The sequence below is a fragment of the Falsirhodobacter xinxiangensis genome (assembly GCF_004959935.1).
GTDB classification, from domain to species: domain Bacteria; phylum Pseudomonadota; class Alphaproteobacteria; order Rhodobacterales; family Rhodobacteraceae; genus Falsirhodobacter; species Falsirhodobacter xinxiangensis.
Genome location: NZ_SMYN01000001.1, coordinates 1 through 54,835 on the forward strand (window position 1 = coordinate 1; position 54,835 = coordinate 54,835).

Consider the following 54,835-nt stretch of genomic DNA (forward strand, 5'->3'; position numbering starts at 1 on the left):
GGCCTTCACGGCGATCTTGACGGGCTGGACCTCAACCGGGGCGATCTGGCGCTTGGCAATCGCGGCGCGGTCGCGGCGGGCCATGGCGATCATGCGCTCACGGATGACGTCCTCGGGGAGGATGGGGGTCATGGCGTTCATGCTGCGGCCTCCTGAGCGCGCGGCGCCCATTCGCGATAGATGCTTGTGTTCACATTGGTGCCGCTCTCGGCGAAGCTGCCCACCGGCAGATCGCTCCAGCGGTCGCGGCCCTCGGGCAGTGCCCCATAGTCGTAGCGGGCAGTGCTGGGCAACACGGCGATCAGGCGGCCACCGGGCTTAAGGAACCGGCGGGCATGCTCGACGTGCTTGAGATAATGGCGGCCAACGAAGGGAGGGTTCATCACCACGACGTCGTAGACGGGGCGCGGCTGCACCCGAAGAAAGTTGGCGACCAGCACATCGTGCCCTTTGGCGCGGCACTCGACAGCACGGGCTCGATCGACCTCGACACCAAATACCTCAGCACCTGACTTGTGGATGGCATCCATGAACCGACCACAACCGCAGGATGGCTCCAGCACCTTCATGCCGGGACGCAGTTCTGCGCGCTCCAGCGCCGTTGCCACGACGGCCTCGGGTGTGGGGTAGTAGGCCAGATCCTTGCTGACCTCGGTGGAGGCCTTACGTTTGGGGTTCTCGTCCGGCGTATCGGGCAAGACGTCGCCGTAGAACTCGGCCAGCCCTCGGTCGGGCATGTCCTTTTTTGAAGGTGATCTTATGGATCGCCGCCAGCTGCCGAACACGCTCGCGGCTTATTCCGACCTCCCTTGCCACATCAGCTTGACTGAAGCCTTTGGCGGCGAAGTCTCGCATGATGGGCAAGTGAGGGTTATTCGAGGCGGTAGCTACCTTCATGCCACCCTCGTCGTATTTTTGCGGCCAGCACCTTGTGCGGACACGGCTTTATCCACAGTTGGTGAAGTGCGAACCCGCATTTTGAACAGTTCGGGAGGGCATTCGATGCCCTTCTCGGAAGCGAGTTCTTGACACACAAGGAGCCAAGATGACGGGAACCAACCCCGCTTCTCGAAATTGCTTACAGCGGTCGCGCCCACATCAAACGCGTCCGCTAGTTTCTTCCGGCCAATGGCTGCTGCAAAGTCGGGTGCTTAATCATGGCTGCAGCATATCCACATATGGTGGAGTATTCAAGCGCCACAATCGGTGGTTTGCGGACTTCTCCACGATTTGTGAATTATAGCCGCATGGCTATGCAAGAACCCGAATTCACCGAGATCGGCCAGCGCCTCGCGCGCATCAGGACCGGGCTATCCGACCTGAGCCAGAAGGCATGGGCAGAGAAGCATGGCTTCAACCCGACCCAGTATAACAACTGGGAAAAGGGCGTCCGCCGCATCCCGGTCGAAGCGGTTGACCGCCTATGCGACACCTACGGCCTGACGATGGATTTCGTGTATCGCGGAAGGCGTGACGGGCTGGCCGACAGCATCAAGAACTCCGTCTGAGAGCACCAGCCCATATGGCGAACCACATGATCGAGAGGGACGTCCAGAAGGTCAGCCACCTCGATCATCCGGTCGAGCCGTTGGTTGACCTCACTTCCCTCGTCGATGTCGGCGGTCGTCACAATGCACTCCGTTCAAATGTTCCCGTTATGTTCACGTTATGTTCACGTTATCCGGGAAGGCCGGATTCGGTCAACCGTGGGTATGTCGCAGTTTAAATTTAGCTGGGGAGAGGTCTGGGGAGGGCCGGCCCAAGATGCCCGCAAGGCGTCTCAGGCGGCCGACGAATTCATTGAGGCTGAGACGGCCAAACGAGACGCCAAGACAGCGCGCCTAGAAGCGGCACGCCAGCGCGCGAGGAAGCAGGAGATCGCTCGCCGCTACGAGGAAATCAAAAGCCGGGGGTGGTAAGATGGCCAACGCGGAGCGCTGTAACGAGGTAGTCACTTGGAAATATAGCGCGCGCCTCCAATCCTCAAATGCAGCCTCATCTGCCCGGCGCTGATATCGGTTGACTGCCGGGCATCACCGGCGCTAGCCTCCATTGGAAGGCTTTGAGGGATAATTATGCTATCACAGGACATGAGGCGCCTGAAAAATTAGTGGGGAACCGGTGCGGGATGGCCGAAGCGGCTAGAATGGATCGAGATCGAGGGCGTCAGGGGATGGAGCGGACAACGGGTAGATTTCAATTTTCCAATCGTCGCGATCGTTGGAGAAAACGGGTCAGGAAAGAGCACGCTGCTTCAGGCGGCTGCGGCAGCCTATAAATCACCGCAAAAGGATAGATTCGCTTCCGACTTCTTTCCCGACACCCCCTTCGAGAAAATAACCTCGGCTACTATTCGCTATTCCGTTCGGCAGGGGCCGAACTCTCAGACTAAAACAGTTCGCAAGCCAACTAACCGTTGGCGCGGCAATCCCGAGCGTCCGGAACGCAACGTTCAGTATGTCGACCTGAGACGTATCCCGCCGGTAAGTGCAAGAACAGGATACGCGAAACTTCTAAAGGCTGGGGTTGCGGAAGGTATTTCAACTGATTTCGACGAGGGGAAGCTAGCGCGCCTTACACAGATCGTCGGCAAGAAGTATACTGCCGCTGGCATTTCCGTGACTAATGCTGGCGATGACAAGCCTATCCCGGTACTTCAAACAGACGGCGTTAGGTACTCGGGTTTTCACCAAGGCGCGGGTGAGATTGCCGCTGCAGAACTATTAGCTGTCGATTATCCAAAGTACGGCATAATACTGATAGATGAAGTCGAGACGTCCCTACACCCGAGGGCGCAAAGACGGCTGATCAGAGATCTCGCTAAAATTGCTGCATTGAACGAACTTCAGATCGTACTGACCACGCATTCCCCCTATGTTCTAGACGAACTCCCACCGGAAGCGCGTATATATTTGATGGACGGAGTTGAAGGGAAAACCGTAGTTACTGGCGTTAGCCCCGAGTTTGCGATGACTCGGATGGATGATGAAATCTATCCGGAATGCGACCTCTATGTAGAGGATCCAAGAGCTTCCTCTTTGCTGGGAGAAATCCTAGCCAGTCAAGATCGGTCTCTGCTCACCCGATCAAGGATTATCGCGTTTGGCGCAGCATCGGTCGGTGTGGCTCTGGGGCAAATGGCTCACCAAAACAGATTTCCGAGACCATCTGTTGTATTCTTGGACGGGGACCAGTTACCGGCTCTTGGGTGTAGCATTTTGCCAGGAGGTGACGCCCCCGAACGTGTTGTTTTCGAGGCCCTTTCGGCGCACGGTTGGCCTGACGTGGCAACTCGTTTAGAGCGTGGCCACGCAGAAACCGTCGATACGTTAAATCAAGCAATGCATCTGGCTAATCATCATGATTGGGTTAGATATGCTGCCGATCGCTTGACCGTAAGCGGTGATTTGCTTTGGCAGACTCTCGCATCATCTTGGACCAAAAATTGCGCCGGTGACGACGATAAGACTGCGGTTGCTGAATTAGTCCGCGATGCCTTAAACGGAATTTAGATTACCAGCCCGCCCTTATCGGCGGGCTTTTTCACGCATCGCGCATACCGCTCGCGATCAGCGCGGCCCGGACTGCATCTCGCGCCGCGCCCTGCCTCCCGCCGTTCGCCTCGACCACCATCGCCCGGTATGCAGCGGCACGTTCAGCCTTCGGCATGGACCTCCAGCATCGCTGGATCTCGCGGCCAGCGCCTTGCAGGTCATCGATCCTCACGATCCTGCCCGCGTCGTCGATCATGTCGAGTGGCACCTTCCACATGGCAATCCTACTGCCCCGCATTCCAACTAACGCGCGGGCAAGAGGTTCATTCCCATAATCTCCATTAGGGGCTGGGCCGCGAGCATCGCGAAGATCGCCCCGGCGGCGAGGCCGAACAGCTTTGCCGCCAGAACGCGCCGCCACGCGGCACCGCACAGGAGCTGCGAAAGCCCCGCGATGAACGATGTCCACAGGGCGATGACGATTATGAAGATCAGGATGTCGCGCCCCTCAGCGTGAAAACTTGATCCCGGTCAGCATAGCACAGGCGGGACTTTTTCGCACCGGTGGCGCGGCGATGGCATGGGCAAGATATGGTATCACGATAAAAATATCCACCTTGTGTGGATTAGTGCTTGGATAGTCCACTATTGGTGGATACCTTCATCACATCAGCAGCGACACATGAGCCTGCACTGACCGAGATGGAGCCACCGAATGACCATTCCCGCTTTCCTTGCCACCCCTGACGGCGCGCCGATCCCCGGCGTGATCCTCGCGAACCACGCGCTGATCCAGTATCGCTTCCCGTCGCTGGCTCGCGTGACGCTGGCAGAGATGCCCGCCATGCCGATCGAGTGCGTCCGCGATGCTGATGGCGTCTGGTCGCCGGTCCTGTCCACCGAAGCGCGGAGCTGAGGCGATGGCACAGCACACGCCGGGACCGTGGTTCATCGACCCCGAGGATGAATTCGAGAAGGGTGCCGACGACGAGCGGCACTTGTGGCCCGACGTTGCCCGGATCATCCGAGAGCTTGCCCCCGGCCTTCGGTGGGTCTTCCTCGAAAACGTATCCGGTCATGTCAGCCTCGGCCTTGAAACCGTGCTGCGAGAGCTTCACGGCATGGGCTTCGCGGTTGCGGCTGGCCTCTTCACGGCGGCTGAAACAGGCGCGCCGCACGAGCGGGAGCGGGTCTTCATCGTGGCCCACCGCGCTTGCGCACGATGTGAGCCCACGCGGACCTGGGCAAGTGGCGAGCGCGAAAGCGGGCAACCGTTGCTTGGGTCGAGAGTCGGAGGCCTGGCAGACGCCAGTTGCGGACGACATGGTGGATCGGGAGCGCGGAAAGTGGAACAGCCGCGGAGAGCCGAAGCTATCGGGTCAGGCGATACTCTGGCCGACACCAACCCCGATGCAAACGCGGGATGGATGGTCAGAGGCGGATCTGACGGCGGCGAGGGAGAAAGCCAAGGAGAGCGCGAACAACGGCAACGGGTTCGGTCTTGGTCTGGGGGCGGCAGCATCCGTAGCAATGGAGAAATGGCCGACGCCAGCGGCTCGGGATTACAAGGGCGAGAACAGCCCGGATCACCTGGAGAACGGGACGGGGCGGCTGCACATGGATCAGCTGCCGAATGCGGTCGCCCATGGGTTCACCCGCCCGGACCTGCCGACATGGCAGGGTGGATGGATACCCTCGCCGTCGCGCCATATCTCGCGCCAGCTGCTTCGCTTGGTGACCTCGCGCGTTTCACCAGTCAAGTTGCGGCAATGGCTCAAGCGGGGCTGGTGGCGCAAGAGGCGCTTGAACCCGCTCTTCGTAGAATGGCTACAGGCTTGGCCGAGCGGTCACGCGCTTTGCGCTTGCTCGGGAACGGGGTTCATCCTTTGGCAGCAGGATATGCGTTTCGCACTCTCGCAGCTGCCCACGGCCTCGGCCCCTTGGATTTGGCAACCTCCGGCACTCGTGATCGAGGCTGAGCAGATGGATCTTTTCGCATGACCGACCTCACCGCCACCCCGCTTGCCCTCGCCGCAGCAGAAGCACGCCGCCGCACCGATGCGAAGGCCGTGGAAGCCGCTATCGCCGATGGCCGGGTCATCCCCGCCGACGACGGCATGATTCTGGACGACCGCATCACCGATCGCACTGTCCCGCGCCCCGAGTATGCGTTGGGCAACCCCGCCCTGTTCCGCAGCAGCTTCGCGCCCCGCCGGGATTGGTTCGACCGCCTCTGGGATTTCTTCATGGGAGAACGCGCATGACTGACGACACCCGCACCAAGCGCGACCAGCAGCGCGTTCGTGATCTGCTAGACGGAAACGCTGACAAGCCCGACGACACCATAGCCCTTTGCACGTTGGGAGAATTGCGCGCCATCCTCGACGCCCCGCCCGCGCAGCCTGTGGGCGAAGGTGATTTGTGCCAGTTCTGCCACGATGCTGGCGCATCATCGTGCGCTTGCCTTAGTGGCCACCCCTCTGCCGCGCCCACGGACTATCAAACGCGGATGCTTGACGGCGGGCTAGCGGTTCTGAAATCTGCCGCGCCCACGGACAACACGGCGCTGGCCGCCGCTTGGTATGCAGGACACCAGTATCGAGCGGCGGGCGGCGCAGCGCAGGACAACCCTTATAGCGCCGCCTTTTCCCAACCTGCCGCCCCGCAGCCCACCCCCGAGGTGGAGGCGTTGAAGAGCAAGCTGCGCATGATCGTTAGCCACGCAACCGCAGGACGGACGGATGGCGAAGGCCAGAGCGTCAACGATATCTGCGTCCAGATCACCGCGCTTCGGAATGAATTGTGGGAAGACGCACAAGCCGCCCTCGCCCGTGGGTCGGTGGCCGAGAAGGGGGAGCGGTGATGCGGAGTAGTGATTGGCAGTCTATGGATACAGCACCCCTGAACCCATACGGCAAGCCATGGGGCCCTCCGGTCTTGATATGGGATCGTGCCACTCGAACGCCAGTTAGCGCATATTTTGAACCCTGGCACGGATGGAAGGATCGCGACTGCGGCCCGGCATGGGTTGTCAATGACGGGGTTGGTGACAGCGCCATCGCGCCCGAGGATGCAGGTGCTTGGATGCCAATTGCTATGCCTTGGAACGAGAAACAAGAGGATGAAAAATGACCCCGCCCAAAGACCAAGCGCCGGGGCTGGTGGACACGCCCGGGGCAAAGCACACGGATACGCTGGTGGCGCGGATCAAGGACGAAGTAATGACCATGACCGACGCTGACGGCTTCACATGGGTTGGCATCGAGGACTACGCCGACCTCCGCGCCAAGCTGGAGAGATTGAATAGCGAAGAAGGAGGGTTTGGAGACAATCTCGGATCAGTTGCCGTTTCCCATCTCCGTGAGATGTATGGTGCAGCATATGATGCCTTGGGTAGCAGCGGAAGGCGCTCATTGCGGAATTTCATCAATGCCCGCGCCGCCCTCACCGAGCAGGCGAACATCCGCAGCCCCGTGCAGAGCGAGGGCCGCAGCCATGACTGACCGCCACCTGCCCTTCGCGCTTATCGGCGCAACCGCTGTCGGCTTCGGGATCGGCCTCTGGGCATGTGATGCCCGCGCGGATGGCACGCCTACACCCTTCGAGCAGGTGCAGGGCCTCATGTGCCCGCCGCCGGTGATGACCCTGGCGGAACGCGCGCCCGGGTGGTGGTTCGGCGAGCGGCCCACCTATGGCGCGTATACGCCGGACCCGCGCCGGGGGCTGGTGAGCGTGCCAGAGCGGCCTATCGGTGGTGGTGGTGGATCTGAACTGCCGCCGGAACACCCCACGCCCGTGCCCCTGCCCGCTGCGGGGTGGCTGCTGGGCGGGGCGCTTATCGGCGGAGCCGCGATGGGCCTGTATCGAACGAGGAAGAAGCGATGAGCCTGCTGAAGATCGAGGTAGCGGCCCAGCAGATCGGGGTGCCGAAAGCATCCCTTCGCTCCGCCGCCGAAAAGCATGGATTCCTTGTCCGCATGGGGCGGGCTATCAGGATCGAACAGTCAAGATTGCCGGAGTTGATAGAAGCATGCCAGTGCGCGCCAAAGGCCCCCGTCTCTACTGGCACGAAGCCCGCGGCAAGTGGGTCATCCGAGACAGTGGCCGACCAGAAACTGCAACAGGCACAGCAGACCGTGCAGCGGCTGAAAGACGGCTTGCGGAATACATCGCGCGGCGGGATGGGCCAGCCGTCGGCCCGCGTGACGCATCTGCGGTCCTGATCAGCGAAGTCCTGACACTCTACGCTGCCGAGCACGCGGTGACGACGAAAGACCCGGTCCGCATCCTGTCTGCCATCGACGCCCTGCTGCCCTTCTGGGGAAAGCTGACGGTATCAACGGTGCGCGCGGAGACGTGCCGCCGGTATGGAAAGAGCCGCGTCACGAGCAAGGGAATGCCAAAGGGCAAGACGCGACCGATTGGCGACGCGACGATTCGTCGGGAATTGGGCACGCTGCGCGCCGCGATCGGCTACTGCCATGCCGAGGGATACATCCTCAGCGCTCCGCCTGTGACCTTGCCCGAGAAGCCTGCGGCCAAGGATCGCTGGCTGACCCGTGACGAGGCGGCCAAGCTGCTCTGGACCGCCTATCGGTCGCGGCGGGCCAAGCATCTGGCGCGGTTCATCTTGATCGGCCTCTACACCGGCACCCGCAAGGACGCGATCCTGAGGCTTCACTTCAGCGCGAACACCGTGGGCGGCTGGATCGACACGTCCAGCGGCCTGCTCTATCGGCGCAGCAACAGCGAACGAGCATCGAAGAAGCGGCAGCCACCTGCCCGCCTGCCCAATCGCCTGATGGCGCATGTCTCGCGGTGGGAGCGGATGGGGGCACGGTTCCCGGTCGAGTATCAGGGCGCCCGGTGCGGCGACATCAAGACTGGATGGGCCGCGCTGGCGGAAGAATCAGGGCTGACGGACGTGACGCCGCACACCCTGCGCCACACGGCGATCACATGGGCTATGCAGCGCGGTGCGGCGATCTGGGACGCGGCGGGCTTCTTCGGCGCATCGGTGGAAACCATCGAAAGCACCTATGGGCACCACCATCCCGCGTTCCAAGAGTCGGCAAGAAAGGCCATGGATCGAAGGTAACTTGTGCGGCTTCCTGTGCGCTACAGGCCGCACTTAACCATCTTGCCAGCCTAAGTGATTGATAAGATGGCGCACCCAGCACGATTCGAACGTGCGACCTTTGCCTTCGGAGGGCAACGCTCTATCCAGCTGAGCTATGGGTGCCTAAGCGCGTCTATAGCCGGGGGAATCCGGCAGCGCAAGCCTCAGCCGAAAAGTTCGTGGCAAAGCTCCAGCGCAGAGACGAGCGCGTCGATTTCGGCCTCGGTATTGTAAAGCCCGAAGCTGGCGCGGCAGGTGGCCGAAACGCCCATGTGCTGCAAAAGCGGCATGGCACAATGGGTTCCTGCCCGCACCGCGATCCCCCGCTGATCCAGAACCGTGGAGATGTCGTGCGGATGCGCCGCACCCTGAAGGGTAAACGAGAAGATCGCCCCCTTCCCCGCCGAATTTCCCTGCACATTCAGCCAGTTCAGGCCCGCCAGCCGGTCCCGCGCCACATCGCGCAGCTGCCGTTCATGCGCCGCGATATTCGCCATCCCAAGGCCCGACAGATAGTCCAGCGCGACACCCAGCCCAATCTGCTGCACGATTCCCGGCGTTCCCGCCTCGAACCGCATCGGGGGCTTGGCATAGGTGACAGTGTCGCGGAACACCTCGTGGATCATGTCACCGCCGCCAAGGAAGGGGCGCATCTCCTCCATCCGCTCGCGCCGGATGAAGATGCCGCCCGACCCCGAGGGACCGTAAAGTTTGTGCCCGGTGATGGCATAGAAATCGCAGCCCATCGCCTGCACGTCCACCGGCATATGCACGGCCGCCTGCGATCCGTCGACCAGCGTGGCCACCCCCCGCTCGCGCGCTGCGGCGCAGATCGGCGCCACGTCCAGCACCGTGCCGGTCACGTTCGACATCTGGGTGATCGCGACCAGCTTCGTCTTCGGCCCGATCGCGTCGATCACCGCCTGCGGGTCGATGTCGCCATTCGCGTCGCATTCGACCCATTTGATCACCACCCCCTGCCGTTCGCGCAGGAAATGCCACGGCACGATATTGGCGTGATGCTCCATGATGGTCAGCACGATCTCGTCCCCCGCCTGCAAACGCGGCGCGGCCCAGCCATAGGAGATCAGGTTGATCCCCTCGGTGGTGCCGGTAGTGAAGACGATCTCATCCTCGGACCGGGCATTGATGAAGCGGGCGATCTTGCCGCGCACTGCCTCGTATTTGTCGGTCGCAAGGTTGGACAGGAAATGCAGCCCGCGATGCACGTTGGCGTATTCGTTGGCATAAGCCTCGGTCATCGCGTCGATGACGACGCGCGGCTTCTGCGCAGACGCGCCATTGTCCAGATAAACCAGCGGCTTGCCGTTCACCTGCCGCGACAGGATCGGAAAATCGCCACGGATCTTTTCGACGTCATACATTCTGGACCCCCAGGAAGGGCGCAAGGATCAGCGCGAACAGGAAGGCGGCCACGAACATCGCCCCCATGATGCCAAGGAAGGTCATCGGCAAGGATGTGAAGCCGTGAACCTCGACCACGAAATTCGTCAGCAGCCAGAACATCAGCAGCGTCGCGACGATGCTCAGGATCGCGGCCAGTGGCGGCAAGGCCAGCTCGACCAGCAACAGTGCCGCCTGCATCGCAACCATCACGATCTGGAGCCACGAGACCGTCAGCAGGCAGTCGGCAAAGCTGCCCCGCCCCCCGCGCCAACGCCCGACGAGATAGGTCAACACCACCATCACGCCCATCGCGACGCCCTGCAGAATCGCCAGCGTGACCGGCGGGAACGGGAACAGCGCCCCGTCCGGCATCGGGATCAGAATGGTGCCAGCCGCGATCAGCAGGGTTGGCAGGATGATCGACAGTGCAAAGACGAGCCAACGCTCGGACAGGCCAAGCGGCTGCGACAACACCGCCCGCAGCCCCTCGCGCGGATCGCGCAACGTCAGACCAACAAGCGACAGGACATTGGACAGGGTCAGTTTCACGTCTCAACCTCGATCAGCATGTTCAGCCATATCCAGAGGAATGCGCCCCCCGTCAACAGGCTCGCGGCGGTAAGTTGCGGGCCGGGGCCGATAAATCCCGCGACCAGCCCCTGAAGCAGCATCAGTGGGGCAATCGCAAGCAGCGCCTGAAACAGCGCCATCCGGGCGCCGAAGAAACTGCCCTTGCCGCCCAGAACCTTCGCCACCAGATGCGACAGTGCCGCCAGAACATAGCAAAACAGCGGCAGCAGGAACAGGACCGCCATGAGCGAACCGCCAAGCCGCGCATCGAGCGGCACGGACGGATCAAGATGCGCCATCCGCGCCGCCTGCGGCCATCCGGAGACGAAGATCAGCCCCGCCGCGCCCATGAGCGTGGCGAGCGCCCGATCCTCGCGCGGCTCCAGCTTGCGCCGGATCACCGCGCGAGGGCGCAGATAGCTGGACAGGATGTCCGACGCGACCGGCATCAGCCGTCGTGCCGGTCCAGCCAGCCTTCAAGGCGCGCGCGCAGGTCCTCGGCAATCGCCTCGTCCTCGATCTCGGCCAGCGCCTCGGCAAGGAAGGCCAGAACCAGCAGCGACTGCGCCGCCTTCTCGGGCACACCGCGCGAGCGGAGGTAGAACAGCGCCGTATCGTCGATCGCGCCCGAGGTGGAACCGTGCGAGCATTTCACGTCGTCGGCATAGATCTCCAGCTCGGGCTTGGCCAGGAACTGGCTGTCGCCGTCCAGCAGAAGCGACTGGCTGATCTGGTAACCATCGGTCTTCTGCGCGCCCGGCTTCACCAAGATCTTGCCTTGGAAAACACCGGTCGCGCCGTTCTTCAGCACCTTCTTGAACACCTGACGGCTTTCGCACCGCTCGGCCCCGTGGGTGATGAAGACGGTATCGTCATGAAGGAAGTCCCGCCCGTCACCGACCGCGACTCCAGCCACATGGGCAACGGAATCATCGCCGACGATATCCAGAACCGCTTCGTTCCGTGTCAGCACGCCATTTGCCGCAACGGTGAACGATTTGAACAGCGCCCCTTCGGCGATCCGCGCAAAAATATGCGTGGCGACGAGCCGATCCGGCGTGCGCCCCTGCGAACGGACATGGTGGAACCGCGCGCCCTTGGCGACATCGACCTCCATCACCGTCAGAAGCCGCGCCGCCGCATCGCCGCTTTCCAGCAGCGTGATTTCAGCGCCCTCATCCAACCTCACGACATGATGCAAGATCACGTCGGAAGCATCGGTTTCCGAACGATAAACCAAGGCGACCGGGCGCTCTGCCGCACCCGTCACACGGATCAGCACGCCATCGGTGGCAAAAGCCGAACCGATCGCGGCCAGCGGACGCTGAACCGGCTTCTGCCCGGCCGCCTCAAGCTGACCATACAGATCGCCCGCCCAATGGATGTCGGTCACGGCTTCGGCCAGACGGATGATCTCCACCCCTGCCAGCGACGGATCGTCCGAGGCTTCCGCATCGAACAGACCATCGACGAAAACCAGCTTCACCGCATCGATGCTGTCGAACGCGACCTCGCCCCGCCCCTCGACGGCTTTCGCCTCGGGCGCGGTCAGCGCGGTGGGGTCCGTATAGCGCCAGTACTCATCGCGCTTGCCCGGCAGCCCCATGGCGGTCAGGCGCTCCAACGCCTCGCCGCGCACCTTGCCCTGCCAGCCGGTCGACGGGAAATGCAGCCCCGCGATCCGGGCCGACAACTGGTCCAGTTTCGCCTGCGGCAATGCCATCACTGCACCCCGGCCAGAATGTCGGCATAGCCGTTCTTCTCGACCTCAAGCGCCAGTTCCGGCCCGCCGGTCTGCACGATGCGGCCGTTCGCCATGATATGCACGACGTCCGGTTTGATATGGTCCAGCAGCCGTTGATAGTGGGTGATGACTAGAAACGCCCGCCCCTCGTCGCGCAGCGCGTTCACGCCTTCCGACACCAGCTTCATCGCGTCGACGTCCAGTCCCGAATCCGTCTCGTCCAGAATGCACATGCGCGGCTGCAGCACGGCCATCTGGAGGATCTCGTTCCGTTTCTTCTCACCACCCGAGAAGCCGACGTTCACCGGGCGCTTCATCATGTCGGCGTCGATCTTCAGGCTTGCGGCCTTCTCGCGCACCAGCTTCAGGAAGTCGCCGGCCGACACCTCATCCTCGCCACGCGCCTTGCGCTGGGCGTTCAGCGCGGTGCGCAGGAAGGTCATGTTGCCGACGCCCGGAATCTCCACCGGGTATTGGAATGCAAGGAACAGACCGGCGGCAGCACGCTCCTCGGCCTCCATCTCCAGCAGTTCCTCGCCATCCAGCGTGGCGGAACCATCGGTGACCTCATACCCGTCGCGGCCCGACAGGACATAGGACAGGGTCGACTTCCCCGACCCGTTCGGTCCCATGATCGCATGGACCTTGCCGGCTTCGACCTTCAGGTCCACGCCGCGGAGGATGACCTTGTCCTCTTCCTCAAGTTTGACGTGCAGGTTCTTGATTTCGAGCATGATCTTCCTCAGGCAACTGTAACGGCGGTGCCGGAGATCGACACCATGAGCATGGATTCCCCGACCACTTCATAGTCGAGATCGACGCCGACAACGGCGTTCGCGCCGAGTTTTCCGGCGCGTGTTTCAAGGTCGCGCATCGCAGCATCGCGCGCGTCCTGCAATTTGGCCTCATAGGCCCCCGAGCGACCACCGATCTTGTCGGTGATCGAGGCGAAGAAATCGCGGACGAAATTCGCGCCCATGATCGCCTCGCCCACCACCAACCCGTGATAGGCGGTGATGCGGCTCCCCTCGATGTTCGAGGTGGTGGTGACGATCATCCGACCGACCCCTCAAGGCTGATCGCGACCAGCGCCTGCGCTTCCATCGCGAATTCCATCGGCAGCGCCTGAAGCACTTCCTTGCAGAACCCGTTCACGACCAGCGCGACGGCTTCTTCCTCGTCCATCCCGCGCGAACGGCAATAGAACAGCTGATCGTCATCCACCTTGGACGTCGTCGCCTCGTGTTCGACGCGGGAGGAGTTGTTCTTCACCTCGATATACGGGACCGTGTGGGCGCCGCATTGATCGCCGATCAGAAGGCTGTCGCACTGGGTATAGTTGCGCGAGTTCGTCGCACGCGGGTGCATCGACACCTGCCCGCGATAGGTGTTCTGTGCGCGGCCCGCCGAAATCCCTTTAGAAACAATGCGCGAGCGGGTGTTCTTGCCAAGATGGATCATCTTGGTCCCGGTATCGGCCTGCTGGGCATTGTTGGCGATGGCGATGGAATAGAACTCGCCCTGCGATTCATTGCCGCGCAGGATGCAGGACGGATATTTCCACGTGATCGCCGACCCGGTTTCCACCTGCGTCCACATCACCTTGGACCGGTCGCCCCGGCAATCGGCGCGCTTGGTCACGAAGTTGTAGATGCCGCCCACCCCGTTCTCGTCGCCCGGATACCAGTTCTGGACGGTCGAGTATTTCACCTCGGCATCCTCCAGCACCACGATCTCGACCACGGCGGCGTGCAGTTGGTTGGTGTCGCGCTTGGGCGCCGTGCAGCCTTCCAGATAGCTGACATACGAGCCCTTCTCGGCCACGATCAGCGTCCGCTCGAACTGGCCCGTGTTCTCCGCGTTGATGCGGAAATAGGTCGACAGCTCCATCGGGCAGCGCACACCCTCGGGGATATAGACGAAGGACCCGTCCGAGAAGACCGCCGAGTTCAGCGTCGCAAAGAAGTTGTCCGACTGCGGCACGACCGAGCCGATGTATTTCTTCACCAGTTCCGGATGCTCGCGCACGGCTTCTGAGATCGAGCAGAAGATCACGCCCGCCTTGGCCAGTTCCGCCTTGAACGTCGTGCCCACGGAAACCGAGTCGAACACCGCGTCGACCGCGACCTTCTTCTCCTCGGCACCCTCGACACCGGCCAGAATCGCCTGTTCCTTCAGCGGGATGCCCAGCTTGGCATAGGTCGCCAGCAGCTTGGGGTCCACCTCGTCCAGCGACTTCGGCTTCACATCCATGCTTTTCGGTTTGGCGTAGTAATAGATGTCCTGATAGTCGATCTCGGGATAGTCCAGCATCGCCCATTTCGGCTCGGTCATCTCGACCCAGCGGCGATAGGCGGCCAGACGCCATTCCAGCATCCATTCCGGCTCGTCGTTCTTGGCGGAAATCAGTTGGACGATCTCCTCGGACACGCCCTTGGGGGCGTATTCCATCTCGATCTCGGTTTCCCAGCCGTATTTGTATTTGCCGGCCATGGCCTGCACGGTCTCGATCGTCTCGCGATCGACGCCCTCGCGCACTTCCAGCGTTTCTTCCAGAGCCATCATTCTCTCCTTCACGCGGCGCGGGACCGATGGCGGTCCCTTGCCTTCGTCCAGGCTTCCGCAAACCGCAGCGCCTGATCCTCAGTCACATCGGGGCCAAGCGAGACGCGAAGCGCCGATGCCGCCAGACCTTCGTCATATCCCATCGCGCGCAAGACCTTGCTGGCGCGCACCTTGCCGCTGGAACAGGCCGACCCTGCCGAAACGGCGAAACCCGCAAGATCCATCTGCATCACCTGCGTCTCGCCCTTCCAGCCGGGCGCGATCATGCAAAGCGTGTTCGGCAGTCGGGCCATACCCTTGCCCACCGAGATAATGCCTTCGCCGCCATCCGACAATGCCGATTCTAGAACGTCTCTAACTTTCGCGACGCCGTCCCAGACCCCGCCCGCCAGATCGCGCGCCGCCGCTTCCGCCGCTGCGCCGAAACCTGCGATGCCGATGATGTTCTCGGTCCCCGCGCGGCGACCCATCTCCTGCCCGCCGCCCTTGAGCTGCGCAGCAACATCCAGCCCGCGCCGAATCACAAGCGCGCCGATGCCCTTGGGCCCGCCCAGCTTGTGCGCCGAAACCAGCGCCATGTCGCAGCCCAGCCAGTTGAACGCGAAGGGTATCTTGCCAAAAGCCTGCGTCACGTCCGACACGGCCAGCCCCTCGGGCAAATCCTGCACGATTCCGGTTTCGGAATTGGCCAGTTGCAGCGTCGTCATCGCGGGATCGGCCACCGCCACGCGGCCATCCGGCGCAGGCAACGCCACATCACACCACGCCGAAACCGCCTCATGCTCCACATCCGAACAGACCAGCCCGCGCCCCGCACAAGCCAGCGCCGCAGCCTCGGTCGCCCCGGAAACGAACACGATGTCCGCACCCTCCGCCCCCAGGGCCGCCGCCACCTGCGCCCGCGCGCGCTCCACCAGCGCCTTCGCGGCCCTGCCTTCGGCATGGACCGACGAGGGGTTCCCGACCAGATCCATCGCGCCGATCATCGCCGCCCGCGCCTCGGGGCGCAGCGGGGTCGTCGCGTTCCAGTCGAGATAGATGCGCTCCATCACTCCTCGTCCACCACCCGGAACAGCGCCGGAACCGCCGGGCACGGGGCCATTGCGTTCTTCACCACATCCGACAGCCGCGTCTGGTGCAGGAAGACATAGACATGCGCCGACAACCCCTCCCACAGACGGTTGGTCATCGACTGCGCGCGGCTGCCGGAAATCCCGCCCGATGCGCCCGCGCCGGTATGCATGGCGTTCACATGTTCCTCGACCGCTTCCATGATCTCGGACACGCGGATCGCGTCGGGGCTTTTCGCCAGCCGGTATCCGCCGCCCGGCCCCCGGACCGCCTCGACGAGCCCCGCGCGGCGCAGCTTGACGAAAAGCTGCTCCAGATAAGGCAATGAGATGTCCTGACGTTTGGACACTTCGGCCAAGGACGTCAGCCCCTCGCCCTTCACCAGCGCGAGGTCGGCCAGCGCCACCATCGCGTATCTACCCTTGGTCGAGAGTTTCATGCCTTTGCCCCAATAACATTGACGTCAGCCGCAGGGCCGCTTAACTCACTTCCAGCCCATCGGGGAGACCCTGTCAACCCTTTTGGAATGGTTCTAAGTTATCCGAGGGAAACAGTCAAGTTTCCCCGGACAGAAAAAGGCGCATCTATGCCCGAAGTCATTTTCGCCGGTCCCGAGGGTCGGCTGGAAGGCCGCTACCACCCGCAAAAAGAGCGTGACGCGCCGATCGCCATCGTGCTGCATCCGCATCCGCAGTTCGGCGGGTCGATGAACAACAAGGTCGTCTACAACCTGCATTACGCCTTCTACAAGCTGGGCTTCACGGTGCTGCGGTTCAACTTCCGCGGTGTGGGCCGGTCGCAGGGTGAATACGATCAGGGCATCGGCGAGCTGTCCGACGCGGCATCGGCGCTGGATTACCTGCAATCCATGAACCAGAACGCGAAACATTGCTGGGTCGCGGGCTTCAGCTTCGGCGCATGGATCGGCATGCAGCTTCTGATGCGCCGCCCCGAGATCACGGGCTTCGTGTCGGTCTCGCCGCCTGCGAATATGTATGACTTCTCGTTCCTCGCGCCCTGCCCGTCCTCGGGTCTGATCATCAACGGATCGGCCGACCGCGTGGCCCAGCCCAAGGACACGGTCAGCCTTGTGAACAAGCTGCACGAGCAGAAGGGCATCACCATCACCCACGAAATCGTGGAGGGCGCGGATCACTTCTTCAAGGACGAGGAAGCCCACATGACCCCGATGATCGACACCGTCAGCGGATATGTGAAACGCCGTCTGGGCGAAGCCACCCGCTGATGGACCGGCTCGCGCAGCAATTCGCCTTTCTGAACGAGGCGGACCGGCTGAAGTCGGTGCTGCGGGCAACGACCCTCTGCGACGGCTCGCGGCAGGAAAACTCGGGCGAGCATAGCTGGCACCTGGCGCTGTATGCGATGGTGCTGGCCGATCAGGCCGCGCCGGGCGTGGACATCGCCCGCGTCGTGCGAATGCTGATCCTGCACGATCTGGTCGAGATCGACACCGGCGACGTGCCGATCCATTCGGCAAACGGCACCGCCCATGCGTCCGAGGCGCAGATGGCCGCCGAAGCCGCCGCCGCCGATCGCATTTTCGGCCTGCTTCCGCCCGATCAGGCGCAGGACTTCCGCGCCCTGTGGGAAGAATTCGAGGCCGCCGAGACCCCCGACGCCATCTTCGCCAAATCCCTGGACCGCGTGCAGCCGGTGATGCAGAACATCGCCTGCGGTGGCGGCACATGGGCCACCTACAACGTGACCGCCGAACAGCTTCAATCCCGCGTGGGACACAAGGTCGCACGCGGCGCACCCGCCCTGTGGGACTGGGTGCGGACCCGCGCGGCCTCTTTCTTCGAGACGATCTGATGCCCGATTATACCCCTTCGATTTCCGATGACGCGCTCTCCGCGCTGCTTGAGGACGCGCCCGTCCGCGTCGCCTCGCTGGACGATCTGCAACATCTTGCCGCCCGGTTGGCGCCCTTGGACGAATGGGTTCATACGATGGAAGTCGTCGCCGACGGCAAGGGCACGCTGGACTTCGCCATCATGGGGCTCGACGGCGAGGAGGATTGGGATATCCCGATGGAGCCAGTCCGGATGCGCGCGCTGCTGGACGACAAGATCGCGGCGATGCGGGCCTCCGGCAAGTCCTTCACATTCGAATTGTATTTCGGCGAAACAGAGGAAGATCCCGCCTAATTTCGGTATACGACAGCATACGACCTTTCGCGCCCTCCGGAATTCCGCTATCACCGCGCCAAGCGAAACCAACACAGAGGCCCCCATGTCGAAGATCAAGGTAGCCAACCCCGTCGTCGAGCTTGACGGCGATGAGATGACCCGGATCATCTGGGATTTCATCAAGAAAAAGCTGATCCTGCCCTACCTCGACGTCGACCTGAAATACTACGATCTGGGCATCGAGGAACGTGACCGGACGGACGACCAGATCACCGTCGACGCTGCCAACGCCATCAAGCAATACGGCGTAGGCGTGAAATGCGCGACCATCACCCCCGACGAACAGCGCGTCGAGGAGTTTGGCCTGAAACAGATGTGGCGGTCCCCGAACGGGACGATCCGCAACATCCTTGGCGGCGTGATCTTCCGCGAGCCGATCATCTGCAAGAACGTGCCGCGTCTGGTTCCGGGCTGGACCCAGCCGATCGTCGTGGGCCGCCACGCATTCGGCGACCAGTACCGCGCGACCGACTTCCGTTTCCCCGGCGCGGGCAAGCTGTCGATCAAGTTCGTCGGCGACGACGGCGAAGTGATCGAGAAAGAGGTCTTCCAGGCTCCGGGTTCCGGCGTCACGATGGCGATGTACAACCTCGACCAGTCGATCATCGACTTCGCCCGCGCATCGATGAACTATGGTCTGGTCAAGGGCTGGCCGGTCTATCTTTCGACCAAGAACACCATCCTCAAGGCCTATGACGGCCGCTTCAAGGACCTGTTCCAGAAGGTCTTCGACGAGGAGTTCGCCGACAAGTTCAAGGCTGCCGGCATCACCTATGAACACCGCCTGATCGACGACATGGTCGCATCGGCGCTGAAATGGTCGGGCGGCTATGTCTGGGCCTGCAAGAACTATGACGGCGACGTGCAATCGGACACCGTGGCACAGGGCTTCGGCTCGCTGGGTCTGATGACCTCGGTGCTGATGACGCCCGATGGGCAGGTCGTGGAAGCGGAGGCCGCGCACGGCACCGTCACGCGCCACTATCGCCAGCACCAGAAGGGCAAGGAAACCTCGACCAACTCCATCGCGTCGATCTATGCTTGGACGGGCGGCCTGCGTCACCGCGCCAAGCTGGACGGCAACGAGGCGCTGGCCAACTTTGCCGCCACTCTGGAGCGGGTCACGGTGCAGACGGTCGAAGACGGCCACATGACCAAAGACCTCGCCCTGCTGGTGGGTCCGGACCAGAAATGGCTGACCACGATGGGCTATCTGGAAAAGGTGGACGAATACCTGAACAAGGCCCTTGCTGGCTAAGACATGAAAGCCCCGGCACTGCCGGGGCTTCTTCATGGAAACGATACGCACACGCCATACCTTCAACCTTCAGGAGGGACCGATGGCGACAGCGCTATGGAAAAGACTGGACGTGCCCGGCCATGACGCCGCGTTGCTGTCTGACGAGGACGGCGGGCTTCGGCTGGAGGGCATTCTGCAAACTGGCGGCTCGGCCCTGACGGTCAGCTATCAGATCATGGCCGACGGCGAGGGCACGACTCGCGCCGCCCGGATCGAAGGATGCCGCGACGGCCGCCGTTTCGCCCATGACATCCGGCGCTGCGACAACGGCTGGCGGCTGGACGGGCGGCCGATGGGGCTCGGACATCTGAAACACCTCGACCTCGGCTTCACCCCTGCGACCAATACGCTGCAATTGCGGACCGAGGCGCCGCGCGTGAATCGCACCGCTCGTTTTTCGGTCGCATGGTTCGACATAGGCGCGCCGGCGCTGGTCGAGCTTCCTCAGATCTATCGCCGCACGGGACTGCTGCATTACGAATACCGTTCCCCCGCGCATGATTTCATGGGTTTGCTGGAATTCGGCGCCGACGGTTTCGTGCGCAACTATCCCGGCCTCTGGCGGCGCGAAGCATGACGGAACCGAAGCGCCCTGACGCCCGTTAACCCTCCGAAAGGTCGCGACAAACGCGACCCGTCAAGGAGAGAGACATGAACAGCATCATCTACCTCGTCGGCCTTGTGGTCATCGTCGTCGCCATCCTGTCGTTCATCGGCATCGGCTGACTTCCCCAAGGCGCGCGTTCCCGCTACAACGCGCGGATCGAGCGGGGATGATCGGATGCGCGGGCAAGACGAAACGGCTATCGGACGGCCCGCGGGATGACCGGAACTCCGAAATACACGCGGATCGAGGATGCGCAGGGGCTGGTGATCAGCACGATCCTTTGCGCCTTGGGCATCCACCTGCTGCGGGCCGCCGGTCTTGTGACGGGCGGCACCGCGGGATTGGCCCTGCTGATTGCCTATTCCACGGGATGGGCATTCGGCTGGGTCTTCTTTTGCGTAAACCTGCCCTTCTATGTCTTTGCATGGAAAAGACGCGGTGCGGTTTTCACCATCAAGGGCTTCCTCAGCGTCTCTGCCGTCTCGGCGCTGGCCGAGGCTTTGCCCGCCCAAGTGCCGCTGGACGGCACCACCCCTGCCGCCGCCGCAATCCTGTTCGGCATCGCCTCGGGCGTCGGGCTTCTGGGACTGTTCCGCCATGGTGCGAGCCTCGGGGGCATTTCCATCGTCGCCGTCATCCTTCAGGACCTTTTGGGCATCCGCGCGGGCTGGGTGCAGCTTGGCTGGGATCTGTGCCTGTTCGCCGTCGCGCTGGCGGTGCTGCCTTGGGGGCTGGTCTTCTGGTCGCTGGTCGGCGCGGTGGTTCTGAACCTCGTGATCGCCATCAACCACAGGCGCGACTGGTATCTGCCGCAATAGAGGCTGGCGTTTTGTCCCCATGCGTTGTATCGCGGCAGCGCAGCAGACAAAGGGCCCCGGATGGAACTCCGCAACATCGCGATCATCGCGCACGTCGACCATGGCAAGACCACGCTGGTGGACGAGCTTCTGAAACAGTCGGGTGCGTTCCGCGACAACCAGGCGGTCGCCGAGCGGGCGATGGACAGCAACGACATCGAACGTGAACGCGGGATCACCATTCTTGCCAAGTGCACGTCGCTTGAATGGGACGGCGCACGCATCAACATCGTCGATACCCCCGGCCACGCCGACTTCGGCGGCGAGGTGGAGCGGATCCTGAACATGGTGGACGGCGTGGTGCTGCTGGTGGACGCCGCCGAAGGCCCGATGCCGCAGACGAAATTCGTGACCTCCAAGGCGCTGGCGCTGGGCCTGCGCCCGATCGTCGTGCTGAACAAGGTGGACAAGCCGGACGCCGAACCCGACCGCGCGCTGGACGAAGTGTTCGACCTGTTCGCCTCGCTGGGCGCAACGGACGAACAGCTCGACTTCCCCGCGATGTATGCCTCGGGCCGTTCGGGCTGGGCAGACAACGAGCTGGACGGCCCGCGCAAGGACCTCTCGGCCCTGTATGAACTGGTGCTGAAGCACGTCCCCGCCCCGAAACAGCTGGAGCGTAAGGCAGAGCCGTTCCAGATGCTGGCAACGACCCTTTCCGCCGACCCGTTCATCGGTCGCATCCTGACGGGCCGCGTCGAATCCGGCACGGTCAAGGCGGGCGACACGCTCAAGGCGCTGTCGCGCGACGGCGACCGGATCGAACAGTTCCGTGTGTCGAAAGTGCTGGCCTTCCGCGGCCTGTCGCAGAACCCCATCGACGTGGGCGAGGCAGGCGACATCGTCACGCTGGCCGGCATGACCAAGGCGACGGTCGCCGACACGCTGTGCGATCTGTCCATCGAAACCGCGCTGCCCGCGCAGCCGATCGATCCGCCGACCATCTCGGTCACCTTCGGGATCAACGATTCGCCGCTGGCCGGCAAGGACGGCAACAAGGTCCAGTCGCGCGTCATCCGTGACCGCCTGATGAAAGAGGCCGAGGTCAACGTCGCGATCAAGATCACCGACACCCCCGGCGGCGAAGCCTTCGACGTCGCGGGCCGCGGCGAATTGCAGATGGGCGTTCTGATCGAGAACATGCGCCGCGAAGGGTTCGAGCTGTCGATCTCGCGCCCCCGCGTGATCTTCCGCGAGGAGAACGGCCAGCGCATGGAGCCAATCGAGGAAGTCACCATCGACGTGGATGACGAATATACCGGCGTCGTGATCGAAAAGCTGACCGGCCCGCGCAAGGGCGATCTGGTCGAGATGAAGCCCGCAGGGGCCGGCAAGACGCGGATCATCGCGCATGTCCCCTCGCGCGGTCTGATCGGCTATCAGGGCCAGTTCATGACCGACACGCGCGGCACCGGCGTTCTGAACCGCGTTTTCCACGACTGGACCCCGCACAAGGGCGCCATCGAAGGCCGCCGTCAGGGCGTGCTGATCTCGATGGAGAACGGCACCTCGGTCGCCTATGCGCTGTGGAACCTTGAAGAGCGTGGCCACCTGTTCATCGGCGCGCAGGAAGCGGTTTACGAAGGCATGATCATCGGCGAGCACTCGCGCGAGAACGATCTGGAAGTGAACCCACTGAAGGGCAAGAAGCTGACCAACGTCCGCGCCTCGGGCACGGACGAAGCGGTGCGGCTGACGACGCCGGTCCGCATGACGCTGGAACAGGCCATCGCCTATATCGACGAGGACGAACTGGTCGAAGTGACGCCGAAGGTCGTGCGCATCCGCAAGACCCATCTGGACCCGCACGAGCGCAAGCGTCAGTCGCGTTCGGCATGACAACGGAAGCCCGGGTTCGCACCCGGGCTTTTTCATATGTGGAATGACTTGAAATCTTTGGCGAAACGCAAGAAATGCGACGTGGTCGCGTTGTGGATCGCCGCCCGCGACCGCCGCACACCTGTCGGCGCAAAGCTTCTGGCGGGCTTCATCGCCGCCTACGCGCTCAGCCCCATCGACCTAATTCCCGATTTCATCCCGGTCTTGGGCTATATCGACGATCTGATTCTTGTGCCGCTTGGCATCGCGCTGGTGCTGCGAATGATTCCGCCCCCGCTAATGGCCGAGTTCCGCAACTCGGCCGCAGCAATAGCAAAGCCGAAGTCGCTCATGGCGGCCTTCGGCTTTGTCACTGTCTGGATGATCGTCATCTTCGTTGCATTGAAGCTGACGATCCTGCGCTGATCAGGCTTCAATTTCCTCGACCACGACCAGATCGCGCACCGATGCGCCCTTGGCGTGGGCCAAGGCGGCCTGATACTCGGCGGAATTATAGCAAGCCACCGCATCATCCACCGAAGGGAAGCGCACGACGACGTTCCGCGCGCGCTCGTTCCCCTCAAGCTGCACATAGCGGCCCGAGCGGTGCAGAAACACACCGCCATGGGCCGCAATAGCGCCCGTCGCGCCTTGGGCGTAACGGGCATAGCTTTCCGCGTCGGTCACTTCGACATGCGCGATCCAGAGTGCAGACATCAACCCTCCAATGCGGCTTCCACCGCTTTCACTGCGGCTTCGGCATTGGAGGCATCCGCCGCCCCTGCCTGTGCCATGTCAGGACGGCCACCGCCGCCTTTGCCGCCAAGTGCCTCCGCCGCCGCCTTCACAAGGCTGACCGCCGAGAACCGCTCGACCAGATCCGCCGTGACGCCAGCCGCAAGCGCCGCTTTGCCGTCGTTATTCGAGATCAGCAGGACCGCGCCCGAACCGACCGAGGATTTCATCTCGTCGATCAGCCCCGGCAGATCCTTGCCCGCGACGCCGGAAACGATACGCGACAGGAATTTCACACCGCCGATGTCTTTCACCTCTGCATCGCCCGACCCCATCGCAGCCTCACGGCGCAGTTGCGCGAGCTCGTTCGCAAGGCTCCGGCGTTCCTCGACCAGCGCCTTCGCGCGCTCGACCACCTCGGCGGGCGAAGCTTTCAGCAGCGACGCAACTTCGGCAAGCCGCTTCATCTGCTCGTTCAAATGCGCCAGCGCGCCTTCGCCCGTCAGCGCCTCGATCCGCCGCACGCCGGCCGAGGATGCGGAATCGCCCAGCAAAACGAACAGCCCCACCTCGCCCAGACGCGCGACATGGGTGCCGCCGCAAAGCTCGACGGAATAGGTCTGCCCATCGGTGCCCTTGGCCGATCCCGGCAGCGTGCCCATCGACACGACGCGAACCTCGTCGCCATATTTTTCGCCGAACAGCGCCTGTGCACCAAGGGCCCGCGCGTCGTCGGGCGCCATGATGCGGGTCGTCACCTCGCCATTCTGACGGATGAAGCCGTTCACCTCGGCCTCGACCCGTGCGATCTCCTCGGCGCTCAGTGCTTTGGAGTGGCTGAAATCGAAGCGCAGCCGATCCGGCGCATTCAGCGAGCCGCGCTGCGCCACGTGATCGCCCAGCACCCGCCGCAGCGCCTCATTCAGCAGGTGCGTCGCCGAATGGTTCGCCTGAATCGAGGCGCGTCGGGCGTGATCAACCTCCAACTCGGCGCCCTGTCCGGCGGCGATCTCGCCCTCCGTCACCTCGGCCACATGCAGGAACAGACCTTGGGCCTTGCGCGTGTCAGTGATGCGCGCCCTGCCGGTGCTGGTCCGCAGGATGCCTGCATCCCCGACCTGCCCGCCCGATTCGGCATAGAACGGCGTCTGGTTCAGCACGATCTGCACCTTGTCGCCCGCCACCGCCTTCAGGACCGCCGCACCCGCACTCACCAGCGACAGGATCGACCCTTCGGCCTTTTCGGTGTCATAGCCAAGGAACTCGGTCGCGCCATGCTCGTCCGACAGATCGAACCAGATCGCCGCGTCCTTGGTCTCGCCCGAACCCGCCCAGCTTGCGCGCGCCTTGGCCTTCTGTTCGGCCATCGCCGCGTCGAAGCCTTCGGTATCGACAGTCCGGCCCTGCTCGCGCAGCGCGTCCTGCGTCAGGTCCAGAGGGAAGCCGTAGGTGTCGTAGAGCTTGAACGCCGCCGCGCCCGGAAGCGCCGACCCTTCAGGCAGTGCCGAAAGCTCGTCATCCAGCAGGCGCAAGCCGCGATCCAGCGTCTGGCGGAACTTCGTCTCCTCCAGCCGCAGCGTTTCCTCGATCAACGCCTGCGCGCGGGTCAACTCGGGATAGGCCGCGCCCATCTGCCGCACCAGCGCCGGAACCAGACGGTGCATTACCGGGTCCTGGGCGCCAAGCTGATGCGCATGACGCATCGCGCGGCGCATGATCCGGCGCAGGACGTAACCGCGCCCTTCGTTCGACGGCATCACGCCATCCGCGATCAGGAACGAAGTCGAACGCAGGTGGTCCGCGATGACGCGATGGTGCGTCTTGCCTGGCCCGTAGGGATCGCTCGACGTCGCATGTGCCGACGCCTCGATCAAGGCGCGCATCAGGTCGGTGTCATAGTTGTCGTGCTTGCCCTGCAGCAGCGCGCCGATCCGCTCCAACCCCATGCCCGTGTCGATCGACTGCATGTCGAGCGCGCGCATCGAGCCGTCCGCGAACTGTTCGTTCTGCATGAAGACGAGGTTCCAGATCTCGATGAAACGGTCGCCATCCTCGTCGGCGCTGCCGGGGGGACCGCCCCAGATCTTGTCGCCGTGATCGAAGAAAATCTCGGTGCAGGGACCGCAGGGGCCTGTGGGCCCCATCTGCCAGAAGTTGTCGCTGGTCGGAATGCGGATGATCCGGTCGTCCGAAAGCCCCGCAACCTTCTTCCAGATCGCCGCCGCCTCGTCATCTGTATGATAGACGGTGACCAGCAGCCGGTCCTTCGGAATGTCGAAATCCTTGGTCAGCAATTCCCATGCATAGGGAATCGCGCCCTCCTTGAAGTAATCGCCGAAGCTGAAATTGCCCAGCATCTCGAAGAAGGTGTGGTGCCGCGCGGTATAGCCGACATTGTCCAGATCGTTGTGCTTGCCCCCCGCCCGCACGCATTTCTGCGCACTGGTCGCCCGAACGTAATCGCGCGTCTCGGCCCCGGTGAAGCAGTCCTTGAATTGCACCATGCCGGAATTGGCGAACATCAGCGTCGGATCGTTGCGCGGGACCAGCGGGCTGGACGGCACGACCTTGTGGCCGTTGCGCGCATAGAAATCGAGGAAAGTGGATCGGATATCGTTCAGCGACGGCATGATGGCCCCTGTCTTCTAGCTTCCGACCCGTTTAAAGGGATCGGCCCCTTGCGGGCAAGCGCAAAGGGCCGTTCGGTCACTCGGTCAGGTCATCCGCGCCCGGCTTGAAGCTGAAATCCAGCCCGTGTGCCGCGCGGACCTTGTCCTCGATGGACTGGGCGACGGCGGGGTTCGCCTTCAGGAAGCCCTTGGCATTCTCGCGCCCCTGCCCGATCCGCTCGTCCCCGAAGGAATACCACGAACCCGACTTCTCGACCACGCCGGCCTTCACGCCCAGATCCACCAGTTCGCCCAGCTTGGAAATCCCCTCGCCATACATGATGTCGAATTCGACTTCCTTGAACGGGGGCGAGACCTTGTTCTTCACCACCTTCACGCGGGTAGAGTTGCCGATCACCTCGTCCCGGTCCTTGATCGCGCCGGTGCGGCGGATATCCAGACGGACCGAGGCATAGAATTTCAACGCGTTTCCGCCCGTGGTCGTCTCGGGGCTGCCGAACATCACGCCGATCTTCATGCGGATCTGGTTGATGAAGATCACCATGCAGTTCGATTTGCCGATGGACGAGGTCAGCTTGCGCATTGCCTGGCTCATCAGACGGGCCTGCGAACCCATCTGCATGTCGCCCATGTCGCCCTCGATTTCCGATTTCGGCGTCAGGGCCGCAACCGAATCGACGATGATCAGGCTGACCGCACCGGAACGAACCAGCGTGTCCACGATCTCCAGCGCCTGTTCACCCGTATCGGGCTGCGAGATCAGCAGCTCGTCAAGGTTCACGCCCAGTTTCTTGGCGTATTGCGGGTCCAGCGCATGTTCGGCATCGACGAAGGCGCAGACGCCGCCTTTTTTCTGCTCCTCGGCCACAACATGCAGCGTCAGCGTGGTTTTCCCCGAGCTTTCCGGCCCATAGATCTCGATGATCCGCCCCTTGGGCAGCCCGCCGATCCCAAGCGCGATATCGAGGCCCAGAGAGCCGGTCGACGTCGCCTCGATATCCAGCACGGCATTGTCCTGCCCGAGCTTCATGATAGAGCCCTTGCCGAACTGTCGTTCGATCTGAGCCAGTGCGCTTTCGAGCGCCTTTGCCTTGTCCATCTCGCGCTTTCCGTTCAAATCGAAGAGGTTCGCAGTTGCCATCGGATATCCCTTGTCGCACAGCCGCGGGCGCCCGGCAATCTTGCCCGATGTTCGTCTGTTGTTCTGCTATATGAGATCAAAACAAGAACAATTCAACCCATTTTCCGCAACCACACAGCACAGGAAAAGGGTTAACGCTCCGTTTACAACCTGAGGGATTCGCCGAAAGATGTTGATACTGTGGGAACCGCGCCTGGCCTTTCTTGCCACCCCCAAGACCGGATCGACGGCGATCGAAGCGGCGCTGGAGCCGTTCGCCGCACTTATCGCCATGCGGCCCCCGCTGCTGAAACACACGACCCTGTATCGTTACCAACGGTTCATCGCCCCCTATCTGCGGGCGGCCACCGGCGAGGATTTCGCCACCGTCGCCTTGATCCGCGAGCCGCGCGACTGGTTGGGAAGCTGGTTCCGCTATCGCAGGCGTGACGGCGTGGACCCCGAGAAATCCACTGCCAACATCACCTTCGACGCATTCGTGCGCGCCTATGCCACCACACCGCGCCCGGTCTTCGCCGACATCGGCTCGCAGGCGCATTTCCTGAGGGCGAAAGACCGCACCACCGATCACCTGTTTCGCCATGACAGGATCGACGCGTTGACGGCATTTCTGGAGGATCGCCTCGCCCGCCGCATCGAATTGCCGCGTCTGAATGTCTCGCCGCCCGGCGATCTGACCCTCTCGCCGGAGGCGGAAGGGCTGCTGCGCACAACCTTCGCTGCGGATTACGAAATCTACGAAAGCTGCGCCTGAACCGTCGTCGTCAGATCGTTGAGCGAGAAGGGCTTGGGCAGGAAGACCGAATTCGCAATCCGCGTCTGCGATTCGGGGAAGCTTTCTTCGGCATAGCCCGAAACGAAGATCACCCGCGCACCCGGACGCTTTTCCAGCGCGATCCGCACCCATGTCGGCCCGTCCATCCCCGGCATGACCACGTCGGTCACGAAGACATCGACCTCCAGCGCCTCGTCCTCCAGGATTGCCAGCGCCGCTTCGGCATTCTCGGCCTCCAGCACGGTATACCCGCGCAGCCGCAGCGCACGCGAGGCGAAGGCGCGGACCGGTGCCTCGTCCTCGACCAGCAGCACGACGCCGCCCCCCTGCCGCAGGACCGCCGGCTTCGGCGCGACCGGCACCGCCTCGGGTGGATCGTCGTGGATGGGCAGATAGATGTGGAACACACTGCCCTCGCCCACCACGCTGTCGACGAAGATGAACCCGCCCGACTGCTTGACGATGCCATATGCGGTGGAAAGGCCCAGCCCCGTCCCCTCGCCCACGCGTTTGGTGGTGAAGAACGGCTCGAAAATCTTGTCCAGCCGTTCGGCCGGAATGCCGACGCCGGCGTCGATCACGCGGATCGCGGCGTAATCGCCCGGCGGCACGGCGGCGCGGTCGCGGCACATGTCATGCTCCAGCCGCAGCCGTTCCGTCTCGATCCGGATCACCCCGCCCGAGGGCATCGCATCGCGCGCATTGACCACGAGGTTCATCACCACCTGTTCAAGCTGGCGCTTGTCCGCCCGCACCGCGCCAAGGTCCATCCCGTGCACGAGGGACAGGCTGACCCGTTCACCGACCAACCGGTTCAGAAGATGCGTCAGATCCGACAGAACCTCCTGCAATTCAAGCCGTTCCGGCTTCAGCGTCTGCTTGCGCGAAAACGCCAGAAGCTGACCGACGAGGCTTGCCGCACGGTTCGCGTTCTGGTGAATCTGCACCAGATCGGCAAATTCGGGATCGCCGGGATCGTGCCGCAGCAAAAGCAGGTCGCAATGCCCCGAAATCGCGGTCAGCAGGTTGTTGAAATCATGCGCGATCCCGCCCGCAAGCTGCCCCACCGCCTGCATCTTCTGGCTTTGGTTGAACTGCGTCTCCAGCGTCTTCATCGCGGTGGCGTCGATCACCACGGCCATCACATCCGGGCGCCCGCGATCCACGACGCGGCGCAGCGTGACCTGCAGATAGACATCCTCCTCGGCCCGGCGCAGGCGCAGAACCTCGGCCCCGGCGGGGATGCGTTCGCTGGCGATATCGGCCAGCCAGTCGGTCACCGGACGGCCCGGCCCCTCGAACAGGTCCGACAGCATCACCCGCTCTCCGGCTTCGAGCATCACCTGTTCGCGCGCGGCGCGGTTGGCTGCGACAAGCCGCCCGTCGGTCGAAAACCGGATCAGCGCCACCGGCAGCGTTTCGAAATCGGTCGTCACGCGCGGCGCGGCATCCGTCACCGGCGTCAGATAGATTTCGCGCCGCTCCCCCGCGCCTGCAACCTCGATCAGCATGGCCCGCACCGGCCCGTCGGCGCCCGCGATCGTCACCTCCTCGCCGTTGCGGGGGTGCTGCGACAGGAACAGCTTGTCCAGCGTCCGCGGCCGCACGCCGACGATCTGCCGCGCCGCCTCGTTCGCAAACAGCACGACCCCTGCACGGTTCGCGACCAGCATCGGCAGGCTCAACCCCTCGCCGCTGCGGCTGTTGCCGGGTGGGGCCACGAATTCCTCCAGCCGCCACAGGAACGAGTCGGCATCGACCTTGTGCACCGACAGCCGCGTATGGCCATGGCGCGTCACCACATCCTCGCGCGCGGCACCCTGCATCGCGGCCTTGCCTTGAAGGCGATAGAGCACCGAGCCGGGATTGGCGAAATGATCCGACAACGCCGCGACCAGCGTCGAGCCGCTGCGACGCCCGAACCGCCGTTCGGCGGCGGGGTTCTGGTATCCGATCTGGCCCAGCCGGTCGGTCGCGAAACAGGGCGTGTCGTCATCCGCCGTGACCTTCGCCATCCGCACATCCACGCGGCCGCGCCGCCAGACGGTCAGGACGTCATGCGCGCGCAGCAAGAGCGTCAGCGCGGCAAAGGTCGTCCCGGCGGCAATCGCCATCAGACGCAGGCGCATGTCCGGCACCAGCAGCGCCGCGCCGAAGCAAAGCACCGCCAGCCCCGGCAGGACCAAGGCGCGCGCATTCAGCTTTTGTGCCCAGCTTACCGATGCAACTGCCATATTGCCCCCTCCTGCGGTGACGAGCATTACGGCCCCGGAAAAGTTAATCAGCGATTAACCGGGATGCGCCGCAGAAGCGAAAGATGGAACCCATCGCCCCCATCCAGCGGCGTGAGCCGAATTTCGCGCATCCGCTCCCACCCTTCGTGCCGAGACAGGAAGGCGTCGATCTGCGCGCCGTTTTCCTCGTGCAGCAACGAGCAGGTGACATAGGCGAGCCAGTCGCGCGACAGCGGCGCGACGACGTCCAAAATCTCGGCCTGGATCGCCAGAAGCTCCTCAAGCCGCGCTTCGGTCAGCGACCATTTGCCTTCGGGGCTGCGGCGCCAACTGCCCGATCCCGTGCAGGGCACATCCGCCAGAACCAGATCATAGCGGTCATCCAGCGCGTCGGCGGTGGACACCCGGGCGATCCGCACCCCTGCCCGCGCCGCCCGCACCGGCAGATCGCGCATGCGGTTCGGGTCCGCGTCATGGGCCGAAATCCGCAGCCGCGCGCGCGCCGCCATGGCCAGCGATTTGCCCCCGCCGCCCGCGCAAAAATCCAGCACCGTCTGGCCATCCTCCAGCGGCAGCGCCTCGACCACGGCCTGCGAGGCGGCGTCCTGAAGTTCCACCACCCCATCCTGCCAAGCGCGCGAGGTCTGCACCTTCCGCGCGCCACCCGTGACCTTCAACGCGCGTTCGGCCAGCGGATGCGGCTCGGTCGTCACGCCGTCTTCGGCCAGCATCACCCGCACCTCGGGGACCGAGCCGCGCGCCACGCGCAGAAACACGGGCGCGCGGTGGCGCAGCGCCTCCATCACCCCGGCGAAATCCGGCCCCAACGCATCGCGAAGCCGGGGGGCCAGCCATTCGGGGCAATCCAGCGCCTCCAGATCGGTTGGCTCGCGCGCTTCTTCGGTCGCCGGGGCGGGTGCATGGCCGATGCCGGTGAACAAGGGCGCGGGATCGGTGCCTGCCGCACGAAGGCCGCCAAGGATCAGCCCCCGCCCGGTATCCGCCCCGCCCAGCGCGGCAAAGCTGCGGCGACAACGGATCGCATCGAAGACCAGATCCCGCACCGCCGCCCGATCACCCGACCCGGCATAGCGGCTGCCCCGCGCCCAGTTGATCAGCGCCTGCTCGGCGGGAACCCCGGCCAGCCAGCGTTCAAGCACGGAAATGGCGGCGGAAAGGCGGGCGGCGGGGGTCACTGGGCGTCATCCTTGTGGTTGGTCCACCTTCGTATCCCCAGCCGGCGCCGGGGCCAAGGGGCGCCTCACCGACAGGTGGCGGCGACCTGCCGAACGGTGGCCTCGAACCGGCGGAGCAGTTCGTGCACCTCCTCCTCGGTGATGATCAGCGGCGGGCAGAAGGCGATGGTGTCGCCTATCGCGCGGATGATCAGGCCATGCTCGTGCCCCACGCGGAACACCTCCTGCCCGAATTTGCCGATCGGATCGAACTTCGCCCGCGTCTGCTTGTCGGCCACGAACTCCACCGCCGCGATCAGGCCGACGCCGCGCACCTCGCCCACCATCGGATGGTCCTGCCATTTCGCCAGCCCGGCCCGCAGCACTTCGCCCATCGCGGCGGCATGGTCCACCAGTCCGCGTTCTTCGATGATGGCAAGGTTCTCCAGCCCCACCGCCGTCGCGACCGGATGCCCCGATGCGGTATAGCCATGGCCGAACGTGCCCAGGGCCGCGCTGCCATCGGCGATGTCCTGATAGATCGCGTCCCTGAACACCACCGCCGCCAACGGCTGATAGGAGGAGGTGATCTGCTTCGACAGCACCATGATGTCCGGCTCGATCCCGAAGGTCTGGCTGCCGAACATCCGCCCGGTGCGTCCGAAGCCGCAGATCACCTCGTCCGCGACCACCAGCACGTCGTATTTGCGGCATACGGCCTGCACCTTCTCCCAATAGCCTTTCGGCGGCACGAGAACCCCGCCCGCACCGATCACCGGCTCGCCGATGAAGGCGGCGACCGTCTCCGGGCCTTCGGCGACGATCTTCGCTTCCAGTTCCTCGGCCAGACGGGTTGCGAAGGCCTCCTCGCTCTCGCCCTCGTCGGCGAAACGGTAATGGTGGGGGGTCGTCACGTGATGCACGAAGGGCAGCGGCAGATCGAAGCCGCGATGGTTCCCCGGCAGCCCCGTCAGGCTGGCCGAAGCCACGGTCACGCCATGATAGCCGTTCAGGCGGGCGATGAACTTCTTCTTCTCGGGTTTGCCGATGGCGTTGTTGCGGAACCAGACCATCTTGATGACGGTATCGTTCGCCTCGGACCCGGAATTAGTGAAGAACACCCGGTCGAGCCCCGTCATCGCGCACAGCTTTTCGGCCAGCAGGATCGACGGCTCGTGCGACTTGCCCGAGAAGGTGTGCATGAAGGGCAGCGTCTGCAACTGGCGCGTCGCCGCCTCGACCAGACGCGGCTCCGAAAAGCCCAAGGCCACACTCCACAGGCCCGACATCGCCTCGATATATTCGCGGTCCGCATCGTCGAAGACATGCACGCCCTGCCCCCGCGCCAGCACCACCGGCCCGTTGCGTTCATGCGCGCGGGCGTTGGTATAGGGGTGCAGCACATGCGCCAGATCGCGCCCGGCAAGGGAATTCGGAATGTCGTTCATGATCGCCTCCGTTCGATTGCCCCGACGATGGCACGGCCCCGCATCGCCTGTCCATGATGTCGCGGGAACCGATCCCGCGATCCCCGGTTGAGCCCCAGACCCGAAAAAGGAGCCGTCATGTTTCGTACCGCCCTCGCCGCCTCGCTTTTCGCCTTGCCCGCCTTCGCGCAGGATTTCACGCTCCCCGAACTTCCCTATGCCGCCGATGCGCTGGACCCCGTCATCAACGCGCAGACGATGGAACTGCATCACGGCAAACATCACCAGACCTATGTCGACAATCTGAACAAGGCTATCGCGGCGGGTGACGCGCCCGAGGGCACGACGCTGGAGGATCTGGTCGCCGGTGCCGGGACCTTCACGCCCGCGATCCGCAACAATGCGGGCGGACACTGGAACCACACGTTCTTCTGGGAATCCATGGCCCCCGCCGCCGAGACGGGCGAGATGTCGCCCGAATTGTCGGAGGCGATCACCACCGTCTTCGGATCGGAAGATGACTTCCGCGCAGAGTTCGAGAAGGCCGGCGCCGCCCGTTTCGGATCGGGCTGGGTCTGGCTGATCGTGAATGAACAGGACGAGCTAGAAATCACCTCGACCCCCAATCAGGACAACCCGTTGATGGACGTGGCGGACACGAAAGGCACGCCGCTTCTGGGCAACGACGTCTGGGAACACGCCTATTACCTGACCTACAACAACCGCCGCACCGAATACCTTGGCAAATGGTGGGATATCGTGGACTGGGCTGAAATCTCGGATCGATACGAGCAAGCCCTTGGGCAATAAGGTATGTTGAATCCCTTCGCGGCGGCTTTTAAGGTCGCCGCGAAGACTTAGAACGGGTCAGCCACCTTGAGCCAGCAGGACGACATCTTCGCCTTTCTTGCCGGCGGTGGCGGGGTCGAAACCCTGATGCGCCGTATGGATTGGTCGCAAACCCCGCTTGGCCCGGTGATCGGCTGGGGCCAAAGCCTTCGGACCTCCATCTCCATCGTCCTTCGCTCACCCACCCCCATCGTCATGATGTGGGGGCCGGATGCGATCCTGATCTACAACGATGCCTATGCCCGTTTCGCGGGCGGCCGGCATCCCGACATCCTTGGTCTGCCCGCCCGTGACGCATGGCCCGAAATCGCCGATCACAACCAGAACATGATCGACATCTGCCTTGCGGGCCGCGCGCTCAGCCTTCGGGACCAGCTGATGATGCTGAACCGCAACGGGGTGGCCGAGGAGGTCTATCTCGACCTGTTTTACTCCCCCGTTCCCGACGATCACGGGGTTCCGGCGGGGGCGCTGGTCATCGTCGTGGAAACGACCGACCGCGTGCTGGCCGAACGACGCCGCATCGACGAGATGCAGCGGATGCACCGGATGTTCGATCAGGCCCCCGGCTTCGTCGCGATCCTTGGCGGGCCGGATCACATCTTCGAGTTCACCAACCCCGCCTACCGCGAGCTGATCGGGGGGCGCGACGTGATCGGACAGCGCCTTGCCGACGCGATCCCAGAGGTCGTCGCGCAGGGGTTCGTGGCCCGGATGAACGCCGCCTTCCAAAGCGGAGAGCCGCATGTGGGCATCGGCACCGCCGTCTCGCTACGCCGCGACGGCAGCGGTGGGGAGGAGACGCGCAGCCTCGACTTCATCTATCAGCCGATCCGAGACGAGGGCGATCAGATCACGCATATCCTCGTGATGGGCATGGATGTGACGGAACGCGTTCGCGCGCAGGAACATCAGCGATTCCTGCTGAACGAATTGAACCACCGCGTGAAGAACTCGCTTGCCACCGTGCAAAGCGTGGTGCGCCATACGCTGCGCCAATCCTCGTCGTTGAAGGAAGCGAGCGAGTCCATCTCCGCGCGCATCCTCGCGCTGTCGCGGGCGCAGGATGTGCTGACCGGGCAAAGCTGGGCCGAAACAACGGTCGAGACGGTGCTGAGATCGGCCGTGGAGCCGATGGGCGCCCAGCGGTTCCATCTGAACGGGCCGGAGGTCGCGCTGGGCCGCAGACAGGCACTGGCCTTGTCGCTTGCGGTTCATGAACTGGCGACGAATGCAGTGAAATACGGTGCACTGGCCAATGATGACGGGACGGTGCGGATTTCTTGGGGTGTCGAGGGGAACAACGCGCCGCGGTTCCGGTTGACGTGGTTGGAACGTGGCGGCCCTCCGGTCTGCCCCCCGACAAGAAGGGGGTTCGGGATGGACGTGATTGAACGGGGACTTGGTGCCGAGTTGGACGCGGATGTGGCCATGAGCTATGCGCCCGAAGGTTTCGCGCTTGAACTCGATGCCCGGCTCGATGCGGTGAAGATTGGTTAGGTGATGAATATCATGACTGAAAGGGCCCCGAGAGTCCTGGTGGTCGAGGATGAGCTTTTCGTCGCAATGATGATCGAGGATTATCTGCGCGACCTGGGGTTCGAAGTCGTCGGCCCTGCACTTCGGCTCGAACGCGGACTGGCGCTTGCCCGCGACGAAATGCTCGATTTTGCCGTCCTTGATGTGAACCTGGCCGACAAGCCGTCCTTCCCCATCGCGGACGCGCTTCGCGACCGGGGCGTGCCTTTCATATTCGCGACCGGATATGGATCGCTTGGCCTGAACGATGCGTATCAGGGCACGCGAACGTTGCAAAAGCCCTTCGATCTTCAGGATCTGGCCGAGGCCATCGGCGACCGCGCCCGTTCCGCCTGAATTCTGCGGCCCGCGAAGCTTTACGCCCGGACGCCCCTCGTCTAATCAGGGGGAAACGAAGGGCTTTCCATGCGCATCCTCATCACGAACGACGACGGCATCAATGCCCCGGGGCTGGAAGTCCTGACCCAGATCGCGACCGAAATCGCAGGGGATGGCGGCGAAGTCTGGACCGTGGCCCCCGCGTTCGAGCAGTCGGGCGTCGGTCACGCCATCAGCTATACCCACCCCATGCTGATCGCGAAACTGGACGAACGCCGTTTCGCCGCCGAGGGCAGCCCCGCCGATTGCGTGCTGGCCGCGATCCATGACGTGCTGGAAGGCGCAAAGCCGGACCTGATCCTGTCCGGCGTCAATCGGGGCAACAATTCGGGCGAGAACGTGCTTTATTCCGGCACCATCGGCGGTGCCATCGAAGGCGCGCTGCAAGGCATCCCGGCCATCGCCCTGTCGCAGTATATGGGGCCCGAGACGCAGAAACTGGCCGACCCGTTCGACTGCGCCCGCACGCATGGCGCATCCGTCATCCGCAAACTGCTGGATCACGGGTTGTGGGACGATGCCGATTACCGCCTGTTCTACAACGTGAACTTCCCGCCCATGTCCGCAGCCGGCACCAAGGGCATCCGCGTGGCCCCGCAAGGATTCCGCCACGGCACCTGCTTTTCGACCGAGCCGCATATCTCGCCCTCGGGCAAGCGGTTCTTGTGGATCAGGGGCGGCGCGCAGCAGGCGGCGGCCTCTCCGGGCACGGATGCGGCGGTCAATCTGGACGGTCATATCTCGATCACGCCGATGCGCTGCGATCTGACCGCACATGACCGCATGGCGGAGTTGGAGCGCGCGCTGGCATGACCGACGAGGACGAGGGCATCGCGGAACGCAAGATGCGCTTCCTTTATGCGCTGCGCTCGCGTGGGATCACCGATGGTCGCGTGCTGACGGCGATGGAGCGGATCGACCGCGGCGCATTCGTCAAGGGCCTGTTCGCCGAACGCGCCTACGAGGATACCCCCCTGCCCATCGCTTGCGGCCAGACGATCAGCCAGCCTTCGGTCGTGGCCCTGATGACGCAGGCCTTGCAACTGTCGCCCCGCGACAAGGTGTTGGAGATCGGGACCGGTTCCGGCTATCAGGCCGCGATCCTGTCGCTGCTGGCCCGGCGCGTCTATACCGTCGACCGCCACCGCAGGCTGGTGCGCGAGGCGACCGAGGTGTTCCGCCAGCTGGACCTGACCAACATCACCGCCTTTGCCGCCGATGGCAGCCACGGCCTGCCCGATCAGGCCCCGTTCGACCGCATTCTGGTGACGGCGGCGGCCGAGGACCCGCCGGGGCCGCTGTTGGCACAGCTCAAGATCGGTGGCATCATGGTCGTGCCCGTGGGGCAGACCGATGCCGTGCAGAACCTGATAAAGGTCACCCGGCACGAGACGGGTTTCGAATACGAGGAAATGCGCCCGGTGCGCTTCGTCCCGCTGGTCGAAGGGCTGGGGTCCGAATGAACGATGGCAAAAGCCACAAGCAAGAGGTTAGGGCAATGATCTCCAACAAGCGCCTGCGTGCGATTTCCATGCTGTCGGTCGCCATCCTGGTGGCCGCCTGTTCCGACCAGCCGATGGACTGGGATTTCCGCAACGGCCTGAACACGCGCGATGCGGCGTTGAATGCGACGCAGGCGCGTCCGCAGGCGGATGCGCAGGGCATCATCTCCTATCCCGGATATCAGGTCGTGATCGCGCGTCAGGGCGAAACGGTCGCCGCGATCGCATCGCGCGTGGGCACGACGCCCGCGGAACTGGCGCGTTACAATGCCATCGACGCGAACACCCCCCTGCGCGGGGGTGAGGTGATCGCCCTGCCGAACCGGGTTGCCAGTGCCGCACCCGCCGCCGCCCCGGTCTCGGGCGGGATCACGACGGGCGCGATCTCGGTCACGGAACTGGCCTCGGGCGCGATCGACCGGTCGCAAGCCGCGGCCCCCGCGCCCGCCGCCCCCGTCGCCGCCGCGCCGCAGCCCGCACAGCACCGCGTCGCGCGCGGAGAGACGGCCTATTCCATCGCCCGCAGCTACAACGTCTCGCCCAAGGCGCTGGCCGAATGGAACGGGCTGGACGCGAACCTGTCGCTGCGCGAGGGGCAGATGCTGATGATCCCGGTCGCGACCGCCGCAGCCCCCGCACAGCCCAGCGCGCCGGGCGCGGGATCTTCCGCACCCGTCCCGCCCTCGGCCGCCGATCCGCTGCCACAGGAGGCGACCATTCCGGCATCGGCGGCCCAGCCTGGCCCCGCCTCGCCCGCCATGGGCGAACAGCGCACCAGCAGCGCGCGTTTCGCAATGCCCGCCAGCGGCAGCATCATCCGCGGATACCAGAAGGGCAAGAATGAGGGGATCGACATTGGCGCCACCGCCGGATCGTCCGTCGTGGCCGCGGCGGACGGAACGGTCGCCGCGATCACGCGCGATACGGATCAGGTGCCAATCCTCGTGCTGCGCCATGCCGACAACACGCTGACCGTCTATGCCGGGATCGACGGGCTGACGGTGGCCAAGGGCGCCTCCGTCTCGCGCGGGCAGAAGGTTGCGGTGGTCCGGCAGGCCGCCTCGCCCTTCCTGCATTTCGAGGTTCGCAAGGGCTTCGAAAGCGTCGATCCGATGCCCTATCTGCAATGATGCCGGCGCTGCCCGCGTCATTGCGGGCAGCTTGCCTCAGGGCGTGATCCTGGTTGGAATCACCATCGTCTCCTCGGGCAAGGCAAGGGGTGCGAAATCCGGGAACCCGTCGTCGCAATAGTCCTGCGCATCCACGAAACTCATCCGGTCATAGAAGTTGCCAAGACCGTATTCCTCGATCGAAAGATCACGGTAGCGTTCGACGATGGCGTCGTAATTCTGCTTCAGCGCAAGATTTTCCGGGTCCAGCCCGCTGACCAGCACCAGCCCAGTCGGGGCGCAGTCCAGAACCTTGATCGTCAGATCCGGCCTGAATTCCTGCAAGATCGGGATCAATTTCCACACATCCCCAGTCCATTCGCCCTTCGGGATGTTGTCCAGATTGCGCGTCGTCATCCCCAGAGAGGATGGGCAGCAATCATGCAACGCGATGACCCCCTCTCGTCTGCTTGCAGCCTCGGCATTCATGAAATCGCGCAGCAGATATTCGAAAAGGTGCATACCGTCCAGAAAGCTGAAGGACAGGCGCGCCTGAATGGCACCCAGAAACCCCGTGCCGAAGAACGCGTCGCTGGTATCCTGAATGACATGCAGCGCCGGTTTCTGCCCGATGACGTTGGTCTCTATCTTGAAGAACGGATCGACCGCGATGGTCTTGCTGCGCGACGGGGCGATGGTCGTTCCGGTCCTGCACCCAACCTCCAGATACCAGTCGAAGATATGGCGGCGATGAAGCCGGCGGAGGAAGCGAGTATATTTCAGGCCCTTCGGACGGATATACATGCAGTATTCACCTTTGACGTGCATTGAACCCGAGCCTGTCAACTCGGCCCAATCCCGTCAATCGGTTCTGCATCTGAAGATGGTCGGGGCGAGAAGATTCGAACTTCCGACCTACGGTACCCAAAACCGTCGCGCTACCAGGCTGCGCTACGCCCCGAACGCCGTCTTCCTATCGCGGTTGTCACGCCTTGAAAAGCCTCATTCGGCGCAGGGCCAGACGGCTGCTTCGCCAAAGGCCGGATGGCGCATCTGCGTGCCCGGGGCGATGCCCATGCGTCGTGCAAGACCGCCGTTGATCTCCAGCACCGCAAGGATTTCGTCGCCACCCGGGATGGCGGTGCGATCAAGCGGCTTGGCATTTTCATGCACGCGCCGAACGGTTCCGGTGCGGTCCAGAAACACCATGTCCAACGGGATCAGCGTGTTCTCCATCCAGAAACTGACGGATTGCGGCTGTTCATAGATGAAGAGCATCCCGGCGGACCGGGGCATCGATTCGCGGTGCATCAGCCCGCGTGCCCGTTCCGCGGCATCATCCGCAATCTCGACCGAAAACCGCGCGCTGCCGCCGTCGCCCCGCAACTCGACCGTGTCGGCGCGGCATCCCGCATGCGCAGAGGCGGGCATCAGCAGCGCGGCAAGGGCCAGCGCCGCCTTCATGCGCCGGACCGGGCCGCAGCCTCCCACGAGACGACCTGAACGGCCATGCGCCCGCGCTTGCCCTCGATGATCCGCAGGGCGACGGCCTCGCCCGCGCCCAGATCGGAAAAGCCCGAAACACGCAGCACTTCGATGTGGATAAAGACATCCTCGGGGCGGCCGAAGACGTTGGCAAAGCCGAAGCCCTTGCCCTTGTCGAACCATTTGACCCGCGCCGGCTCCATAGGGCAGGCAGCGATTTCTTCGGGCGTCGCAAGCGTCGCACCATCGCCAAGCGGCAAGGCCATGCCCGGAGGCGGCTCGATCGAAAGCACTTCGACCGCCTGTGCGCCGCGCTGCGTCGCCTGAACCCTGACCTCTATCTCGGCGCCGTCGGCAACCGAACTTTGACCGTAATTGCGTAGGACATTGGCGTGAAGAAGGATGTCGGAAGCATTATCTTCGCTTACGATGAACCCGAAACCTTTTGCCGGGTCGAACCATTTTACACGACCTTGCACCACACGCAGGGTCTTATCCACATCTTCCATCAGTAGAGCCGTCTTCCTCGGTAAGACCCCAGGAGCGAAAGCTTGCGATCATCACGATCCGTTGGCAAGCCGTAAAACACCCCTAAGGCGAACATTGTAACTTCTACCCGCCCGACCGGCGAATAATTCAGGGGTTGAGCCTATCGATTACCCAATCCTCCCCATCCCTGCGCCAGCGAAAGCGGTCGTGCAGGCGGAACGCCCCATCCGCCCAGAATTCGATCTCCTGCGGAACGATGCGAAGACCGCCCCAGAACGGCGGGCGGGCGGGCGCGGCACCGTGCCGTGCGGTCTGGCGCGCAACCTCGGCCACCAGCGCAGTGCGCGAGCTCAGCGGTCTGCTCTGCTTCGACGCCCAGGCGCCAAGCCGGCTTTGCAGCGAACGGGAGGCATAATACGCATCCGCCTGCGGACCCTCCTCGCGCGTGACCTCGCCCCTGACGCGAATCTGGCGGCGCAACGATTTCCAGTGCATGACGAAGGCCGCCTTGCCGGAGGCCGCGATCTCCTCGCCCTTGGCGCTTTCGTAATTGGTATAGAAAACAAAGCCCCCGTCCTCGATTTCCTTCAGCAGGACCATGCGGACATTGGGCATTCCCAGAGAATCAACGGTGGCAAGGGCGATGGCATTGGGATCGTTCGGCTCGGACGCATCGGCTTCGGCAAGCCAGGCACGTGCAATGGCGAACGGCGATTCGCCTGCGAATATTCCGCTCCTATCAACCATTTGCCACTCCTCGTTCTTCGTTTCGCGCGGACCCTAGGCAAATGTCCCGGAAACGCAAGTTGCCGCGGCTTGATGCGGCCAAAAGTATAGCCTAAACCCGCAAGATAACGATAACGTGGCGGAGTGAAGCCGGATGACGAACGGATTGCTGGCTGGAAAGCGCGGACTCATCATGGGTCTGGCAAATGACAAGTCGATCGCGTGGGGCATCGCAAAGGCCTGTGCCGAACAAGGGGCCGAGCTTGCTTTCTCCTATCAGGGCGATCAGCTGAAGAAACGGGTGGAGCCTCTGCTCGCCTCGATCGGCAGCGAGATCATGGTCGAATGCGATGTCGCCGACGATGCGTCGATGGATGCGCTGTTCGACACGCTGAAGGAAAAATGGGGCAAGCTGGATTTCGTGGTCCACGCCATCGGCTTCTCCGACAAGAACGAATTGCGCGGACGTTACGTCGATACGACCTCGGCCAACTTCCGCATGACGATGGACATTTCCGTCTACAGCTTCACCGCTGTCTGCCAACGCGCGTCGGCGATGATGCCGGATGGCGGCAGCCTTCTGACGCTGACCTATTACGGCGCGGAAAAGGTGATGCCGCATTACAACGTCATGGGCATCGCGAAATCCGCGCTGGAGACGTCGGTGAAATACATCGCCGAGGATCTGGGCAAGGACGGCATCCGCTGCAACGCGATCTCGGCCGGCCCGATCAAGACGCTGGCGGCATCGGGCATCGGCGATTTCCGCTACATCATGAAATGGAACGAGCTGAACTCGCCGCTGCGCCGCAACGTCACGCAGGACGAGGTCGGGAAATCCGCGCTGTATCTGCTGTCGGACCTTGCATCCGGCGTGACGGGCGAATGCCTGCATGTGGATGCGGGCTATCACGTCGTCGGCATGAAGGCCGTGGACGCGCCCGACATCGACGCCGGCCACAAATGACGCTGGCCGCATTCCTTGCGGTGTCGACGCTGCTGACGCTGGGGGCAATCAGCCCCGGCCCAGCCGTGCTGATGTCGGCCCGCACGGGCGTGACCGAAGGAATGCGGACCGGGTTCTTCCTTGCGCTGGGCATCGGGCTTGGCGCGGTGATCTGGGGCGGGCTGGCGCTGTCGGGCCTGTCCGCCCTGTTCGTCTGGGCGCCTTCGCTGCTTTGGGCGTTCAAGATCGCGGGCGGGCTTTATCTGGTCTGGATGGCGGTGCAGATGTGGCGCCATGCGTCCGAGCCGCTGGTCCAGACCGCCGCGCCAGTCCCGCGCTCGGCCCTGTCCGCCTTCCGCCTCGGCCTGTGGACGCAGCTTTCCAATCCCAAACCTGCCGTCACCCTGTCTGCGATCTTCATCGGAATGGTCCCGGCGGGAACGGCCGTCTGGGTTCTGATTGCCCTTCTGGCCGTAAGCTTCACGGCCGAAACGGTGTGGAACACCGCCGTTGCACGGATATTTTCGTTGCAGCGGATGCGGGGCATCTATATCGGCGCGAAATCCTTGATCGACCGCTGCTTCGGCGGGCTTCTGGCCGCGCTGGGCATCAAGATCGCCACGACCTGAGAGGTTCCAGCCATGGCTCCAGCCGACCGTCTTCCGCATGAAAAAGGGTTCCACATCAGCTGGGACCAGATCCACCGTGACAGCCGCGCGCTGGCCTGGCGTCTGGACGGCCAAGGCCCCGACGATGGCGCATGGCGCGCGGTGGTCGGCATCACGCGCGGCGGGCTGGTTCCCGCGATGATCGTCAGCCGCGAGCTTGACGTGCGCGTGGTCGATACGATCAGCGTCAAAAGCTACAACCACCAGTCCCGCGCCGAAGCGGTCGTGACCAAATCGCCGCAGGCCGATCTGATGGGCGACGGCACCGGCATCCTGATCGTGGACGATCTGGTGGACAGCGGCAAGACGCTGGAACTGGTGCGCAAGCTGTATCCCAAGGCTCATTTCGCGACCGTCTATGCCAAGCCGCAGGGCCGCCCGCAGGTCGATACCTTCATCACCGAGGTGAGTCAGGACACGTGGATCTTCTTCCCGTGGGATATGGCGCTGCAATACGTCCAGCCCTATCGCGGCAAGGATTGATGCACCTGAACCCCGCCATGGCCGCAACCTTCGCGCCCCCGGTGATGGAGGCGCGGCGCTGGCTGGACGGGGTCGTCTTTCCGCAGGACCGCCCGCTGATCAATGTCAGCCAGGCCGCCCCGGTCGATCCCCCGCCCCTCGCGCTGCGAGAGGCGCTGGCCGAGGCGGCGCTGAACGATCCGTCGGCGCATCTCTATGGCCCCGTTCTGGGCAAGCCGGAACTTCGGGCCGAAGTCGCATCGCGATGGTCGCGCGCCTATGGCGGCAGCATCGCACCGGAACAGGTCGCGATCACCCAAGGCTGCAATCAGGGCTTCACAGCCGTCATGGCCACGCTCGCCGCGCCAGGGGACGAGGTGATCCTGCCGACGCCATGGTATTTCAACCACAAGATGTGGCTGAGCATGTCCGGCGTCCGCGCGGTTCCGCTGACCACCGGCCCCGACCTGCTGCCCGACCCCGACCGGGCCGAGGCGCTGATCGGCCCGCGCACCCGCGCCATCGTGCTTGTCACGCCCAACAATCCGGGCGGCGTCGAATATCCCGCCGATCTGGTCGCCGCCTTCGCCGACATCGCACGGCGGCACGGCATCGCGCTGGTGCTGGACGAAACCTATCGCGATTTCGACAGCCGCATGGGCGCGCCGCACGATCTGTTCCGTGACCCCGACTGGGCGCGGGTGCTGATCCATCTCTATTCTTTCTCCAAGGCCTACCGCCTGACGGGCCACCGCGTGGGTGCCGTCGTCGCCAGCACCCAGCGGCTGGCCGAGGTCGAGAAATTCCTCGATACGGTCGCCATCTGCCCGTCCCAGCTTGGGCAGATCGGCGCGCTGTGGGGCATGCGCCATCTTGGCCATTGGCTGGGGGGCGAACGGCAGAACATCCTGACGCGCCGCGCCGCGATGACCTCGGGCTTTCGCAACCTGCCCGATTGGCGGCTGATGGGCTGTGGCGCCTATTTCGCCTATGTCGAACACCCCTATCCCATGCCGTCCGATCAGCTTGCCCGCAGGCTGGTGCATGACGCCTCGATCCTGATGCTGCCGGGCACGATGTTCCAACCCGAGGGCGCCGGACGCGGCGAGCTTCGCATCGCCTTCGCCAATATCGACGCGGTCGGGATTGCCGAGCTGTTCAAACGTCTGACAGCTTTGTCCCTATAATCTTGCCCCCCCGTCCGCGAATGACTAGGAATGCGCGAAACATTCCGGCTGGGGGCGCGACATGGCGACGAAGAAAAGCAAGACGATGTCCGTCGTGGTCTGGGGCATCGTGGGCGTCATGGTCGTCGGCGGCTTCGGGATGACGGGCCTTGGCGGCACGGTCACCTCCATCGGGTCGGTCGGTAGCCAGAAGATCGAGACGAACACTTACGCCCGCGCCTTGCAGCAAGAACTTCAGAACATCAGCCAACAGACCGGCCAGCCGATGACGCTGGCGCAAGCGCAGCAGTTCGGCCTGGACCAGCAGGTGCGCCAGCGACTGATCTCTGCCGCCGCGCTCGCGGACGAGGCGGACCGGATCGGCCTATCGGTGGGCGATGCGACGCTGGCGCAGGAAATCCGCAGCAACCGCGCGTTTTCCGGCACGGCGGGGCAATTCGACCGCGACACCTATGCGATGGTGCTGCGCCAGAACGGGCTGACCGAAGCCACGTTCGAGGACAGCCTGCGCACCGACATCGCACGCGGCCTTCTGGTCGGCGCGACGGCGGGCGGCTTCACCGCCCCGGCCGCATTGACCGACACGCTCTACAACTTCATCGGCGAGCGTCGCGGCTTCTCGCTTCTGCGGTTGACCGAGGCGGATCTGGCCGAACCCATCGCGCAACCGACCGATGCCGACCTGCAAGCCTTCTACGACGCCCATATCGCCGATTTCACCGCCCCCGAGGCACGCCGCGTCACCTATGCCGCGCTGATCCCCGAGGAACTGGCCCCGACGCTGCCCGTCGATGACGCCGCCCTGCGCGCGCTCTATGACCAGCGGATCGACGAATTCGTGCAACCCGAACGCCGTCTGGTCGAACGGCTGGTCTTCCCGGACCAAGCCGCCGCCGACGCCGCCAAAGCGCGCATCGACGCAGGGGAATCCTTCGAGACGATCGTTGCCGAACGCGGGCTGGAGTTGATGGATGTGGACATGGGCGACGTCGCACCAGCCGATCTTGGCGAGGCCGGAGACGCGGTCTTCGCGCTGGCGGAACCGGGCGTCGTCGGCCCCTTCAACTCCAACTTCGGCCCGGCGCTGTTCCGCATGAACGGCGTTCTTGCCGCGCATGAGGTGACCTTCGACGAGGCGCGAGAGGATCTGGCGACCGAATACCAGCTCGATACCGCCCGGCGCGAGATCGGCGCGCGGGTGCAGGAATTCGAGGATGCTCTGGCCGATGGCGCGACGATCGAAGACCTTGGCGACATGGGGATGCGTATCGCCACCGTTGACGTCTCCGACGCGACCGAGGATCAGATCGCGGGCTATCCCGCATTCCGCAACGCCGCGAACGACGCGCAGCAGGGCGACTTCCCGGAAATCTTCCAGCTTGACGATGGCGGTCTTGCCGCGCTGCGACTGGACGAAATCGTGCCTCCTGCCCCGATCCCGCTGGATCAGGTGCGTGACCGCGTGGCCGAAGGCTGGCGCAGCGAAAAGCTGCACGAGGCGCTGGCCGCCCGCGCCGCCGAAGCGCAAGCCGACGGCAACCTGAACGCCTATGGCCTTGTGGACGTGACGCAGCAGATCGCGCGCGACGGCACCGTCGCCGGTGCGCCCGATACGATGATCCCGACATTGTTCACCATGGATCAGGGCGAGGTCCGCACCATCGAAGGCCCAGAATTCGTCGGCGTCTTGCGTCTGGACAGCATCCAGCCCGCCGCTACCGAAGGCGAAGCCGCCGCGGCACTGAAGGGCGCGATCTCGGCCCAGGCCGAGGATTCGCTGGCCAATGACGCGCAGACGCTGTTCACGCAGGCCGTCGCGGATCAGGCGGGCATCCGTCTGGATCAAGCCGCCATCGACGCCGTCCACGCGCAGATCCCCTGAGGACAAGATGAAGATCACCCCTTCCTTCGAGGAGTTCGAGCGCGGCTGGAACGCGGGCGAAAATCAGGTCATCCACGCCCGCATCGCCGCCGACCTCGACACGCCCGTATCGCTGATGATGAAGCTGACCGAGGCGCGGTCGGACACGTTCATGCTGGAATCCGTGACGGGGGGCGAGGTCCGGGGCCGCTATTCCGTCGTGGGCATGAAGCCCGATCTGATCTGGCGCTGTCACGGAACCACCTCGCAGATCAACCGCGAGGCGCGTTTCGACCGCGACACCTTCGCCGATCTGGACGGTCATCCGCTGGACACGCTGCGCGCGCTGATCGCGGAATGCCGCATTCCGATGCCGGCTGACCTGCCCCCCATCGCGGCGGGGCTGTTCGGCTATCTCGGCTATGACATGATCCGGCTGGTGGAACATCTGCCCGATGTGAACCCCGATCCGCTGGGCCTGCCCGACGCGGTGCTGATGCGCCCCTCGGTCGTGGCGGTGCTGGACGGGGTGAAGGGCGAGGTGACGGTCGTCGCCCCCGCATGGATCGGATCGGGGCTGACGGCCCGCGCCGCCTATGCCCAGGCTGCCGAGCGTGTGGCAGATGCGCTCCGCGATCTGGACCGCGCCCCCCCCGCCCGCCACGACTTCGGCGAGGCGCTGCCTTTGGGCGCACTGCAATCGAACTTCACCCATGACGGCTACAAACAGGCGGTCGAGCGTGCCAAGGATTACATCCGCGCGGGCGACATCTTTCAGGTCGTCCCCTCGCAGCGCTGGTCGCAGCATTTCCCGCTGCCGCCCTTCGCGCTCTATCGCAGCCTGCGGCGGACGAACCCGTCGCCCTTCATGTTCTTCTTCAATCACGGCGGTTTCCAGATCGTCGGGGCCAGCCCAGAAATCCTCGTGCGGCTGCGCGATGGCGAGGTGACGATCCGTCCCATCGCCGGCACCCGCAAACGCGGCGCGACCCCCGCCGAAGACAAGGCGCTGGAAGAGGACCTGCTGTCGGACAAGAAGGAACTGGCCGAACACCTGATGCTGCTGGACCTTGGCCGCAACGATGTGGGCCGGGTCGCCAAGGTCGGCACCGTGAAGCCGACCGAGAAGTTCATCATCGAACGCTACAGCCACGTCATGCACATCGTGTCGAACGTGGTGGGAGAGATCGCCGACGGTCAGGATGCGCTGTCGGCTCTGCTGGCGGGGCTGCCCGCAGGCACGGTGTCTGGCGCCCCGAAGGTCCGCGCGATGGAGATCATCGATGAGCTGGAGCCGGAAAAGCGCGGCGTCTATGGCGGCGGCGTCGGCTATTTCGCCGCCAATGGCGAGATGGACTTCTGCATCGCCCTGCGCACCGCCGTGGTGAAGGACGAAACCCTGTATATCCAAGCGGGGGGCGGCGTCGTCTTCGACAGCGACCCCGAGTCGGAATATCAGGAAACCGTGAACAAAGCCGGTGCGCTGCGCCGTGCGGCGGAAGATGCGGGTCTGTTCGCCCGGCGCGGCAACGCCTAGCGCGGCAGCATCATCACGGCGCTGGCGGGGGCAAGAGAAACCGACCCCGCCTCGCCCGAGGTCGCCCAGAGCGTCAGGCCCTGCACCGTCTCGGTCCGCGCCTCGCCCACCACGACGACCTGCCCGTCCTGCGCGGCCCGAAACGCCGCCCGGTCGAGGTATCCGCGAATGACGTCGGCATCCTCGCCCCCCGCGTCCAGCTTGCGGAAGATCCGCGCCGCGGGCAGCCCGTCGCGCCGCGCGACCTGATCCGCCGTGTTCGGCCCGTTGTTCCACGTCAGCAGCCCGCGCCCCTGTTCCTCCAGCACGCGGACGGTGCGAGTGGCAAATCCCTGATCGGCGCGAAAGCCGCCCTGTTCGACATCCATCACGGCCACCGCTTCGGGCAGCACCTTGGCATGGGCGGTCAGCCCTGCCTCCGGCCCCGGCGCTTCGCCCAGACCCGTGGCAAGGATCACCACCTCCTGCCCCGATGCGCGATAGGTCCGGGCCGCATCCGCCGCCCCCGCCGCCGAGGGATCGATGGCGAAAGTCACCGGAAACGGCAGCCCCGCCAGCGCACCACGATCCAGCGCCCCGCCCCGATCAATCAGCACGACCGCGAATAACGGCCTGCCCGAGTCCTGAAACGCGCGGGCGAACCGTTTCAACGGCGGATCGACCGGAACAGGCGCGGGTGCGGGCGCCTCGACCACCGGCATGGGCGCTGGCGTGGGGACTCTGATCTCCGGCATCAGCTGGGCGGCGATGCGGCCCGGCGGTTCGGCCAGCTGCGACGCCGCCGCCAGCCCGAACACTCCTACCGCGCAACCCCAGATCACGCCTGTCAGAATACCACGGCCCACTCGTCACCCCATCATTCCATGACAGTGCGCCCCTTGACGCCCTGCCGCCCCTTGGCCCATCTATAGCGCGACCCGTGACGCGGTTCACCCCCTTAAGCGACGGACCGCGACATGCTGCTCCTTATCGATAACTACGACAGTTTCACCTACAACCTCGTGCACTATCTGGGCGAGCTTGGCGCGGACGTGACCGTCCGCCGCAACGACGCGCTGGATGTGCAGGAGGCGATGGCGATGAACCCGTCCGCCATCGTGCTGTCGCCCGGCCCCTGCGATCCGGCGCAGGCGGGCATCTGCCTTGCGCTGACCGAAGCCGCCGCGGAAACCCGCACCCCACTGCTGGGCGTCTGCCTCGGTCATCAGACCATCGGACAGGCCTTCGGCGGCAAGGTCGTCCGCTGCCACGAGATCGTGCACGGCAAGATGGGCGCGATGCTGCATGAAGGAAAAGGCATGTTTGCGGGCCTGCCCTCGCCGTTCCAGGCGACGCGCTATCATTCGCTGATGGTGGAACGCGAAAGCCTGCCCGATTGCCTGGAGGTGACGGCGTGGCTGGAGGATGGCACCATCATGGGCCTGCGTCACCGGGCCCTGCCCATCGAGGGCGTGCAGTTCCACCCCGAAAGCATCGCGTCGGAGCACGGGCATCAGATGATGCGCACCTTCCTGCAATCGGCGAAGGCGCTGGCATGACTGATGCGTTCAAACCCCTGATCGGCGTCGCCGCCGAACGTGCCCTGACCGCGGGCGAAGCGTCGACCGCCTTCACCGCCCTGTTCGACGGTCAGGCGACCCCCGCGCAGATGGGCGGTCTGCTGATGGCCCTGCGCACACGCGGCGAAAGCGTCGAGGAATATGCCGCCGCCGCCGCCGCGATGCGCGCCAAGTGCGTGCCGGTCCGCGCGCCCGAAGGGGCCATCGACATCGTCGGCACCGGCGGCGACGGCAAGGGCACGCTGAACATTTCGACCGCGACCGCCTTTGTCGTGGCGGGCGCGGGCGTGCCAGTGGCGAAACACGGCAACCGCAACCTGTCGTCGAAATCCGGTGCGTCCGATGCGCTGACCGCGCTGGGCCTGAACGTGATGGTCGGCCCGGACGTGGTGGAGCAATGTCTGGCCGAGGCCGGGATCGGTTTCATGATGGCCCCGATGCACCACCCCGCCACGCGTCACGTCATGCCGGTGCGGATCGAGCTTGGGACGCGCACGCTGTTCAACATCCTTGGCCCGCTGACCAATCCGGCAGGGGTGAAACGGCAGCTTACGGGCGCCTATTCCGCCGACCTGATCCGCCCGATGGCCGAGGTCCTGCGCCTTCTGGGCAGCGAAAAGGCATGGCTGGTCCATGGCGGCGACGGCACGGACGAGCTTGCGCTGTCGGCCCCCTCCAAGGTCGCCGCGCTGGAGAATGGCGAGATCCGAGAATTCGAGATCGCCGCCGAGGATGCTGGCCTTCCCGCCCATCCGTTCGAAGCGATCGTCGGCGGCACCCCCGAGGATAACGCCAAAGCCCTGCGCGCGCTGATGGACGGCGCACGGGGCGCTTACCGCGATGCGGTGCTGCTGAACTCGGCCGCTGCGCTGATCGTCGCGGGGCGGGTAAATACCCTGCCCGAAGGCGTTGAAATCGCGCGCGAAAGCATCGACAGCGGCGCGGCGCGCGACCGGATCGCGCTTCTGGCCCGCATCACCAACGGGGGCGCATGATGGCGACCATCCTCGACAAGATCAAAGCCTACAAGCTGGACCACATCGCAGCCTGCAAAGCCAAGGCACCGCTGGACGAGGTGGAAGCCGCCGCCAGCGCCGCGCCTGCCCCGCGCGGTTTCGCCCGCGCGCTGGCCGAAGCCCCGCGCCACGCGCTGATTGCCGAGATCAAGAAGGCCAGCCCCTCGAAGGGCCTGATCCGCGAAGACTTCAACCCGCCCGCGCTCGCGAAAGCTTACGAGGCGGGCGGCGCGACCTGTCTTTCGGTGCTGACCGACGGGCCTTCGTTCCAAGGCCACGACAGCTTCCTGACCGCCGCGCATGACGCAACCAACCTGCCCTGCCTGCGCAAGGATTTCCTTTACGACACCTATCAGGTGGCCGAGGCGCGGGCGCTGAAGGCCGATTGCATCCTGATCATCATGGCCTCGGTATCCGACGCACAGGCCGCCGAACTGGAAGACGCCGCGATCCGCTGGGGCATGGACGCGCTGATCGAGGTGCATGACGAGGCGGAACTGGACCGCGCGCTGCGCCTGAAATCGCCGCTGATCGGCATCAACAACCGCAACCTGCACACGTTCGATCTGTCGCTGGACACCTTCCGCCGCCTGTCGAAACTGGTGCCCGAGGATCGGCTGCTGGTCTGCGAAAGCGGCATCTTCACGCCGGACCATTTGGCCGACATGGCCACTCACCGCGCCAAGGCGTTCCTGATCGGGGAAAGCCTGATGCGCCAGCCGGACGTGACGGCCGCGACGAAGGCGCTGCTGGCATGACGCTGACGCATTTCGACGGGTCGGGACGCGCGCATATGGTCGATGTCTCGGACAAGCCCGCGACCGCCCGCATCGCCACCGCCGCCGCCGAGGTGCGGATGAGCGCAGAGACGCTGGCCCTGATCGGACGGGCGGAAAAGGGTGACGTGCTGGGCGTTGCGCGGCTGGCCGGGATCATGGGCGCGAAGAAGACGTCCGAACTGATCCCGCTGTGCCATCCGCTGCCGATCACCAAGGTTTCGGTCGATCTGACCCCCGACCCCGCGCTGCCCGGTGTGCGCATCGAAGCGACCGTCAAGACCACCGGCCAGACCGGGGTGGAGATGGAGGCGCTGACCGCCGCGACCACTGCCGCGCTCACGGTCTATGACATGCTGAAGGCGGCGGAAAAGGGGATGGAGATCCAGAACGTCCGCCTGCTGCTGAAGGATGGCGGCAAGTCCGGGCGGTATCAGCGATGATCCCGGTCGAGGAGGCGCTGGCCCGCGTTCTGGCGCTGGCGAATACCCCCGGCGCCGAGACCGTCGCACTCGACCGCGCTGCGGGCCGCGTCATGGCCACCCCCGCCACCGCGCGGCGCGACCAGCCGCCCTTCGACGCCGCCGCGATGGATGGATACGCCGCCGCCGAAGGAACCGCCTTCACTGTCATCGGAGAATCCCGCGCGGGCGGCGCCTTTGCGGGCCGCATCGGCACGGGCGAGGCTGTCCGCATCTCGACCGGCGCGCCCGTTCCCGCCGGCGCGACCCGCGTGATCATGCAAGAGGATGTGCAGCGGATCGGCGACCGCATCACCGTGACCGGCACCTCGCCCGGCGCGCATATCCGCCGCCGGGGTCAGGACTTCGCCGCCGGACACAGCCTTGCGCCCCGCCGTCTGCGGCCCGCCGATCTTGCCCTGCTGGCCGCGATGGATGTGCCGCAGGTCGAGGTGCTGCGCCGTCCGACCGTCGCGCTGATCTCCACCGGCGACGAATTGGTGATGCCCGGCGATCCGGCGCGCGACGATCAGATCATCTCTTCCAACGGTTTCGCGCTGAAGGCCATGGTCGAGGCGGAGGGCGGCACGGCGCGGATGCTGCCCATCGCCCCGGATGACGAGGCGAGCCTGCGGCTCATGCTGGACATGGCGCGGGATGCCGACGTGATCGTGACCATCGGCGGCGCGTCGGTGGGCGATCACGATCTGGTCGGCCGCGTGCTGGCGGATGTCGGCATGGACCTTGCGTTCCACAAGGTTGCCATGCGTCCGGGCAAGCCGCTGATGGCGGGGCGCATCGGCAATTCCACGCTGCTGGGCCTGCCGGGGAACCCGATCTCGGCCATCGTCTGCGGGCATCTTTTCCTGCTGCCGCTGCTGCGCAGGATGCAGGGGCTGGAGCCCATGGCGGCGATCCGACAAGCAAGGCTGGCCGCGCCGCTGGCGGCGAACGGCCCCCGCGCGCATTACATGCGGGCGAGCCTTGATGGCGACACGATCACCGCCTTCGACAAACAGGACAGCGCCCTGCTGGTCGCGCTGGCCGAAGCCGATGCGCTGCTGATCCGCCCCATCGGCGATCCCGCGCGCGAGGCGGGCGAGACGGTGGATTACCTGCCGATCTGAAACCCTTTCGCGACTTCGGCGTTGCCCATCAAGGAGGACCCGCGATGGCACGCAGCGCATACTGGAAAGGTTATCTGAAACTGTCGCTCGTGACCTGCCCGGTCGCGATGGTTCCCGCCACGACCGAGGCGGAAAAGGTGCGGTTCCACATCCTGAACCGCGCGACGGGAAACCGGGTGATCGCGCGATACCTCGACAGCGGGACCGGCAAGCCCGTGGCCGAGGATGACGAGGTCAAAGGCTTCCCGCGCGGCGAGGATGATCATGTCATCCTTGAGGACGAGGAGCTTGAGGCGGTTGCGCTGGAAAGCACTCGCACCATCGACATCGACATGTTCGTGCCCGCCGAAAGCATTGGCTGGATCTGGCTGGACACGCCCTATTACCTGTCGCCCAATGGCAAGGTCGGCGAGGAAGCCTTCGCCGTCATCCGCGAGGCGATGGCAGCCACGAAGACGGTCGGCATATCCCGCCTTGTCATTGCCCGCCGCGAACGCGCCGTGATGCTGGAGCCGCGCGAGAATGGCATCATCCTGTGGACCCTGCACTATGGCGACGAGGTCCGCGAGCCGCAGGGGGCCGACGAGGAAAAAGCCCCGACACGCCAACTTACCATGGTCAAGAAGCTGATCGACGCCCGCAAACGCGACTGGGACCCGGCGATGGTCAAGGACCCGGTGCAGGAGACGCTGCTGAAGATGGTCGCCGCCCGCAAACGCAAGAAGAAGCCGGCGGCGAAGAAGAAAGAGGAAAGCAACGTCGTCGATATCATGGACGCCCTGAAGCGGAGCCTTGCAAAGAAATAGCCGCCGCGCGCCAGTCGTCCCACGGATCGTCCGTGCGTTCGGCCATATTCAGCACGGTAAATTGCGCGGGCCCTATATCGGGCAGCTCCTCCCACCCGACAGGCGCTGACACCGGGGCGCCGGGCCGCGCACGGGTGGAATAGGCGCAAACCGCCGTGGCGTTGCGCTGGTTGCGAAGATAGTCGATCAGCACCTTGCCCTTGCGTTTCGACTTGGTGATCGTCGCGACGAAACGCTCCGGGCTGTCAGCGGCCATCTCCTGCGCCATTCGGCGGGTGAACGCCTTCACGGCTGCCCAGCCCGCTTTCGGCACAAGCGGCGCCACCACATGCAGCCCCTTCCCGCCCGAGGTTTTCACGAACCCCGTCAGCCCCGCCGCAGCCATCCGCTCGCGCACCTCGGTCGCCGCCTCCAGTATCAGCGGCCAATCCGCACCATCGCCGGGATCGAGGTCCATGACGATCATATCGGGCCGCTCCATCGCCTTCGCGGTCGCACCCCAAGGGTGGATTTCCAGCACGCCGGACTGGACCAGCGCCAGCAGACCGTCCAGATCGTCGATGCCGATCAAAGGCTCCTCGCCGGGGGTCTTGGCGTCGCGGATACGGCGAACCTTGTCGCTCATCCCCTTCCACGCGTGCTTCTGGAAAAAGCTCTTGCCGCCCACGCCATTGGGCGATCGCAGCAGCGCCAAGGGCCGCCCGGTCACGAAAGGTGCGATCCGGGGCCAGATATCGGCATAGTAATCGGCCAGCCCCGCCTTGGTCACACCCACATCGGGCCAATAGATGCGGTCCGGGTTCGACAGGGCAAAACTGCGCGCCGCGGGCTTTTCCCGCGCGATCTCTGGCGCTGGCTTGTCCTCGCGCAGCCCCCGGAACGCCGCGTGGCGCAGGTTGCCGTCATGGGTCCAGGCGCGGAACTCCACCTCGGCCACCAATTCGGGCCGCACGAAGACAGCGCCCCGCCGCTCGGTCGCGGTCAGCTTTTCGGCATAGGGGCTCTCGCCCTGCATCCCCTCCAGCCGTTTGAACAGGTCGCTGGCCACCTTGGCCGTGAACCCCGTCCCGACGCGGCCCACATGCCGCAAGCCCCCATCCTCGAACACGCCCAGAAGCAGCGAGCCGACCGCCCGAGCATTGGCCGATGACGGCACATAGCCCGCGATCACGAATTCCTGCCGCGCGGCGCATTTCGACTTGATCCACGTCCGCCCCCGCCCCGACCGATAAGGCGCGTCCGACTGTTTGGAGATCACCCCTTCGAGCCCCAGACGGCAGGCATGGTCCAGCACCAGCGCGCCGCTGTCGGCGAAATCCTCGGAAAACCGCAGGATGCCCTTCTTGGGCAGGATACCCCTAAGCGCCGCCTTGCGATCCTTCAGCGGATCTTTCCGCAGATCGCGCCCGTCCAGATGCAGCAGATCGAAGGCATAGAAGACGAAACGGTCGCTGCGACCTTCGGACAGATCCG

At 64.4% G+C, this 54,835-nt stretch carries 60 protein-coding genes, 2 tRNA genes and 1 pseudogene (1 of these 63 cut by a window edge); 38 read left to right on the forward strand and 25 right to left on the reverse strand.

Going from position 1 to position 54,835, the window contains the following annotated elements:
• Window positions 1-137 precede the first annotated feature (137 nt).
• Window positions 138-737 (reverse strand): DUF6094 domain-containing protein, encoded by a 600-nt coding sequence (locus tag E2K76_RS00005; RefSeq protein WP_136681995.1) that lies wholly within the window; start codon window positions 735-737, stop codon window positions 138-140.
• 510 nt (window positions 738-1,247) lie between these two features.
• Here E2K76_RS00005 and E2K76_RS00010 point away from each other — a divergent pair.
• The 3 genes and pseudogenes from E2K76_RS00010 (at window position 1,248) to E2K76_RS00015 (ending at window position 3,512) form a co-directional block, all read left to right on the forward strand.
• On the forward strand, window positions 1,248-1,508 hold the full coding sequence (locus tag E2K76_RS00010) for a helix-turn-helix domain-containing protein (protein WP_220432145.1): 261 nt from the start codon (window positions 1,248-1,250) through the stop codon (window positions 1,506-1,508).
• A 648-nt stretch (window positions 1,509-2,156) separates the two neighbouring features.
• Window positions 2,157-2,261, forward strand: a pseudogene (locus E2K76_RS21095) (ATP-binding protein); the annotation flags it as partial.
• 357 nt (window positions 2,262-2,618) lie between these two features.
• Window positions 2,619-3,512, forward strand: coding sequence for an ATP-dependent nuclease (locus E2K76_RS00015; protein WP_169053160.1), 894 nt, complete (start codon window positions 2,619-2,621; stop codon window positions 3,510-3,512).
• 31 nt (window positions 3,513-3,543) lie between these two features.
• On the opposite strand, the gene E2K76_RS00020 is transcribed toward E2K76_RS00015, so the two are convergent.
• Window positions 3,544-3,750: a hypothetical protein gene (locus E2K76_RS00020; RefSeq protein ID WP_136682003.1), complete on the reverse strand. Its 207-nt coding sequence runs from the start codon at window positions 3,748-3,750 to the stop codon at window positions 3,544-3,546.
• 459 nt (window positions 3,751-4,209) lie between these two features.
• Here E2K76_RS00020 and E2K76_RS00025 point away from each other — a divergent pair, with 459 nt between their 5' ends.
• The 8 genes from E2K76_RS00025 to E2K76_RS00055 all read left to right on the forward strand — a co-directional run bounded on the left by E2K76_RS00025 (window position 4,210) and on the right by E2K76_RS00055 (window position 8,592).
• Window positions 4,210-4,410 (forward strand): hypothetical protein, encoded by a 201-nt coding sequence (locus E2K76_RS00025; protein ID WP_136682007.1) that lies wholly within the window; start codon window positions 4,210-4,212, stop codon window positions 4,408-4,410.
• A 4-nt stretch (window positions 4,411-4,414) separates the two neighbouring features.
• Complete coding sequence (locus E2K76_RS20710; RefSeq protein ID WP_246032838.1) at window positions 4,415-5,473, forward strand: DNA cytosine methyltransferase; 1,059 nt, start codon at window positions 4,415-4,417, stop codon at window positions 5,471-5,473.
• A gap of 18 nt (window positions 5,474-5,491) precedes the next feature.
• Window positions 5,492-5,758 (forward strand): hypothetical protein, encoded by a 267-nt coding sequence (locus E2K76_RS00035; RefSeq protein WP_136682010.1) that lies wholly within the window; start codon window positions 5,492-5,494, stop codon window positions 5,756-5,758.
• Entirely contained in the window at window positions 5,755-6,357 is a 603-nt protein-coding gene (locus tag E2K76_RS00040; RefSeq protein WP_136682013.1) for a hypothetical protein, read from the forward strand. Before E2K76_RS00035 ends, E2K76_RS00040 begins: the two co-directional genes overlap by 4 nt.
• A gap of 265 nt (window positions 6,358-6,622) precedes the next feature.
• Window positions 6,623-6,997: a hypothetical protein gene (locus tag E2K76_RS00045; RefSeq protein ID WP_136682016.1), complete on the forward strand. Its 375-nt coding sequence runs from the start codon at window positions 6,623-6,625 to the stop codon at window positions 6,995-6,997.
• Window positions 6,990-7,379 (forward strand): hypothetical protein, encoded by a 390-nt coding sequence (locus tag E2K76_RS00050; protein WP_136682019.1) that lies wholly within the window; start codon window positions 6,990-6,992, stop codon window positions 7,377-7,379. The genes E2K76_RS00045 and E2K76_RS00050 overlap by 8 nt, the downstream gene beginning before the upstream one ends.
• Entirely contained in the window at window positions 7,376-7,717 is a 342-nt protein-coding gene (locus tag E2K76_RS20715) for a hypothetical protein (RefSeq protein WP_246032839.1), read from the forward strand. Before E2K76_RS00050 ends, E2K76_RS20715 begins: the two co-directional genes overlap by 4 nt.
• A 38-nt stretch (window positions 7,718-7,755) precedes the next feature.
• Window positions 7,756-8,592 (forward strand): site-specific integrase, encoded by an 837-nt coding sequence (locus tag E2K76_RS00055; protein ID WP_246032840.1) that lies wholly within the window; start codon window positions 7,756-7,758, stop codon window positions 8,590-8,592.
• Window positions 8,593-8,659: 67 nt separating this feature from the next.
• Here E2K76_RS00055 and E2K76_RS00060 read toward each other — a convergent pair.
• The 10 genes from E2K76_RS00060 to E2K76_RS00105 form a co-directional block, all read right to left on the reverse strand.
• Window positions 8,660-8,736: transfer RNA gene (locus tag E2K76_RS00060), tRNA-Arg, on the reverse strand.
• 41 nt (window positions 8,737-8,777) lie between these two features.
• Complete coding sequence (locus E2K76_RS00065; RefSeq protein WP_136682025.1) at window positions 8,778-9,998, reverse strand: cysteine desulfurase; 1,221 nt, start codon at window positions 9,996-9,998, stop codon at window positions 8,778-8,780.
• Complete coding sequence (locus E2K76_RS00070; protein WP_136682027.1) at window positions 9,991-10,569, reverse strand: YIP1 family protein; 579 nt, start codon at window positions 10,567-10,569, stop codon at window positions 9,991-9,993. Before E2K76_RS00070 ends, E2K76_RS00065 begins: the two co-directional genes overlap by 8 nt.
• Window positions 10,566-11,039 (reverse strand): YIP1 family protein, encoded by a 474-nt coding sequence (locus E2K76_RS00075; protein ID WP_136682029.1) that lies wholly within the window; start codon window positions 11,037-11,039, stop codon window positions 10,566-10,568. The genes E2K76_RS00070 and E2K76_RS00075 overlap by 4 nt, the downstream gene beginning before the upstream one ends.
• Complete coding sequence (locus tag E2K76_RS00080) at window positions 11,039-12,313, reverse strand: SufB/SufD family protein (RefSeq protein ID WP_136682031.1); 1,275 nt, start codon at window positions 12,311-12,313, stop codon at window positions 11,039-11,041. Before E2K76_RS00080 ends, E2K76_RS00075 begins: the two co-directional genes overlap by 1 nt.
• Window positions 12,313-13,068 (reverse strand): Fe-S cluster assembly ATPase SufC, encoded by a 756-nt coding sequence (sufC, locus tag E2K76_RS00085; protein ID WP_136682034.1) that lies wholly within the window; start codon window positions 13,066-13,068, stop codon window positions 12,313-12,315. Before sufC ends, E2K76_RS00080 begins: the two co-directional genes overlap by 1 nt.
• 8 nt (window positions 13,069-13,076) lie before the next feature.
• Window positions 13,077-13,391: a heavy metal-binding domain-containing protein gene (locus tag E2K76_RS00090; RefSeq protein WP_136682037.1), complete on the reverse strand. Its 315-nt coding sequence runs from the start codon at window positions 13,389-13,391 to the stop codon at window positions 13,077-13,079.
• Window positions 13,388-14,899 carry a Fe-S cluster assembly protein SufB gene (gene sufB / locus E2K76_RS00095; protein ID WP_136682041.1) on the reverse strand — a complete coding sequence of 504 codons (1,512 nt, stop codon included), beginning with the start codon at window positions 14,897-14,899 and terminating at the stop codon, window positions 13,388-13,390. Before sufB ends, E2K76_RS00090 begins: the two co-directional genes overlap by 4 nt.
• Window positions 14,900-14,907: 8 nt before the next feature.
• Window positions 14,908-15,951 (reverse strand): cysteine desulfurase family protein, encoded by a 1,044-nt coding sequence (locus E2K76_RS00100; RefSeq protein ID WP_136682044.1) that lies wholly within the window; start codon window positions 15,949-15,951, stop codon window positions 14,908-14,910.
• Complete coding sequence (locus tag E2K76_RS00105; protein WP_136682048.1) at window positions 15,948-16,409, reverse strand: Fe-S cluster assembly transcriptional regulator IscR; 462 nt, start codon at window positions 16,407-16,409, stop codon at window positions 15,948-15,950. The genes E2K76_RS00100 and E2K76_RS00105 overlap by 4 nt, the downstream gene beginning before the upstream one ends.
• Before the next feature lie 147 nt (window positions 16,410-16,556).
• On the opposite strand from E2K76_RS00105, the gene E2K76_RS00110 reads away from it, so the two are divergent.
• The 8 genes from E2K76_RS00110 (at window position 16,557) to E2K76_RS00145 (ending at window position 23,188) form a co-directional block, all read left to right on the forward strand.
• Entirely contained in the window at window positions 16,557-17,216 is a 660-nt protein-coding gene (locus E2K76_RS00110) for an alpha/beta hydrolase (protein ID WP_136682050.1), read from the forward strand.
• Complete coding sequence (locus E2K76_RS00115) at window positions 17,213-17,803, forward strand: HD domain-containing protein (RefSeq protein ID WP_136682053.1); 591 nt, start codon at window positions 17,213-17,215, stop codon at window positions 17,801-17,803. Before E2K76_RS00110 ends, E2K76_RS00115 begins: the two co-directional genes overlap by 4 nt.
• Window positions 17,803-18,138 carry a hypothetical protein gene (locus E2K76_RS00120; RefSeq protein WP_136682057.1) on the forward strand — a complete coding sequence of 112 codons (336 nt, stop codon included), beginning with the start codon at window positions 17,803-17,805 and terminating at the stop codon, window positions 18,136-18,138. Before E2K76_RS00115 ends, E2K76_RS00120 begins: the two co-directional genes overlap by 1 nt.
• A gap of 85 nt (window positions 18,139-18,223) precedes the next feature.
• Window positions 18,224-19,438 carry an NADP-dependent isocitrate dehydrogenase gene (locus tag E2K76_RS00125; RefSeq protein WP_136682060.1) on the forward strand — a complete coding sequence of 405 codons (1,215 nt, stop codon included), beginning with the start codon at window positions 18,224-18,226 and terminating at the stop codon, window positions 19,436-19,438.
• A gap of 82 nt (window positions 19,439-19,520) precedes the next feature.
• Entirely contained in the window at window positions 19,521-20,057 is a 537-nt protein-coding gene (locus E2K76_RS00130) for a putative glycolipid-binding domain-containing protein (protein ID WP_169053162.1), read from the forward strand.
• 245 nt (window positions 20,058-20,302) lie between these two features.
• Window positions 20,303-20,905 carry a YitT family protein gene (locus E2K76_RS00135; RefSeq protein WP_136682066.1) on the forward strand — a complete coding sequence of 201 codons (603 nt, stop codon included), beginning with the start codon at window positions 20,303-20,305 and terminating at the stop codon, window positions 20,903-20,905.
• A 60-nt stretch (window positions 20,906-20,965) separates the two neighbouring features.
• The gene (gene typA, locus E2K76_RS00140; protein ID WP_136682068.1) at window positions 20,966-22,783 is read left to right on the forward strand and encodes a translational GTPase TypA; all 1,818 of its coding nucleotides are present in this window, start codon (window positions 20,966-20,968) and stop codon (window positions 22,781-22,783) included.
• A 36-nt stretch (window positions 22,784-22,819) separates the two neighbouring features.
• Window positions 22,820-23,188, forward strand: coding sequence for a YkvA family protein (locus E2K76_RS00145; RefSeq protein ID WP_136682070.1), 369 nt, complete (start codon window positions 22,820-22,822; stop codon window positions 23,186-23,188).
• Here E2K76_RS00145 and E2K76_RS00150 read toward each other — a convergent pair whose 3' ends face one another.
• The 3 genes from E2K76_RS00150 to recA form a co-directional block, all read right to left on the reverse strand.
• Window positions 23,189-23,479: a DUF1330 domain-containing protein gene (locus E2K76_RS00150; RefSeq protein ID WP_169053163.1), complete on the reverse strand. Its 291-nt coding sequence runs from the start codon at window positions 23,477-23,479 to the stop codon at window positions 23,189-23,191.
• Window positions 23,479-26,127 (reverse strand): alanine--tRNA ligase, encoded by a 2,649-nt coding sequence (gene alaS, locus E2K76_RS00155; protein ID WP_136682075.1) that lies wholly within the window; start codon window positions 26,125-26,127, stop codon window positions 23,479-23,481. Before alaS ends, E2K76_RS00150 begins: the two co-directional genes overlap by 1 nt.
• 76 nt (window positions 26,128-26,203) lie before the next feature.
• A complete protein-coding gene (gene recA, locus E2K76_RS00160; RefSeq protein ID WP_136682078.1) occupies window positions 26,204-27,268 on the reverse strand; it encodes a recombinase RecA in 1,065 nt (354 codons plus the stop codon).
• Window positions 27,269-27,437: 169 nt separating this feature from the next.
• On the opposite strand from recA, the gene E2K76_RS00165 reads away from it, so the two are divergent.
• Complete coding sequence (locus E2K76_RS00165; protein WP_136682080.1) at window positions 27,438-28,022, forward strand: hypothetical protein; 585 nt, start codon at window positions 27,438-27,440, stop codon at window positions 28,020-28,022.
• Here the strand turns inward: E2K76_RS00165 and E2K76_RS00170 are convergent.
• The 3 genes from E2K76_RS00170 to E2K76_RS00180 form a co-directional block, all read right to left on the reverse strand.
• Window positions 28,004-30,277, reverse strand: coding sequence for an ATP-binding response regulator (locus E2K76_RS00170; protein ID WP_136682083.1), 2,274 nt, complete (start codon window positions 30,275-30,277; stop codon window positions 28,004-28,006). The genes E2K76_RS00165 and E2K76_RS00170 overlap by 19 nt on opposite strands.
• A gap of 47 nt (window positions 30,278-30,324) precedes the next feature.
• Window positions 30,325-31,473: an RsmB/NOP family class I SAM-dependent RNA methyltransferase gene (locus tag E2K76_RS00175; RefSeq protein WP_136682085.1), complete on the reverse strand. Its 1,149-nt coding sequence runs from the start codon at window positions 31,471-31,473 to the stop codon at window positions 30,325-30,327.
• A 65-nt stretch (window positions 31,474-31,538) separates the two neighbouring features.
• Window positions 31,539-32,900, reverse strand: coding sequence for an aspartate aminotransferase family protein (locus E2K76_RS00180; protein ID WP_136682088.1), 1,362 nt, complete (start codon window positions 32,898-32,900; stop codon window positions 31,539-31,541).
• Window positions 32,901-33,017: 117 nt separating this feature from the next.
• Here E2K76_RS00180 and E2K76_RS00185 point away from each other — a divergent pair, with 117 nt between their 5' ends.
• The 6 genes from E2K76_RS00185 to E2K76_RS00210 all read left to right on the forward strand — a co-directional run bounded on the left by E2K76_RS00185 (window position 33,018) and on the right by E2K76_RS00210 (window position 38,277).
• Window positions 33,018-33,689: a superoxide dismutase gene (locus tag E2K76_RS00185; protein WP_136682091.1), complete on the forward strand. Its 672-nt coding sequence runs from the start codon at window positions 33,018-33,020 to the stop codon at window positions 33,687-33,689.
• Between the two features lie 66 nt (window positions 33,690-33,755).
• Window positions 33,756-35,228 carry a sensor histidine kinase gene (locus E2K76_RS00190; RefSeq protein ID WP_136682094.1) on the forward strand — a complete coding sequence of 491 codons (1,473 nt, stop codon included), beginning with the start codon at window positions 33,756-33,758 and terminating at the stop codon, window positions 35,226-35,228.
• A 12-nt stretch (window positions 35,229-35,240) separates the two neighbouring features.
• Window positions 35,241-35,603 carry a response regulator gene (locus E2K76_RS00195; RefSeq protein WP_136682097.1) on the forward strand — a complete coding sequence of 121 codons (363 nt, stop codon included), beginning with the start codon at window positions 35,241-35,243 and terminating at the stop codon, window positions 35,601-35,603.
• Window positions 35,604-35,672: 69 nt separating this feature from the next.
• The gene (surE, locus tag E2K76_RS00200; protein WP_136682100.1) at window positions 35,673-36,458 is read left to right on the forward strand and encodes a 5'/3'-nucleotidase SurE; all 786 of its coding nucleotides are present in this window, start codon (window positions 35,673-35,675) and stop codon (window positions 36,456-36,458) included.
• Complete coding sequence (locus E2K76_RS00205; protein WP_136682104.1) at window positions 36,455-37,108, forward strand: protein-L-isoaspartate(D-aspartate) O-methyltransferase; 654 nt, start codon at window positions 36,455-36,457, stop codon at window positions 37,106-37,108. The genes surE and E2K76_RS00205 overlap by 4 nt, the downstream gene beginning before the upstream one ends.
• A 68-nt stretch (window positions 37,109-37,176) precedes the next feature.
• A complete protein-coding gene (locus E2K76_RS00210) occupies window positions 37,177-38,277 on the forward strand; it encodes a LysM peptidoglycan-binding domain-containing protein (protein ID WP_136682613.1) in 1,101 nt (366 codons plus the stop codon).
• Window positions 38,278-38,313: 36 nt separating this feature from the next.
• On the opposite strand, the gene E2K76_RS00215 is transcribed toward E2K76_RS00210, so the two are convergent.
• From E2K76_RS00215 to pdxH, 5 genes are all read right to left on the reverse strand, one after another.
• Window positions 38,314-39,060 carry a class I SAM-dependent methyltransferase gene (locus tag E2K76_RS00215; protein ID WP_136682107.1) on the reverse strand — a complete coding sequence of 249 codons (747 nt, stop codon included), beginning with the start codon at window positions 39,058-39,060 and terminating at the stop codon, window positions 38,314-38,316.
• Between the two features lie 80 nt (window positions 39,061-39,140).
• Window positions 39,141-39,217: transfer RNA gene (locus E2K76_RS00220), tRNA-Pro, on the reverse strand.
• A 41-nt stretch (window positions 39,218-39,258) separates the two neighbouring features.
• Complete coding sequence (locus E2K76_RS00225; RefSeq protein ID WP_136682109.1) at window positions 39,259-39,720, reverse strand: DUF192 domain-containing protein; 462 nt, start codon at window positions 39,718-39,720, stop codon at window positions 39,259-39,261.
• A complete protein-coding gene (locus tag E2K76_RS00230; protein WP_394343919.1) occupies window positions 39,717-40,250 on the reverse strand; it encodes a cold-shock protein in 534 nt (177 codons plus the stop codon). Before E2K76_RS00230 ends, E2K76_RS00225 begins: the two co-directional genes overlap by 4 nt.
• Before the next feature lie 127 nt (window positions 40,251-40,377).
• Window positions 40,378-40,977, reverse strand: coding sequence for a pyridoxamine 5'-phosphate oxidase (pdxH, locus tag E2K76_RS00235; RefSeq protein WP_136682114.1), 600 nt, complete (start codon window positions 40,975-40,977; stop codon window positions 40,378-40,380).
• 133 nt (window positions 40,978-41,110) lie between these two features.
• On the opposite strand from pdxH, the gene fabI reads away from it, so the two are divergent.
• From fabI to trpE, 6 genes are all read left to right on the forward strand, one after another.
• Window positions 41,111-41,923 carry an enoyl-ACP reductase FabI gene (gene fabI / locus E2K76_RS00240; RefSeq protein WP_136682117.1) on the forward strand — a complete coding sequence of 271 codons (813 nt, stop codon included), beginning with the start codon at window positions 41,111-41,113 and terminating at the stop codon, window positions 41,921-41,923.
• Window positions 41,920-42,531, forward strand: a complete 612-nt coding sequence (locus E2K76_RS00245) for a LysE family translocator (RefSeq protein ID WP_136682120.1) — start codon at window positions 41,920-41,922, stop codon at window positions 42,529-42,531. The genes fabI and E2K76_RS00245 overlap by 4 nt, the downstream gene beginning before the upstream one ends.
• 12 nt (window positions 42,532-42,543) lie before the next feature.
• The gene (gene gpt, locus E2K76_RS00250; RefSeq protein ID WP_136682123.1) at window positions 42,544-43,053 is read left to right on the forward strand and encodes a xanthine phosphoribosyltransferase; all 510 of its coding nucleotides are present in this window, start codon (window positions 42,544-42,546) and stop codon (window positions 43,051-43,053) included.
• Window positions 43,053-44,219 carry an aminotransferase gene (locus E2K76_RS00255; RefSeq protein ID WP_136682126.1) on the forward strand — a complete coding sequence of 389 codons (1,167 nt, stop codon included), beginning with the start codon at window positions 43,053-43,055 and terminating at the stop codon, window positions 44,217-44,219. Before gpt ends, E2K76_RS00255 begins: the two co-directional genes overlap by 1 nt.
• A 61-nt stretch (window positions 44,220-44,280) precedes the next feature.
• Window positions 44,281-46,101, forward strand: coding sequence for a peptidylprolyl isomerase (locus tag E2K76_RS00260; RefSeq protein WP_136682129.1), 1,821 nt, complete (start codon window positions 44,281-44,283; stop codon window positions 46,099-46,101).
• Window positions 46,102-46,108: 7 nt separating this feature from the next.
• The gene (trpE, locus tag E2K76_RS00265) at window positions 46,109-47,617 is read left to right on the forward strand and encodes an anthranilate synthase component I (RefSeq protein WP_136682132.1); all 1,509 of its coding nucleotides are present in this window, start codon (window positions 46,109-46,111) and stop codon (window positions 47,615-47,617) included.
• On the opposite strand, the gene E2K76_RS00270 is transcribed toward trpE, so the two are convergent.
• The gene (locus E2K76_RS00270) at window positions 47,614-48,462 is read right to left on the reverse strand and encodes a divergent polysaccharide deacetylase family protein (protein WP_136682135.1); all 849 of its coding nucleotides are present in this window, start codon (window positions 48,460-48,462) and stop codon (window positions 47,614-47,616) included. The two genes, trpE and E2K76_RS00270, sit on opposite strands and share 4 nt — an antisense overlap.
• A 111-nt stretch (window positions 48,463-48,573) precedes the next feature.
• On the opposite strand from E2K76_RS00270, the gene E2K76_RS00275 reads away from it, so the two are divergent.
• From E2K76_RS00275 to ku, 6 genes are read left to right on the forward strand one after another with little or no spacing between them, the layout of a single operon-like run.
• Window positions 48,574-49,155: an anthranilate synthase component II gene (locus E2K76_RS00275; protein WP_136682138.1), complete on the forward strand. Its 582-nt coding sequence runs from the start codon at window positions 48,574-48,576 to the stop codon at window positions 49,153-49,155.
• Window positions 49,152-50,171, forward strand: coding sequence for an anthranilate phosphoribosyltransferase (trpD, locus tag E2K76_RS00280; RefSeq protein WP_136682142.1), 1,020 nt, complete (start codon window positions 49,152-49,154; stop codon window positions 50,169-50,171). The genes E2K76_RS00275 and trpD overlap by 4 nt, the downstream gene beginning before the upstream one ends.
• Window positions 50,171-50,950: an indole-3-glycerol phosphate synthase TrpC gene (gene trpC / locus E2K76_RS00285; RefSeq protein WP_136682145.1), complete on the forward strand. Its 780-nt coding sequence runs from the start codon at window positions 50,171-50,173 to the stop codon at window positions 50,948-50,950. Before trpD ends, trpC begins: the two co-directional genes overlap by 1 nt.
• On the forward strand, window positions 50,947-51,411 hold the full coding sequence (gene moaC, locus E2K76_RS00290; protein WP_136682148.1) for a cyclic pyranopterin monophosphate synthase MoaC: 465 nt from the start codon (window positions 50,947-50,949) through the stop codon (window positions 51,409-51,411). The genes trpC and moaC overlap by 4 nt, the downstream gene beginning before the upstream one ends.
• Complete coding sequence (locus E2K76_RS00295) at window positions 51,408-52,556, forward strand: molybdopterin molybdotransferase MoeA (protein WP_136682151.1); 1,149 nt, start codon at window positions 51,408-51,410, stop codon at window positions 52,554-52,556. Before moaC ends, E2K76_RS00295 begins: the two co-directional genes overlap by 4 nt.
• Before the next feature lie 44 nt (window positions 52,557-52,600).
• The gene (gene ku, locus E2K76_RS00300; protein ID WP_136682154.1) at window positions 52,601-53,362 is read left to right on the forward strand and encodes a non-homologous end joining protein Ku; all 762 of its coding nucleotides are present in this window, start codon (window positions 52,601-52,603) and stop codon (window positions 53,360-53,362) included.
• On the opposite strand, the gene ligD is transcribed toward ku, so the two are convergent.
• Window positions 53,325-54,835, reverse strand: partial view of a DNA ligase D gene (gene ligD / locus E2K76_RS00305; RefSeq protein ID WP_136682157.1) — the 3' portion only. 790 nt of this gene lie beyond the right edge of the window; the window shows 1,511 of its 2,301 coding nt (coding positions 791-2,301); its start codon lies off the right edge, out of view — the gene reads right to left on this strand; its stop codon occupies window positions 53,325-53,327. The genes ku and ligD overlap by 38 nt on opposite strands.

Excerpts from the sequence above, each read along its gene's own strand:
- E2K76_RS00075 (WP_136682029.1), bottom strand. The coding sequence starts at position 11,039 with ATGCCGGTCGCGTCGGACATCCTGTCCAGCTATCTGCGCCCTCGCGCG.
- E2K76_RS20710 (WP_246032838.1), top strand. The coding sequence starts at position 4,415 with ATGGCACAGCACACGCCGGGACCGTGGTTCATCGACCCCGAGGATGAA.
- alaS (WP_136682075.1), bottom strand. The coding sequence starts at position 26,127 with ATGCCGTCGCTGAACGATATCCGATCCACTTTCCTCGATTTCTATGCG.
- trpE (WP_136682132.1), top strand. The coding sequence starts at position 46,109 with ATGAAGATCACCCCTTCCTTCGAGGAGTTCGAGCGCGGCTGGAACGCG.
- E2K76_RS00065 (WP_136682025.1), bottom strand. The coding sequence starts at position 9,998 with ATGTATGACGTCGAAAAGATCCGTGGCGATTTTCCGATCCTGTCGCGG.
- E2K76_RS00210 (WP_136682613.1), top strand. The coding sequence starts at position 37,177 with ATGCTGTCGGTCGCCATCCTGGTGGCCGCCTGTTCCGACCAGCCGATG.
- E2K76_RS00005 (WP_136681995.1), bottom strand. The coding sequence starts at position 737 with ATGCCCGACCGAGGGCTGGCCGAGTTCTACGGCGACGTCTTGCCCGAT.
- E2K76_RS00045 (WP_136682016.1), top strand. The coding sequence starts at position 6,623 with ATGACCCCGCCCAAAGACCAAGCGCCGGGGCTGGTGGACACGCCCGGG.
- E2K76_RS00080 (WP_136682031.1), bottom strand. The coding sequence starts at position 12,313 with ATGGCATTGCCGCAGGCGAAACTGGACCAGTTGTCGGCCCGGATCGCG.
- E2K76_RS00105 (WP_136682048.1), bottom strand. The coding sequence starts at position 16,409 with ATGAAACTCTCGACCAAGGGTAGATACGCGATGGTGGCGCTGGCCGAC.
- recA (WP_136682078.1), bottom strand. The coding sequence starts at position 27,268 with ATGGCAACTGCGAACCTCTTCGATTTGAACGGAAAGCGCGAGATGGAC.
- moaC (WP_136682148.1), top strand. The coding sequence starts at position 50,947 with ATGACGCTGACGCATTTCGACGGGTCGGGACGCGCGCATATGGTCGAT.
- trpC (WP_136682145.1), top strand. The coding sequence starts at position 50,171 with ATGGCGACCATCCTCGACAAGATCAAAGCCTACAAGCTGGACCACATC.
- surE (WP_136682100.1), top strand. The coding sequence starts at position 35,673 with ATGCGCATCCTCATCACGAACGACGACGGCATCAATGCCCCGGGGCTG.
- E2K76_RS00185 (WP_136682091.1), top strand. The coding sequence starts at position 33,018 with ATGTTTCGTACCGCCCTCGCCGCCTCGCTTTTCGCCTTGCCCGCCTTC.
- E2K76_RS00255 (WP_136682126.1), top strand. The coding sequence starts at position 43,053 with ATGCACCTGAACCCCGCCATGGCCGCAACCTTCGCGCCCCCGGTGATG.
- E2K76_RS00125 (WP_136682060.1), top strand. The coding sequence starts at position 18,224 with ATGTCGAAGATCAAGGTAGCCAACCCCGTCGTCGAGCTTGACGGCGAT.
- gpt (WP_136682123.1), top strand. The coding sequence starts at position 42,544 with ATGGCTCCAGCCGACCGTCTTCCGCATGAAAAAGGGTTCCACATCAGC.
- E2K76_RS00170 (WP_136682083.1), bottom strand. The coding sequence starts at position 30,277 with ATGGCAGTTGCATCGGTAAGCTGGGCACAAAAGCTGAATGCGCGCGCC.
- E2K76_RS00295 (WP_136682151.1), top strand. The coding sequence starts at position 51,408 with ATGATCCCGGTCGAGGAGGCGCTGGCCCGCGTTCTGGCGCTGGCGAAT.
- E2K76_RS00025 (WP_136682007.1), top strand. The coding sequence starts at position 4,210 with ATGACCATTCCCGCTTTCCTTGCCACCCCTGACGGCGCGCCGATCCCC.
- E2K76_RS00180 (WP_136682088.1), bottom strand. The coding sequence starts at position 32,900 with ATGAACGACATTCCGAATTCCCTTGCCGGGCGCGATCTGGCGCATGTG.
- E2K76_RS00130 (WP_169053162.1), top strand. The coding sequence starts at position 19,521 with ATGGCGACAGCGCTATGGAAAAGACTGGACGTGCCCGGCCATGACGCC.
- sufC (WP_136682034.1), bottom strand. The coding sequence starts at position 13,068 with ATGCTCGAAATCAAGAACCTGCACGTCAAACTTGAGGAAGAGGACAAG.
- E2K76_RS00020 (WP_136682003.1), bottom strand. The coding sequence starts at position 3,750 with ATGATCGACGACGCGGGCAGGATCGTGAGGATCGATGACCTGCAAGGC.
- E2K76_RS00010 (WP_220432145.1), top strand. The coding sequence starts at position 1,248 with ATGGCTATGCAAGAACCCGAATTCACCGAGATCGGCCAGCGCCTCGCG.
- E2K76_RS00165 (WP_136682080.1), top strand. The coding sequence starts at position 27,438 with ATGTTGATACTGTGGGAACCGCGCCTGGCCTTTCTTGCCACCCCCAAG.
- E2K76_RS00205 (WP_136682104.1), top strand. The coding sequence starts at position 36,455 with ATGACCGACGAGGACGAGGGCATCGCGGAACGCAAGATGCGCTTCCTT.
- E2K76_RS00035 (WP_136682010.1), top strand. The coding sequence starts at position 5,492 with ATGACCGACCTCACCGCCACCCCGCTTGCCCTCGCCGCAGCAGAAGCA.
- trpD (WP_136682142.1), top strand. The coding sequence starts at position 49,152 with ATGACTGATGCGTTCAAACCCCTGATCGGCGTCGCCGCCGAACGTGCC.
- E2K76_RS00230 (WP_394343919.1), bottom strand. The coding sequence starts at position 40,250 with ATGGAAGATGTGGATAAGACCCTGCGTGTGGTGCAAGGTCGTGTAAAA.
- E2K76_RS00120 (WP_136682057.1), top strand. The coding sequence starts at position 17,803 with ATGCCCGATTATACCCCTTCGATTTCCGATGACGCGCTCTCCGCGCTG.
- ku (WP_136682154.1), top strand. The coding sequence starts at position 52,601 with ATGGCACGCAGCGCATACTGGAAAGGTTATCTGAAACTGTCGCTCGTG.
- typA (WP_136682068.1), top strand. The coding sequence starts at position 20,966 with ATGGAACTCCGCAACATCGCGATCATCGCGCACGTCGACCATGGCAAG.
- E2K76_RS00040 (WP_136682013.1), top strand. The coding sequence starts at position 5,755 with ATGACTGACGACACCCGCACCAAGCGCGACCAGCAGCGCGTTCGTGAT.
- E2K76_RS00245 (WP_136682120.1), top strand. The coding sequence starts at position 41,920 with ATGACGCTGGCCGCATTCCTTGCGGTGTCGACGCTGCTGACGCTGGGG.
- E2K76_RS00090 (WP_136682037.1), bottom strand. The coding sequence starts at position 13,391 with ATGATCGTCACCACCACCTCGAACATCGAGGGGAGCCGCATCACCGCC.
- E2K76_RS00260 (WP_136682129.1), top strand. The coding sequence starts at position 44,281 with ATGGCGACGAAGAAAAGCAAGACGATGTCCGTCGTGGTCTGGGGCATC.
- E2K76_RS00050 (WP_136682019.1), top strand. The coding sequence starts at position 6,990 with ATGACTGACCGCCACCTGCCCTTCGCGCTTATCGGCGCAACCGCTGTC.
- sufB (WP_136682041.1), bottom strand. The coding sequence starts at position 14,899 with ATGATGGCTCTGGAAGAAACGCTGGAAGTGCGCGAGGGCGTCGATCGC.
- pdxH (WP_136682114.1), bottom strand. The coding sequence starts at position 40,977 with ATGGTTGATAGGAGCGGAATATTCGCAGGCGAATCGCCGTTCGCCATT.
- E2K76_RS00110 (WP_136682050.1), top strand. The coding sequence starts at position 16,557 with ATGCCCGAAGTCATTTTCGCCGGTCCCGAGGGTCGGCTGGAAGGCCGC.
- E2K76_RS00275 (WP_136682138.1), top strand. The coding sequence starts at position 48,574 with ATGCTGCTCCTTATCGATAACTACGACAGTTTCACCTACAACCTCGTG.
- E2K76_RS00215 (WP_136682107.1), bottom strand. The coding sequence starts at position 39,060 with ATGTATATCCGTCCGAAGGGCCTGAAATATACTCGCTTCCTCCGCCGG.
- E2K76_RS00150 (WP_169053163.1), bottom strand. The coding sequence starts at position 23,479 with ATGTCTGCACTCTGGATCGCGCATGTCGAAGTGACCGACGCGGAAAGC.
- E2K76_RS00225 (WP_136682109.1), bottom strand. The coding sequence starts at position 39,720 with ATGAAGGCGGCGCTGGCCCTTGCCGCGCTGCTGATGCCCGCCTCTGCG.
- E2K76_RS20715 (WP_246032839.1), top strand. The coding sequence starts at position 7,376 with ATGAGCCTGCTGAAGATCGAGGTAGCGGCCCAGCAGATCGGGGTGCCG.
- E2K76_RS00135 (WP_136682066.1), top strand. The coding sequence starts at position 20,303 with ATGACCGGAACTCCGAAATACACGCGGATCGAGGATGCGCAGGGGCTG.
- E2K76_RS00145 (WP_136682070.1), top strand. The coding sequence starts at position 22,820 with ATGTGGAATGACTTGAAATCTTTGGCGAAACGCAAGAAATGCGACGTG.
- E2K76_RS00195 (WP_136682097.1), top strand. The coding sequence starts at position 35,241 with ATGACTGAAAGGGCCCCGAGAGTCCTGGTGGTCGAGGATGAGCTTTTC.
- fabI (WP_136682117.1), top strand. The coding sequence starts at position 41,111 with ATGACGAACGGATTGCTGGCTGGAAAGCGCGGACTCATCATGGGTCTG.